Raw genomic sequence first — 53085 nt, forward strand, 5'->3', positions numbered from 1 at the left:
GTGTTGCACTCCAACCAACTGCGCATGCTGCTGTCGGCGCTGGGTTACGTGCTCATCGAGCGGCTGCGCGCCTTGGCCCTGCAGGGCACCGCACTGGCAACAGCTCAGGTCGATACCCTGCGCATCAGACTGCTCAAGGTGGCTGCAGTGGTCACGCGCAACACACGGCGCATCCGGCTGTACTTGGCCTCGCACTGGCCCAGCGCACCGATCTTCGCGCACGCCATGAGCCAGCTGCGCTCGCCCTGAACGCCGCGACAGCGCCTGGCCGGCGCGATGACACAAAACTGGCCCGCAACCCAAGCCGGGGTGGGGGTCGCTGCGTCCTGACAGGGCCGATGCGCGCGGGTGCGTGCCTTTGGCTCACGGCAATGACCCGTAGCGACCCCTCTTCAGGCATCAAAGTGACAAAAGAGACGACGGGGTGGACTGCGGTGAAATATCCGGGCTAGCCATGGACCTGACCATTACCGCGCTGCTGATAGGCGCGCTGTTTCTCATTCTCGGCTGTGGCGTCTGGGTCGGCCTGACGCTGACCGGTGTGGCCTGGATCGGCATGGAGCTGTTCACCAGCCGTCCGGTCGGCGACGCGATGGCGGTCACGATCTGGGGCGCCGCGTCGTCGTGGACGCTGACTGCGCTGCCGCTGTTCATCTGGATGGGCGAGATCCTGTTCCGCACCAAGCTGTCGGAAGACATGTTCAAGGGCCTGGCGCCCTGGCTGGAGCGCCTGCCAGGGCGGCTGCTGCACACCAACATCATCGGCAGCACCATCTTCGCGGCGGTGTCGGGCTCGTCGGCGGCGACCTGCGCCACCATCGGCAAGATGACGCTGCCGGAACTGGCCAAGCGCGGCTACCCGGAGCACATCACCATCGGCACGCTGGCCGGCGCCAGCACCCTGGGCCTGCTGATCCCGCCCTCGATCATCATGATCGTCTACGGCGTCACGGCCAACGTGTCGATCGCCCAGCTCTTCATCGCCGGTGTCGTCCCGGGCATCCTGCTGGCCAGCCTGTTCATGGGCTACACCATGGTCTGGGCACTGCTCAATCCGGACCAGATCCCGCCGGCGGGCCCGTCCATGACCTTCGTCGAGAAGCTCAGGGAGTCGCGCAACCTGCTGCCGGTCGTCGCCCTGATCGGCGCCGTGCTGGGCTCGGTCTACAGCGGCATCGCCACCGCGACCGAATCGGCCGCGCTCGGCGTGGTCGGCGCGCTCGCCATCGCCATCGTGCAGGGCGGCATGCGCTGGCAGCAGTTCCGCGACAGCCTGCTGGGCGCCACGCGGCTGTACTGCATGATCGCGCTGATCCTGGCCGGTGCCGCCTTCCTGACGCTGTCGATGGGCTATATCGGCCTGCCGCGCCAGCTCGCCGAGTGGATCGGCGCGCTGGGCCTGTCGCAGCTGCAGCTGATCGTGGTGCTGATGGGCTTCTTCATCGTGCTGGGCTGCTTCCTGGATGGCATCTCGATCGTGGTGCTGACCATGGGCGTGCTGCTGCCGACGATCGAGAAGGCCGGCATCGACCCGGTCTGGTTCGGCATCTTCGTGGTGCTGGTGGTCGAGATGGCGCAGATCACGCCGCCGGTGGGCTTCAACCTGTTCGTGCTGCAGGGCATGACCAAGAAGGAGATCAGCTACCTGGCCAAGCATTCGGTGCCGATGTTCCTGCTGATGGTGGGCGCGGTGCTGCTGATCTACTTCGTGCCCGGCATCGTGACCTGGCTGCCACAACAGATGGCGGGCTGAACCATGGACACACAGGAATTGCTGGCACCGCGCTTGCTGGCGCTGGGTGATGCCGCCTGGACGGTGGAGTTCGGGCGCGAGATCAGCGCGGTCGTGAACGCCCGCGTCATGGACCTGGCCGAGCGCATCGCGCTGCTGCGCCAGGACGACCCGCTGTTTGCTGCCGTAAGCGATGTGGTGCCGACCTTCCGCTCGCTCACCCTGCATTTCGACCCGCTGCTGACGGACGCCGAGGCCTTGGGCAAACGCCTGCTGGCGCTGGCTGAGGAATCAGGCAGCAAACTGCACGAGGGCCGGCGCTGGCGGCTGCCGGTCTGCTTCGAGGGCGACTTCGCGCCCGACCTGCCGCGACTGGCGCAAGCCAAGGGGCTGGATCAGGACGCGGTCATCCAGCACCTGCTGGCGGCCGAGTTCCGGGTCTACATGATCGGCTTCCTGCCGGGCTTTCCCTACATGGGCGGTCTGCCGCCCGAGCTGGCCATGCCACGGCTGGCCAGCCCGCGCCAGCGCTTGCCAGCCAACTCGCTGGCGGTGGCGGGCGAGATGTGCGCGGTCTACCCCTGGGAGAGCCCAGGCGGCTGGAACCTGCTCGGCCGCACACCGGTGCAGCTGTTCGACCTGAAGCAGGCCGAACAGCCCGCCATGCTGGCCGCGGGCGACCGGGTGCGCTGGTACGCCGTGCCACGGGACGAATACGAACGGCTGCAGCAGCAGATCCAGGGCGGCGCCTTGCCGCGCGAGAGCTTCCTGCAAGCGGAGGAGCAGACATGACTGGCATGATCGAAGTGCTGCAACCCGGTTTTGGCACCACGGTCCAGGACCGTGGACGCCGTGGCCACCGGCACGAGGGCATACCTCAGTCGGGCTGGCTGGATGGCACGCTGGCCGAGGCCGCCAACGCGCTGGTCGGCAACAACGGCGGCGAGGCGGTGCTCGAGCTGCGCGGCCTGGGCACCGAACTGCGGGTGCAGGCCGGCCCGGTGCGGGTCGCGCTGGCTGGCGCCATCGCCGCCAAATGGCTGCGCGCCGACGGCAAGCACCTCACCCTGCCCGCCTGGCAAAGCGCCACCCTGCAAGTCGGCGACCGGCTGCAGCTGGGGGCGGCGGAAAGCGGCTGCGCCTACCTGGCGGTCGCCGGTGGCCTGCGCCTGCCGCCGCAGCTGGGCAGCCGCTCCAGCTACTGGCGCGCCGGCCTGGAGGGCGTACAAGGCCGCGCCATGCGCCCGGGCGACCTGCTGCCCTGCAGCAAGTGGAACTTGCCCGACCCGAAGGAATGGCGCAGCGCCTCGCCCTGGATCTTGCCGGACGGCCCGATCCGGGTCATCCTGGGGCCGCAGCAGGACCACTTCAGCCCGGGGGCGATCGAGACCCTGCTCGGCCAGGACTGGGAGACCACGCCCGAGCAGGACCGCATGGGCATGCGGCTGCGCGGCAGCGCGCTGGCGCATGTCGATGCGGACGCCGCCGACATCGTGTCCGACGCGGTGACACCCGGCGCGATCCAGGTGCCGGCCAACGGCCAGCCCATCGTGCTGCTGGCCGACAGCCAGACGGTGGGCGGCTACCCCAAGATCGCGACCGTCATCAGCGCCGACCTGCCGCGGCTGGCCCACCTCAAGGCCGGCACGCGGCTGCGCTTCCAGGCCGTCGGCCTGGCCGAGGCGCGGCTGGCACTGCAGGCCCAGCTGGCCGACTGGCAACGCTGGCTGGCCACGCGCGAAGCCTTCGTGCCGGCCGGCTTCATCGACCTCGAGGCACTCTACGGCAGCAACCTCGTCAGCGGCATGCTGCGCGCCGAACCCTGATCCGGAGTATTGCGATATGACGACCCGACTGATCAACCTCAACGCCGACATGGGCGAAAGCTTTGGCGCCTGGCAGATGGGCGACGACCCGGCCCTGCTGCAGATCGTCAGCAGCGCCAACCTGGCCTGCGGCTTCCATGCCGGCGACCCGCTCATCATGCGCAGCACGGTGCGGCTGGCGCTGGCGCAAGGCGTCAGCATCGGCGCCCATCCGTCCTTCCCCGACCTGCAGGGCTTTGGCCGCCGCGCGATGCAGCTGACACCCGCCGAGCTGGAAGCGACCATCCTGTACCAGGTGGGTGCGCTGCAGGCCATGGCGACGGCCGAGGGTGGCCGGGTCAGCCATGTCAAGCCGCACGGCGCCCTCAACAACATCGCCTGCGCCGATGCGGCCATCGCCGCCACTGTAGCCCGCGCAGTGCACAGCCTGGATCCGACGCTGATCCTGCTGGCACCGGCGCACTCCGAGCTGGCCCGGGCCGGCGAGGCCGCTGGCCTGCCGGTGCGCTATGAAGTGTTTGCCGACCGCGCCTACCTCGACGACGGCCAGCTGATGCCGCGCTCGCGCCCCGGCGCCGTGCTGCACGATGCCCAGCAATGCGTGGACCATGTGCTGGCCATGCTGCGCGAGCAGGCCATCGTCGCGGCCAGCGGACATCGGCTGCCAACCCGCATCGACAGCATCTGCGTGCATGGCGACGGTCCCGAGGCGGTGGCCAGCGCGCGCCTGATCCGGCAGGCGCTGGAACAGGCAGGCTACCGGCTGGCGGCGCTGGACCGGATGGGCTGACGCCTTCGACCCAGCAAATCGCCAGGCGAAAACAGAGGAAGTTGAAGGGGCCGCTGCCTTGGGCACTTCTATACTCGCGGCCATGAACCAGCGCGTACATTCCCCGACCGGCACCACCCCGCAACGCCGCAGCAGCAAAGAACCGGGCCGCACCAACGACCCCGAACGCACCAAGGCCAACATCCTGGCCGTGGCGGCGCAGGAGTTCGGCGCCAAGGGGCTGGCCGGAGCGCGCATCGACGAAATCGCCGCCGCCACGCACACCAGCAAGCGCATGATCTACTACTACTTCGGCAGCAAGGAGGGCCTGTACCTCGCGGTGCTGGAGGAGTCGTACCGCAGCGTGCGCAACATCGAGGCCCAGCTCCACCTCAACGACCTGGCCCCCGAAGCGGCCCTGCGCACCCTGGTGGGCTTCACCTTTGACCACCACCTGGCGCACGAGAACTACATCCGGCTCGTGATGTCGGAAAACATCCACCAGGGCCAGTACCTGGCGCAAAGCCCGCGCATCCAGGAGCTCAACGTGCCCGCCATTTCGGCCATCCGGCACCTGTACGAACGCGGCGTGGCGCAGGGCGTGTTCCGCCCCGGCCTCGATCCGGTGGACATCCACGCCTCCATCTCGGCGCTGTCGTTCTTCAACGTCGCCAACCGGCACACCTTTGGCCTGATCTTCAAGCTCGACATGCAGGATCCGGCCTACATTGCGCGCCGCCGCGAGAGCGTGATCGAGATGGTGGTGCGCTTCGTGCGCCTGCCCTAAAACCATCCCCTCGCAGCCATGCGATGTTAGGGTTTGTCCCAGCACAACAAAAACTAACCAGTTCGTACAATACGCCCCATTCAGGAGATGCCCATGCTTGACAAACCTATCGAATACCTGGCGCGGCTGCTGTCGCTGCTGATGGTGGCGGCGCTGGCCTTGATGGTGGTGCTGGTGTTCACCAACGTCGTGCTGCGCTACGCCTTCAACTCCGGCCTCACGCTGTCGGAGGAACTCTCGCGCTGGCTGTTCGTGTGGATGACGTTCATGGGCGCCTTTGTGGGCCTGCGCGACAAGGGCCACCTCGGCACCGACGCACTGGTGGCACGCCTGCCGCTGGCTGGCCAGAAGGTGTGCTTCGCCATCGGGCACGTGTTGATGCTGTTTTGCTGCTGGCTGATCTTCAGCGGGGCCTGGCAGCAAGTGCTCATCAACCACGACACCACCAGTCCGGTGATGGAAGTCTCGATGGCCCTCTTCTACAGCAGCGGGCTGGTGTTCTCGGTGCTGGCGGCGCTGGTGCTGTGCCACGACCTGTTCAAGCTGCTGACCGGCCAGCTCCAGCCCGGCCACCTGATTGGCGTGCGCGATTCCGACGACATGCCCCACGGCAACCCGCACTGAAGCCCCTCACAAGAGATCACCCACCATGACGATTGCAATTTTCCTGGGGGCGCTGCTCGGTGCCATGGCGCTGGGCATCCCGATCGCGTTCTCGCTGCTGCTGTGCGGCGCGGCGCTGATGTGGCACATGGACATGTTCGACGCGCAGATCCTGGCGCAGAACGTGATCGAGGGCAGCAACAGCTTTCCGCTGCTGGCCGTGCCCTTCTTCATGCTGGCGGGCGAGATCATGAACGCAGGCGGCCTGTCGCGGCGCATCGTGCACTTTGCCATGACGCTGGTGGGCCACGTCAAGGGCGGCCTGGGCTACGTGGGCATCATGGCCGCCATCATCATGGCCTCGCTGTCGGGCTCGGCGGTGGCCGATGCCGCCGCCCTGGCCGCGCTGCTGCTGCCCATGATGCAGCGTGCGGGCTACGACCCGGCGCGCTCGGCCGGGCTGCTGTCGGCCTCCAGCATCATCGCCCCCATCATTCCGCCATCGATTGGTTTTGTCATCTTCGGCGTGGCCTCGGGGGTGTCGGTGTCCAAGCTGTTCATGGCGGGCATTGCGCCAGGCATCATGCTGGGTGCGGCGCTGTGGTTCACGTGGTGGCTGCTGGTGCGCAGCGAAAAAATCGAGGCCGCCCCGCGCGCCAGCAAGACCGAGGTGCTGCGCGCCTTCAAGGACGCCACCTTCGCGCTGGTGCTGCCGGTGATCGTGGTGGTGGGCCTGAAGTTCGGTGTCTTCACCCCGACCGAGGCTGCCGTGGTGGCCGCGGTGTACGCGCTGTTCATCTCCACCGTGGTGTACGGCGAGCTCAAGCTCAACCAGCTCTACGGGCTGTTCCTGGCGGCGGCCAAGACCACCTCCGTCATCATGTTCCTCGTCGCTGCGGCCATGGTGTCGGCCTGGATGATCACGGTGGCCGACCTGCCGTCCACCCTGGTCACGCTGCTGGAGCCACTGCTCGACAGCCCGCGCCTGCTGATGCTGGCCATCATGGTGCTCATCATCCTGATCGGCACCGCCATGGACATGACGCCCACCATCCTGATCCTGACCCCGGTGCTCATGCCCATCGTCAAGGCCGCGGGCATCGACCCGGTGTACTTCGGCGTCATGTTCATGATCAACACGGCCATCGGCCTCATCACCCCACCTGTGGGCACGGTGCTGAGCACGGTGGCGGGCGTGGGCAAGATCCGCATGGACGCGGTGGTCAAGGGCGTGTGGCCCTTCATGCTGGCCCAGTTTGCGCTGCTGCTGCTGATGGTGCTGTTCCCCCAGCTGGTGATGGTGCCCGCACGCTGGTTCTACAGCTGATTCACAATGTTCGAGTTTTTTTCACTGGAGACAACATCATGAAACGTCTGTTCCTCAAAACCCTGGTGGCCAGCGTGGCCCTGGCCTGCGTGGGCGTGGCATCGGCCCAGACCAAGACCATCAAGTTCGCGACCCAGAACCCCAAGGGCCACCCGCTGGTCATGGGCATGGAAAAGTTCAAGAGCCTGGTCGAGGCCCAGTCCGGCGGCCAGCTCAAGGTCAACCTGTTCCCCGGCGGCACGCTGGGCAGCGACCAGGCCAACGTCTCGGCCCTGCAAGGCGGCACGCTGGAAATGGTGACCATGAACTCCGGCATCCTGTCCAACCAAGTCAAGGAATTTGCGGTGTGGGACTTTCCCTTCATGTTCAACAACAGCAAGGAAGCCGATGCCGTCATCGACGGCCCCTTTGGCCAGAGCATGCACAAAAAGCTTGAAGCCAAGGGCCTGATGGGCCTGGCCTACTACGAGCTGGGTTTCCGCCACATCACCAACAGCAAGCGCCCCATCAGCAAACTCGAAGACCTGGAAGGCCTCAAGCTGCGCGTGATCCCCAACCCCATCAACGTGGACTGGGTCAAGGCGCTGGGTGCCAACCCCACCCCGCTGCCGTTCCCGGAGCTGTACGGTGCGCTGGAGCAAAAAGCCATCGACGGGCAGGAAAACCCCGTTTCGGTGATCCTGGCCAACAAGCTCTACGAAGTGCAAAAACACCTGGTGCTGAGCAACCACCAGTACAACCCGCAATCGGTGCTCATCAGCAAGAAGTTCTGGGACAAGCTGACCCCGGCCCAGCAAAAGATCGTGGCCGATGCGGCCAAGGAATCGGCCAGGTACCAGCGTGAACAAGCACGCGGCCAGGTGGCCGGTGCGTTGGCAGAGCTGAAGAAAAACGGCATGCAAGTCACCGAACTGCCCATGACCGAAGTGGCCAAGCTGCGCGACAAGATGCGCACCGTGACCGCCAAGTACGCCGTCAACGCGGGCCAGGACACCGTGCAGGCCCTGCAGGCCGAACTGGCCAAGGTGCGCGGCAAGTAAGCCGTCGCCTGCTCTTTTCCTCGGCGCCCTTCCCTTTTTCTCTGCTCTGCCATGCAAAAAATCCTGCTCCTCAACGGCCCCAACCTCAACCTGCTGGGCACCCGCGAACCGCAACAGTACGGCCACACCACGCTGGCCGACGTTGAAGCCAGCTTCAGCGCCGCCGCCGCCCGGCACGGCTACGAGGCCGAATGCTTCCAGAGCAACTGGGAAGGCGCGCTGCTGGACAAGATCCACGAATATGGCCGCCTGTACAAGGCCGGGCAAGCACTGGGTTGCGTGTTCAACCCCGGCGCGTTCACGCACACCTCGATTGCACTGCACGACGCCATCAAAGGCGTGGACGGTCTGCCAGTGATCGAGTGCCACATCTCCAACGTTCACGCACGCGAAGCGTTTCGCCACCACAGCTGGGTGTCGCCCGCTGCGGCGGGCATCGTCATCGGGTTTGGCGTGGATGGCTACCTGATCGCGCTGGACGGGCTGGTGCGCAAGTTCGGCGCTGTGGCCTGACCCCCTTTTTTTCCTCCAACACCCCCACCGCCATGCACATCAACGGCCACACCGAGATCATTGCCCACATCGGCTACCCGACGCACAGCTTCAAGTCGCCGATGATCTACAACCCGTACTTCGAGCACATCGGGGCCAACGTGGTGGTGGTGCCCATGGGCTGTCAGGCACCGGACTACCCGGCGTTCCTGCGCTCGGTGTTTGCGCTGACCAACATCCGGGGTGCGCTCATCACCATGCCGCACAAAGTCACCACCGTGGGGTTGCTGGATGCAGTCACGCCCACCGTGCGCGTGGCCGGAGCCTGCAACGCCGTCAAGCGGCTGCCCGATGGCCGCCTGGTGGGCGACATGTTCGATGGTGCTGGTTTTGTGCGTGGCGTACAACGCAAGGGCCTGAATTTGCAAGGGGCCAAGGTACTGGTCGTGGGGTGTGGGGGCGTAGGTTCTGCCATTGTGGCCTCGCTGGCTGGGGCGGGCATTGCGGCCATCACCCTGTTCGATGTGAACAGCGCCAGCGCCACCGCGCTGGCACAGCGCATCCAACAACATTACCCACACATTGCTGTCCACACCGGCAGCAATGACCCGGTGGGCTGTGATTTGGTGGTCAACGCCACCCCCATGGGCATGAACGAAGGCGACCCCCTGCCGCTGGACGTGGAACGCCTGTCGCCCCACACTTTTGTGGGCGAGGTGGTGATGCGCACCGAAATGACCGCCTTCCTGCAAGCGGCGCAGCAACGTGGTTGCGCCATCCAGGTCGGGGCCGACATGCTGTTCGAGCAAATTCCGGCCTACCTGGAATACTTTGACCTGCCCACCACCACCGCCGAGCAACTGCGGGCGCTGGCACGTCTGGCATACTGACCTTCGCGCCTGCCGGCGTGGGGTTCTGCCCCGCGCACGGGCGGCTTCTGTTGTTTCAACGCCCGCTATACGCGGGCTTTTTTGCCACCATGCTGCACATCCTCTCCATCACCTCGCCCATTTTTTTGCTGATTGCCGTGGGCTATCTGGCCGTCTGGCGCGGCATCTTCAAGCGCGAGGACATGCAAGTGCTGGGCAAACTGCTGGTGGACTTTCTGTTGCCCGCACTGGTGTGCCGCGCCATCACGCAGTTCCCGCTGCACGAGGTGCTCAACGTGCGCTACCTGGCGGCCTACGGTGCTGGGTCGGCGGTGGCGTTGCTGGCGGGCGTGTTGTACGGACGCTGGCGCGGCATGCCTTGGCCGCAGGCGGCACTGACGGGCATGGGGTTGTCGGCCTCCAACACCGTGTTCGTGGGCTTCCCGATCGTGAGCGAACTGCTGGGCCCCAGCGCCGCCATCGCCATGACGCTGGGCGTGCTGGTGGAAAACCTGCTGGTGGTGCCGGTCGTGCTGGTGTTGGCCGGGCGCGATGCCGACCTGCCGTGGCAACGCTCGCTGGTGCAATCGTTGCGTACACTGGCACGCAACCCCATCATCTGGTCGATCGTGGTCGGTGTCACCTGTTCGGCACTGGAACTCAAGTTGCCCTACGTGCTGGACCGCAGTTTGCACATCACCGGCTCGGCGGCGGCGGGCGTGGCGCTGCTGATGATTGGTGGCGTGCTGGTGGGCCAGCGGCTGCAAGACGTGAAATTGGATTTGCCGGTGGTGGTGGGCGGCAAACTGGTGCTGCACCCGCTGTGCGTGCTGCTGGCGCTCACGCTGCTGCCGCCGTTGAGCCCCACGCTGCACCAGGCCGCCATCCTGTACGCCTGCATGCCACTGCCGGCGCTGTTTTCAGCCTTGGCGCAACGGCTGGGCCACGGTGGCTACGCCGCCACCTTGCTGGTGGCCTCCACCGTGGCGGCGTTCTTCACCGTCAACGCCTGGATCTGGCTGGTGACCCAAGTGCTGGTGACTTAAAGCGGGGTTTTCAGGCGCATTTGGTTGGGCAAGGGCACCGATCGGCGCAGCACGTCCTCGGCCAACCACAGCGCCGATTTACGTGCGCGTTCGGCCACCGTGGGCAAAGGCATCTGCTGGTAATCGTCGTTGAACACCTCAAAACTGTAATCGCCGGTATAGCCCAGGTTGTCGAGCTTGAGCACCAGTTGCGCCAGTTGTTCACTGTGTACGCCCTCACCCGGAAACACGCGGAACGTGCGTGCGGTGGTGATGCGTTCTTCAAAAGTACGCGTTTCCTGCCACATGAAGTCGGCCAACTGCACCAGAAAAATTTTGTCTGGATCGAGGTAGTCGATTTCCTCCAGCGGCGTTTTGGCGGCAAAAATGTGGAACGAGTCGATACCCAGCCCCAGGTTGGGGCAATCGGCGCGGCACACCACGTCCCACGCGCTGGTGAATTCGTTGATGGTGCGGCCCCAAGACAGTCCCTCATAAGCGATCTTGATACCCAACGGCACCGCCAGCATGGCCAATTTGCGCAAATCGCGCGCAATGTGGTCCACATCCGCGCTGGCGTGTACCGACGTGGACGAACATGCCAGCAGCACCTTGCAACCCAGCGCCGCGCACATTTCCAGCATGCTCTTGGCAATGTCCACCTTGTAGTGGTGCAAATGCCCGCTCAAGCCCTCAAAATCGCGCAGCACCTGAAAGCCTGTGCCGCGCAAGCCGCTGTCGTGTACCGCCTGCACCGCCGCACGCCAGCCGTTGGGGTGCCCCACCAAGTCGTTGGCCTTGAGCATCACTTGCGAGAACCCAGCTTCCTTCATGGCCGCCAGCTTGGCCTCCAGCGGCCCCGCCAGCGTGATGGTGTCCATGCCAAAGCCCGCCATGGCGGGCACCGTGTTGCGTGGATGGCTCATGGTTCAACCCTCCTCGCGTGCGGTTTCGCTGTGAACCAGCTCAAACACCACCGACCCCAAATACGTCTTGCTGATGGCTCCGCGCGGTTCGCTGTGTGCAGCTTGGGTTTCCACAAACTCCACCCCCAAAGCACGCAACGCGTTCACCGCGGCCAACACATCGGGGACACCCAGACCAATGCGCTGCAAACGCTCTTGCGCATCCATCACGTTCACGTCCGGCTCAATCAGCTGAACCATGAAGCGGTGTGCCGGATGGAGCGCCGGTGTGCGCAACAACTTGCCCTTGGGCATGATGCCAAAACGTTGCTCATCCGGAATCAGCTCGGCACCAAACAACTCATGGTAAAACTCCATCCAATCGTAGCTGCGCTCCGGGCCGATGTACTGAACCACCCCAAAAAAGTGGATACCGGCGGTGGCGGGCGGGTGTTGATCCACCGACGGAATCGGCACAAAATCCACATCGTAAATCGAGAATTCCTTGTAGCGGTCCACAAAATAAATGCGGCTCCCGCCCGCGCCGTGAATAGCCGGGATGTTGAGCTCCATCACCTCGGCCCGCGTGGGCACTTCCCAAGCCCCACGCTCCAGCACGTAGTCGTAGGCGGCACGCGCATCCCGCACCCGCAAAGCCATGGCCGAAATGCGTGGTACAGAGCCACCATGCGTAGCGCCTTGCACATCCTGCGGATGCGCATTCACCACCACATTCAAATCCCCTTGGCGGTACAACAACACCTCGCGCGAGCGGTGCCGCGCCACGGGCCGGAATCCCATCATCTCCAACACTTGCCCCAGCGCCTGCGGCTGTGTGGTGGCGTACTCCACAAACTCAATCCCATCCAACCCAATGGGGTTGGCCGCATCGCTGAACGAAGCCTGCAAGGGCTCGCGGTTGTGACCAGCTTTCAACAAAAAATCGCTCATCGTGTGTATCTCCTGTGACCGAAGTCCACAATGTAACCGTTTGGTACATTTTGTGGCGGCACAATATAGCCCGGATTTACCCTAGCCCATTCAAAAAAACCATCCGGGGACACCACCTTGCTACCTCACGCCACCCCCTTTACCCCGCCCCAGCAGCGTGCTGCGTGGCAACACCTGCAACAACTGGCCGCACAAGGCCTGCCCCATTTGCGCGAGCTGCTGGCCACACCAGACACCGCACGCCATACCAGTCTGCAACTGCAAGCCGCCGGGCTCCGGCTGGATGCCACGCACCAGCAAGTCACCCCCCACGTGCTGCAAGCCCTGCTGGCCCTGGCCGACGAATCCGGCGTGATGGCACAAGCGCAAGCCCAACGCGAGGGCCAAGCCATCAACCGCACAGAACACCGCGCCGCGCTGCACGTGGCGCTGCGCGGCGGCAACCGGCCCAACCCACCTTGGGGCCAAGCTATCCAACAAGCGGTCAACCGGGAACTGGAACGCTTCCTCCGCGCGGCGGAACGCATCCGCCACGGCCAATGGCGTGGCCACCGGGGTCAGCGCATCACCGATGTGGTCAACCTGGGCATTGGCGGCTCCGACCTCGGCCCGCGCATGGCGGTGCAAGCACTCGACAGCTACACACACCCCGATGTGAAAGTTCACTTTGTCTCCAACCCGGATGCCTGGGCCTTGCATCACAAATTGCGCCGCCTGCACCCCGACCACACCCTGTTCGTGGTGCAAAGCAAAACCTTCACCACGCAAGAAACCATGACCCTGGCCGCGTCGGCACGGCGCTGGCTGTCTGACCACGGCCTGCACAGCCACACCGAACAAGCCCCGCACCTGATCGCCGTCACCGCATCCCCCGCCCTGTCGGCGCAGCAAGGTTACGCGCCCGAACACACCTTCGGCTTCTGGGACTGGGTGGGTGGGCGCTACTCGGTCTGGTCGGCCATTGGCCTGCCATTGGCCATCGCCATCGGCGCGTCACACTTCCGCGCATTTTTGGCCGGTGGGCACGCTATGGACCAACACTTCTGGCACGCCCCCGCCGAGCACAACATGCCGCTGATGATGGCACTGCTGGGCGTGTGGAACCGTAACTTTCTGGGTTGCCCCAGCCACCTGATCGCCGCTTACGCCAGCCGGTTGTTCCACTTCGCGCGCTTTGTGCAACAACTCGACATGGAATCCAACGGCAAATCCACCCACGTGGATGGCAGCGCGGCCCAGATCGACACCGGCCCCATCGTCTGGGGTGGCTTGGGCATCGAGGGCCAGCACGCCTACTTCCAGCTGCTGCACCAAGGCCAGCACCGCGTGCCGGTCGATTTCATCGGCGTCGAAACCGAAGACACCCCGCTGCCGCTGGCCGCCGAGCACCACCGCGTGGCCCTGCTCAACCTGCGCGCCCAAGCCCGAGCCTTGGCCATCGGGCGCGATGCCGACGCCACCGCCGCCGAACTGCGCCAGCAAGGCTTGGACCAAGCACAGATTCACACCCTGCTGCCCCACCGCACCTTCCGGGGCAACGTGCCCAACGCCACCCTGTGGCTGCCCACCTTGGATCCACACCACCTGGGCGCGCTGGTGGCGCTGTACGAGCACAAAGTGTTCTGCCAGTCGGTGCTGTGGGGCATCTACCCGTTTGACCAATGGGGCGTGGAACTGGGCAAAACCCTGGCCCAGCAACTGGAACGCCAAGGCGAGGCCTGAACGATTTGCTGCACCGCAACAAATTCAAATTGCCAAACCCCCATTGCACCATGTAAGATAGCGGCAATGCTGCAGCGCAACATTGGTTTCCCGCCACGGGAAGCTGGTCTGTCCGGTGCTGCCTCTCTACATTCTTCAGGAGTTTTCCATGTACAAGTTCCCCACCGAACAAATTACCGCGTCTGGCCAGCAAGCTGCCGAACAAATCAGCCAAATCGCCACCAGCGCCTTCAGCGGCGTGGAAAAGATGACCGAGCTGAACCTGGCCACCAGCAAGTCCGTGCTGAACGATGCCCTGAGCTCGCTGCAAGCCGTGGCCGGTGCCAAGAGCCCGCAAGAAGCCATGAGCGCCCAGGCCGAGCTGCTCAAGCCGATGGCCGAGAAAGCCGCCGTGTACGGCAAGGCCGCCTACGCCATCGCCGCCGAGACCGGTGCCGAACTGACCAAGGCCTCCAGCGGCAAGCTGGGCGACCTGCAAAAGACCTTCGGTGCCAGCTTCGAATCCATGGGCCAGAACCTGCCCGCCGGCACCGAGCCGTTCATGGCCGCGTTCAAGAACGCTATGGCCACCGGCCAGCAAATGATGGAATCGGCCCAGGCCACCGTCAAGCAAGCCGCCTCGCAAGTCGAAGCCAACGCCGCCAAGGCCACCGAAGCCGTCATCAAGGCCGTGAACCCGGCTGCCAGCAAGTAAAAAAGCAACGGCGTCCGGCGCATTGCCTGTGCGGTACGCCACCAAGGCGCCCTTGCCGCTTGACCGCAAACCACAACGCCCCGGCACCTTGCGTGCGCGGGGCGTTTTGTTATGAACCAGCAACGCCCGGCACCAACAAAAAAGCCAACTCCGTCTGAGTTGGCTTTTGGGCAAAATCTGGTGCGGCTGGCGGGGATCGAACCCACGACCCTCGGCTTCGGAGGCCGATACTCTATCCACTGAGCTACAGCCGCTGGAAAACTGTCAAGCCGCTCGATTCTACCAGCGCGGCCAAGCCCTCGCCGGAATGCGGTTGGCTATAATTTGGCGCGCCGTCCCTGCGCCCACGGGGAAGATTCACTTTCCACCTCTCCAGCCCACCAAGGTCAACCATGAGCGATTCCGCCAACGCGTCCCACACCGCTTTCCCAGTCTCTTCGCGGCCCCGGTCGCCGGTTGCTGCCGTCCTGCGTGGCCTGCCTGTGGTGGGCGTGCTGGGCTTGCTGCTGGCCGGTTGCAGCCCGAGCGGCATGCCATCGGACCAGGAAGAGCTGGCCATTGCACAACGCATCCAGCGCGTGGGCACCATCGCCTTCAAGGAAGCCAAGCGCGGCCTGCAATCCGGCGAGGAAGTGTACAAGGCCCAATGCTCGGCGTGCCACGCCGCCGGTCTGGTGGGTGCGCCCAAGTTTGGCGACGCTGGCGCTTGGGCACCGCGCATCGCCACCGGCTACGAGGCCCTGCTCAACTCGGCCCTCAAGGGCAAAGGCGCCATGGGCCCGCAAGGTGGCGGCCAGTTCCAGGACATCGAAATTGCCCGCGCCATGGTGTACATGACCAGCGCCGCCGGCAGTAAGTTCCAGGAACCCGCTGCCCCGGCCGCTGAAGGTGGCGAAGGTGAGCAAGCCGCTCCCGCTGCACCGGCGATGTGATCACCCCCGCTAGGCGGGCCACCGCCCTGCCCGCCGCCTGCACCGAACCGCACACCCGTTGTGCGGTTTTTGTTTGTGGGGCGGGCTTCTTCAGGCGGGTGGCTGCTGGTGCAGCCAGTCCAGCACCCTCTCGGGCCAGGCCCAGATTTGCAACCGCCAGCGTGCCCGCCCATCCAGCGGCCCGGCAAAACCCACATGGCCACCCCAGGCGGGCTGCCACAGCGTCACCGCCGCCGACACCTGCTGGCACGTGGGCAAACTGGCCGCCGGTACAAACGGGTCGTTGCGCGCATTGAGCAGCAACGCGGGCACCTGCACCGCCTGCAACCCCGGCAGGGCCGAAGCGCGCTGCCAGTAGTCGTCCACGCCCGCAAAGCCGTGCAGCGGCGCGGTGAAGGCGTCATCAAAGGCGTACAGGGTGCGCGCACGCAACGCCGCCTCCAGGTCGAACAAGCCCGGGTACTGCCGCCACTTGGCACGCGCCTTGGCACGCATGGTGTGCAGGAAGCGGCGCACGTACAGCCAGCGGTTCACACCCCGGTCCATGGCATGCCCGGCAGCGGCCACGTCCAGCGGTGCCGACACCGCCGCCACCGCCCGCACCACCTCCAGCGCGGCCTGGCCCGCCTCACCCGCCCAACGCAACAAGGCATTGCCACCCAGCGACACGCCCAGCGCGTACAGCGGGCGGCCAGGGTGCAGCTGCCGCACGCGGCGCAGCATCCAGTCGATCTCGGCAAAGTCGCCCGAATGGTAGGCGCGCGGGCCGTGGTTGATGGCGCCACCACAACCCCGGAAATGCGGCAGCACCAACGGCCAGCCGCGCTGCCGCGCCACATGGGCCAGTGCCTGCGCGTAGTGGCTCTGCGACGAGCCCTCCAGGCCATGGAACAGCACCAGGCACGGCGCCTCGGGGGTGGTGGGTGCCAGCAGGTGGTCCACCTCGACAAAATCGCCGTCGGGCGTGGCCCAGCGTTCCCGCTGCCAGCGCGGGGCCGCACCGGGGTAACGCTGCGCCCACAGCGCCGATGCCACCGTCTGCGCATGCCCGGCCCAACCGCTGCCGGAAGACGTAAAAAAACCGCCTTGCGGCGGTTCAAGCTCCGTGGGTGCCAAGGGCACGCTCACTTGCGCTGGTTGAAACGGCGCGCGGCTGCCACTTGGGCCGCCATGATGGCCAGCGCCGACTGGGCCTTGGCCAAGTCGATGTCGCTCTTGGCGTTGCGCAGGGCCTCCTCGGCCGCCTTGCGGGCCTCGTTGGCACGGGCTTCGTCCAGATCGTGGCCACGGATGGCGGTGTCGCTCAGCACCGTGATCAGGTTGGGCTGCACTTCCAGAATGCCACCCACCACGAAAACGAACTCCTCGTCGCCATCGGCCTTCTCGATGCGCACCGCACCCGGACGGATACGGGTCAGCAGCGGGATGTGGCCCGGCAGGATGCCCAGCTCACCGTTTTCACCGGGCAATGCCACGAACTTGGCCGGACCACTGAAGACAGACTCTTCGGCGCTGACCACTTCGACTTGAATTGTGCTCATCTCTACTCCTGGAACAAGTGGACCGAAGGCCAGCAGCACCGCACCCGCTCAGGGTGCGGCCAGCGGACATCAGGCCAGCTTCTTGGCTTTTTCGAAGGCTTCGTCGATGGTACCCACCATGTAGAACGCTTGTTCCGGCAGGTGGTCGCATTCGCCAGCGGTGATCATCTTGAAACCACGGATGGTTTCGGCCAGCGGCACGTACTTGCCCGGCGCGCCGGTGAACACTTCGGCCACGTGGAACGGCTGCGACAGGAAACGCTGGATCTTGCGGGCGCGGGCCACGGCCAGCTTGTCTTCAGGCGCCAGTTCGTCCATGCCCAGAATGGCGATGATGTCGCGCAGTTCCTTGTAACGCTGCAGCGTGCCTTGCACGGCGCGGGCCACGGTGTAGTGCTCCTCACCCACCACTAGCGGATCCAGCTGGCGGCTGGTGGAGTCCAGCGGATCCACCGCCGGGTAGATACCCAGCGAGGCGATGTCACGCGACAGCACCACGGTCGAGTCCAAGTGGGCGAAGGTGGTGGCGGGCGACGGGTCGGTCAAGTCATCCGCCGGCACGTACACGGCCTGGATCGAGGTGATGGAACCCACCTTGGTCGAGGTGATGCGCTCTTGCAGACGGCCCATTTCCTCGGCCAGCGTCGGCTGGTAGCCCACGGCGGACGGCATGCGACCCAGCAGCGCGGACACTTCGGTACCGGCCAGGGTGTAGCGGTAGATGTTGTCCACGAAGAACAGCACGTCCTTGCCTTCGTCGCGGAACGATTCGGCGATGGTCAGGCCGGTCAGCGCCACGCGCAGACGGTTGCCCGGCGGCTCGTTCATCTGGCCGTACACCATGGCCACCTTGGATTCGGCCAGGTTGTCGAGCTTCACCACGCCGGAGTCGGCCATTTCGTGGTAAAAGTCGTTGCCCTCACGGGTACGCTCACCCACGCCGGCGAACACGGACAGACCGCTGTGTGCCTTGGCGATGTTGTTGATGAGCTCCATCATGTTCACGGTCTTGCCCACACCGGCACCACCGAACAGGCCCACCTTGCCGCCCTTGGCGAACGGGCACACCAGATCGATCACCTTGATGCCGGTTTCCAGCAGTTCCTGCGAGGGCGACAGCTCGTCGTAGGCCGGGGCCTTGCGGTGGATGGAGGCGGTCAGCTCTTGCGACACTTCACCGCGCTCGTCGATCGGGTTGCCCAGCACGTCCATGATGCGGCCCAGGGTGGCCTTGCCCACCGGCACCGTGATGGGTGCGTGGGTGTTGGTGACCATCATGCCACGGCGCAGACCGTCGGACGAACCCAGCGCAATGGTACGCACCACGCCGTCACCCAGCTGCTGCTGCACTTCCAGCGTCAGCGCCGAACCTTCCATCTTCAACGCGTCGTACACGCGGGGCATCTGGTCGCGCGGAAACTCCACGTCCACCACGGCGCCGATGCACTGAACAATCTTGCCTTGAACTTGAGCCATGACTGAAACCTTTACTTTTCTCTAGATTCTGTTGACTTCGACCTCAAACGGCCGCGGCGCCTGCCACAATTTCCGACAGTTCCTTGGTGATCGCGGCCTGGCGGGTCTTGTTGTAGACCAGCTTCAGTTCATTGATCACGCTACCGGCGTTGTCGGTCGCAGCCTTCATGGCCACCATGCGCGCCGATTGCTCCGACGCCATGTTCTCGGCCACCGCCTGGTACACCTGCGCTTCCACGTAGCGTTGCAGCAGATCGTCGATCACGGTCGCGGCGTCAGGCTCGTAGATGTAGTCCCATTCGTGGCTGCTGCCTTCGGCCTGCAGCGTCTCGGGGCTCAGGGGCAGCAGCTGCTGCACCACGGCTTCCTGCTTCATGGTGTTGATGAACTTGGTGTAGCAGATGTACACCGCGCTCAGCTTGCCTTCGGTGTAGGCATCCAGCAGCACCTTGACCGGGCCGATCAGCTTTTCCAGGTGCGGCGTGTCGCCCAGGCCCGTCACCGTGGACAGCACCTGCGCGCCGCTGCGGTTGAGAAAGCCCACACCCTTGTTGCCAATGGCCAGCGTCTGCACGCTGTGGCCCTTGGCCTGCAGCTCCTTGAGCTGCTGCGTGACGACGCGCAACACGTTGGTGTTGAGGCCGCCACACAAACCCTTGTCGGTGGTCACCACGATGAGGCCAGCGGTCTTGGCGTCGTTGGTTTCCATGAACGGGTGGCTGTACTCCGAGTTGGCGCGGCTCAGGTTGGCTGCGATCTGGCGCACCTTCTCGCTGTAAGGCCGAGCCGCGCGCATCCGCTCCTGCGCCTTGCGCATTTTGGATGCGGCCACCATTTCCATGGCTTTGGTGATCTTCTTGGTGTTTTCCACCGACTTGATCTTGCCGCGTATTTCCTTGCCTGCTGCCATGAATGGCTCCTTAGCTCGTCTTCAGGACTCAGGCGAAAGACTTCTTGAACGCCACAATGGCAGCGTTCAATTGGGCTTCGGCATCCTTGTCCATGGCCTTGTTCTGCTCCAGCTTGTTCAGCAGAGCGGCGTGGCTGGTTTTCAGGAACTGGTGCAGGCCGGATTCAAAGGCCAGCACCTTCTTGACATCGATGTCGTCCATGAAGCCCTTGTTCACGGCAAACAGCGTCGCACCCATCAGGCTGATCGACAGCGGTGCGTACTGGGCCTGCTTGAGCAGCTCGGTCACGCGGGCACCACGGTCGAGCTGCTTGCGGGTGGCTTCGTCCAGATCGGAGGCGAACTGCGCGAACGCGGCCAGCTCACGGTACTGGGCCAAGTCGGTACGAATACCACCGGACAGGTTCTTGACCAGCTTGGTCTGAGCGGCACCACCGACGCGCGACACCGAGATACCGGCGTTGATGGCGGGACGGATGCCGGCGTTGAACAGGCTGGTTTCGAGGAAGATCTGGCCGTCGGTGATCGAGATCACGTTGGTCGGCACGAAGGCGGACACGTCACCGGCTTGCGTTTCGATGATCGGCAGTGCGGTCAGCGAACCGGTCTTGCCCTTGACGGCGCCCTTGGTGAAAGCTTCGACGTAGTCGGCGTTGACGCGAGCGGCACGCTCCAGCAGACGGCTGTGCAGGTAGAACACGTCGCCCGGGTAGGCTTCGCGGCCCGGCGGACGGCGCAGCAGCAGCGAGACCTGACGGTAGGCCACGGCCTGCTTGGACAGGTCGTCGTACACGATCAGCGCGTCTTCGCCGCGGTCGCGGAAGTACTCGCCCATGGTGCAGCCGGCGTAGGCCGACAGGTACTGCATGGCAGCGGACTCGGAAGCCGAAGCGGCGACGACGATGGTGTATTCCATCGCGCCGGCTTGTTCCAGCGCGCGCACCACGTTCTTGATCGAGGACGCCTTCTGGCCGATCGCGACGTAGATACAGGTAACGCCCTGGCCCTTCTGGTTGATGATGGCGTCGATCGCGACGGCGGTCTTGCCGGTCTGGCGGTCGCCAATGATCAGTTCGCGCTGGCCACGGCCCACGGGCACCATCGAGTCGATGGACTTGAGGCCGGTCTGCAGCGGCTGGTCCACGGATTGACGTGCAATCACGCCCGGGGCCACTTTTTCAATCACGTCGGTCATCTTGGCGTTGACCGGGCCCTTGCCGTCGATCGGGGCGCCCAGCGCGTTGACCACGCGGCCCACCAGCTCGGGGCCGACCGGCACTTCCAGGATGCGGCCCGTGCACTTGACGGTGTCGCCTTCGGAGATGTGCTCGTATTCACCCAGGATCACGGCGCCCACCGAGTCGCGCTCCAGGTTCAGCGCCAGACCGAAAGTCTGTGCACCGTCCTTGGTGGCCGGGAATTCCAGCATCTCGCCTTGCATCACGTCCGACAGGCCGTGCACGCGCACGATACCGTCGGTCACGGACACCACGGTGCCCTGGTTGCGAATGTCGGCACTGGCGGACAGACCTTCGATGCGGCTCTTGATCAGTTCAGAAATTTCTGCGGGATTGAGTTGCATGACTCTTTCCTATCCTTATAAACGTCGGGTTACCCGGCACCGTCAGGCGGTGAGGGCCGCTTTCATTTTTTCCAGTCGTGCCTTGACGGAAGTGTCGAGCACCTCGTCACCCACCACCACACGCACACCGCCAATCAACTCAGGGTCGAGTTGCACATCCAGGTGCAACTTGCGGGCAAAGCGCTTTTCCAGTTGCGCGGCCAAGTCGGCCAGCGCGGCAGACTCGATGGGGAAGGCACTGAAGACCGTGGCATCGGCGGAACCACCCTGGGCGTTTTTCAACGCGCGGAACTGGCCGGCAATTTCGGGCAAGGCCACCAGACGACCGTTTTCCAGCACGGCCTGCAGGAAGTTCTTTCCTGCGTCCCCGAGCGGGGTTTTCACCACGCTCACGATCACGTCCAGCACCTGCTGATGCGACACCTTGGGGTTGTCGGCAAACTGCTGCAGTTGCGCATTGGCAGCGACAGCCGCCAGCTCATCGAGCCATGCGGCCGTGCCGGCCAAATCGGAAACCTGCGCTTTGAACAGCGCTTCGGCGTAGGGTCGGGCTATGGTTGCAAGTTCTGCCATGGTCTTCTTTGCCTTGAGCTGTTTACAGCTCGGTCTTCAGACGATTCAACAAATCCGCGTGGACACTGGCGTTGACTTCCTTGCGGAGAATCTGCTCAGCGCCCTTCACGGCCAGTGCCGCCACTTGCTCGCGCAAGGCTTCACGGGCCTGGACGGTTTGCTGCTCGGCCTCGGCCTTGGCGGCGACGAGAATCTTGTTGCCTTCCTCGGTCGCGCGGGCCTTGGCCTCGTCAATGATGCTCTGGGCACGGCGCTCGGCGTCGGCCAGACGTGCAGCGGTCTCGTTGCGGGTAGAGGCCAGCTCAGCTTCCACACGCTTGTTGGCGGAGGAAAGTTCAGCCTTGGCCCGATCGGCGGCGGCCAGGCCGTCGGCGATCTTCTGGGCCCGCTCATCCAGCGCCTTTGTGATCGGGGGCCACACGAATTTCATCGTGAACCACACCAGGATCGCAAAAACGACCGCCTGCAGGAACAGGGTTGCGTTAATGTTCACGGTTCATTCCTTTCGGTCGTGAAAGGGATCCGGGAATTACTTCGGCAGGAAGGGGTTGGCGAAAGCGAACAGCAGGGCGATGGCCACACCGATCAGGAACGCAGCGTCGATCAGACCGGCCAGAATGAACATCTTGGTTTGCAGCTCGTTCATCAGCTCAGGCTGGCGAGCGGAGGATTCGAGGAACTTGCCACCCATCAACGCGATGCCGATGGAAGCGCCGATGGCACCCAGACCGACGATGAAAGCACAAGCCAGAGCGACGAGGCCGAGAATGTTTTCCATGATTGCTCCTTAAGAAATGGATGGAAAGAAAAAAACAAACGAACGAGGGGAAGGTCAGTGAGCTTCGTGGGCCTGCCCCACGTAGATCAACGTCAACATCATGAAGATGAAGGCTTGCAGCGTAATCACCAGGATGTGGAAGATGCTCCACACGGTACCAGCAATCACATGCCCGATACCCAGCCAGAACATCCCGTCAGCGGGGTTGAACTGCCAGGCCCACACACCGCCCATCAGGGCGATCAGCATGAAGACCAGTTCGCCAGCAAACATGTTGCCGAACAGTCGCATGCCGTGGGAAACGGTTTTCGCGATGAATTCAATCATCTGCATCAGGAAGTTGATCGGGTACAGCAGCGGGTTGTCGCCAAACGGTGCTGCCACCAGCTCGTGCGCCCAGCCGCCCAGGCCCTTGATCTTGATGTTGTAGAACAGGCACACCAGCAGCACGCTGGTGGACAGCCCCAGGGTGGTGGACAGGTCGGCCGTCGGCACCACGCGCATGTAATCCTTGAAGCCCATGGCCGGGCCGGCGGTGTGCCACCACTGGGGCAGCGCGTCCACTGGCAGCATGTCCATCGCGTTCATCAGGAAGATCCAGACAAAGACGGTCAGGGCCAGCGGCGACACCAGCTTGCGGCTGGTCGGGCTCTTGATCAGGCCCTTGGCCTGGTTTTCCACCATTTCGGACATGATCTCGACCGCCGCCTGGAAGCGACCCGGCACGCCGGAGGTGGCCTTGCGTGCGCCCAGCCACAGCAGGAAGCAGCCAATCACGCCCAGGATGACGGAGTAGGCCACCGAGTCCAGATTGAAGACACTGAAGTCCACAATGCTGGTTTGCTTGACGCTGGCAAAGTTGAAATCCTTTTGCAGGTGTTGCAAGTGGTGCTGGATGTATTCCCCAGCATTCGGACCGTGTGTACCAGCGTTTTCAGCAGCAGACATATGTCACCAATTTTTCCATTGACTTATTTGACCAACTTGGAGCGCACCGAACGGGCCAGGGCCAGCCAGTACGCCTTCATCGTCACCACAAAACCTGCCAGCAAAGCCAGCCAGTCCAACTGCGGCACCACCTTGGGCGCCGCAAACAACAAAGCGATCGTCAGGGCCACCTTGGCCAACTCCCAGAACAGGAGGCTGGCCATGGCCGAACCCGAGTGCTGCAGGCGCGTGCTGCGCAACATGCCGCGCACCCACAACACCGAAGGCAGCACCACCGCCAGCGCACCGTAGGCCGCGGACTGGGCCGCGTTGGTGCGACCCGTGAACCACCATGCCAACAGCACCACCAGCGCCCCCACCAGCAGCTGCAGCCCCACCACGCGCCAGGGCGAGGTGCTGGTCTGGCGCTGACGCCAGGCCTGGGCTTCTTCGGGCGTCAGGGGCTTGAAATCGGACGCTTCGTCTTTATCTGGGTCACATGCAGCAGGATCTGCTGTGTGAGCGGATGTGATTTTCTGCATGACAAATTACACCCTGTTTACAACCGATCGCTACTGCAAAGTCCTCAATTATACGTAGAAACCCTGTTTGGCCCAGCTTTTGGGCGAAACAGGTGTGTTGGTGCGTGCGTCCGACACCACATTTCGGTGCGGGCGCGGGCACAATAGCCGCTGCGGCGCCCTCTGTGCAGGCCGCCCAACCTCCCCCCTTCACCGCCTTTGCTGCCTGACCATGAGCGCCTCTGTTGTTCCCCCTTCTTCTGTTGCTGCGGCCCCCAACCTGGACGCGCTGATCGACTACCCGTGCCTGTTCCCGATCAAGGTGATGGGGGCCAATGTGGACGGTTTTGTGGACACCATGGTGGCGGTGGCGCGCCAGTTTGACCCGAGCTTTGAGGCCGACACCCGCATCGAGCTGCGCCAGAGCAAGGGCGGCAACTACCTGGGCATCACGCTGACCGTGATGGCCACTGATCGCGAACAATTGGACAATTTGTACCGCGCGCTGTCGGGGCACCCGATGGTGAAGGTCGCGCTGTGAGCACTGGCGGCTGGGACGTGCGCCAGCTGGGCCAGGTGGATTACGCCACGACCTACGCGGCCATGCAAGCCTTCACCGCCGAACGTAGCCCCGACACGCCCGATGCGCTGTGGCTGTGTGAGCACGATCCGGTCTATACGCAAGGGCTGGCGGGGCTGGCAGCACACGTGCTCCAGCCAGGCGATATTCCGGTGGTGCAAAGCAACCGGGGCGGCCAAGTCACCTACCACGGCCCCGGTCAGGTGGTGGCGTACCCGCTGGTGGATTTGAAGCGCGCCGGTTATTACGTCAAGGAATATGTGTACCGGCTGGAAGAAGCGGTGCTGCGCACGCTGCGCATTTTCGGTATCACCGGGCACCGCGTGGCGGGTGCTCCGGGCATTTACGTGCGGCTGGCCGACCCATTTGACCACAGCGCCTTGCGCGATGTGGCCCCCGGCGACGACCCGTTCCGTGGCCTGGGCAAGATCAGCGCGCTGGGCATCAAGGTCAGCCGCCACTGCACCTACCACGGTCTGGCCCTGAACGTGGCGATGGACTTGACACCCTTTGCGCGTATCAACCCCTGTGGCTACGCCGGACTGCAAACGGTGGATCTTTCTACAATGGGCGTATCGACCGACACCGCCACCGTGACCGAGGTGCTGGGCCAGCAACTGCTGGCCTTGTTGACCCCTTGAGGCCCTCATCGGCCCAGGCCGAACCGCCCCACTGTATTTTGCATACCACCAGATGAACACTTCCGACGTAGTGCGCCACGCCGCCGACGCTGAGAACTACAACCCCAGCGCCAAGCAAAAAAGCCAGGCCAAGACCGCACGCATTCCCATCAAGATCGTACCGGCAGAAACGCTGAAAAAGCCGGACTGGATTCGCGTCAAGGCGGGCTCACCCACCACGCGCTTTTACGAAATCAAGGACACACTGCGCGCCAACAAGCTGGTGACGGTGTGCGAGGAAGCCAGCTGCCCCAACATTGGGGAATGTTTTGGCAAGGGCACCGCCACTTTCATGATCATGGGCGACAAGTGCACACGCCGCTGCCCGTTCTGCGACGTGGGCCACGGCCGCCCCGACCCGCTGGACGCCAACGAACCGGACAACCTGGCCAAGACGATTGCCGAGCTCAGGCTCAAGTACGTGGTGATCACCAGTGTGGACCGCGACGACTTGCGCGACGGGGGTGCCGCGCATTACGTGAGCTGCATCCAGAAGACGCGCGCGCTGTCGCCCCAGACCCAGATCGAGGTGCTGGTGCCCGATTTCCGGGGCCGTCTGGACAAGGCGCTCGACGTGCTGGCCGACGGCCTGCCGGATGTGATGAACCACAACATGGAAACGGTGCCGCGCCTGTACAAGGAAGCGCGCCCGGGCGCGGACTACGCGCACTCGCTCAAGCTGCTCCAAGATTTCAAGGCCCGCTTCCCCGGCATTCCGACCAAGAGCGGCCTGATGGTGGGCCTGGGCGAGACGGACGAGGAAATCCTGGACGTGATGCGCGACATGCGCGCCCACGGCATCGAGATGCTGACCATCGGCCAATACCTGGCCCCCAGCGGGCACCACCTGCCGGTGCGCCGCTACGTGCATCCGGACATTTTCAAAATGTTCGAGGCCAAAGCCTATGAGATGGGCTTTACCCACGCCGCCGTGGGCGCGATGGTGCGCTCCAGCTACCACGCCGACCAGCAGGCCCACGCTGCCGGGGTGTGATGCCACCGCGCGCACAAGCCATGGTGCTGGCCGCCGGACGCGGTGAGCGCATGCGCCCACTGACCGACCACCAGCCCAAACCGATGCTGGCGGTACAAGGCCAGCCTTTGCTGGAATGGCATTTGCAGGCGCTGGCGCGCGGCGGTGTGCGCGCTGTGCTGATCAACACCGGCTGGCTGGGCGAGCACATTCCGGCCCGTTGGGGCCAGCAAGCGGCGGGCTTGGCGCTGCATTACTCGATGGAAGTGCAGGACTTTGGCCACGCGCTGGAAACCGCTGGCGGCATCGCGCGCGCCTTGCCACAACTCGATGAGGTGTTCTGGTTGCTGGCGGGCGATGTGTTTGTGCCCGACTTTGTGTTCAGCCCAGAAGCGGTGCAACGTTTTGCCGCCAGCAGCGCAATGGCGCATGTGTGGCTGGTGCCGAACCCGGAACACCACCCGCACGGCGACTTTGGTCTCAGCCCTGAAGGACTGGCCCTGAACCTGCCCCCTGAACACGCCGAACCGTGTTACACCTACAGCACCATCGGCCTGTACAAGCGCGCTTTTTTTGCGCCGCCGCTGTGCGACATCGCCCTGGGCAACCCGCACGGCGTGGCCGCACCGCTGGGGCCGTTGTTGCGCCGTGGCATGGACGCGGGTTGCGTCAGTGCCGAGCTGTACCAGGGCCACTGGACCGACGTGGGCACGCCACAACGGTTGGCCGCCTTGAACGCGGGCCACATCTCCATCTGATTTTTGCCGTTGTGAGGCCACCCAACATGAGCGCCATCCCGCACCAAGCCATTTACGCCGACCGCCGTGCCCGACTGGCCGCCCAACTGGGTGATGGGGGGGTGGCCATCATCCCCACCGCACCAGAACGCCAACGCAACCGCGACAGTGAATACCTGTTCCGCTTTGACAGCTACTTCTACTACCTGACCGGGTTTACTGAACCCCGGGCCTGGCTGGTCATTACCGCCGAAGGGCATACCACCCTGTTCTGCCAACCCAAGGATCTGGAACGTGAGATCTGGGACGGCATCCGGCTGGGGCCGCAGGCCGCGCCCGCAGCGCTGGGGGTGGACGAGGCGTGGTCGGTACACGAACTGGACACCCGCCTGCCACAGTTGCTGGAAAACCGCAACACGGTCTGGTACCCGTTTGCCGTCCACGCCGGACTGGAAACACGGATCGACGGCTGGCTGCAACAAGTGCGCGCCCGTGTACGCCAAGGTGCGACCTGCCCCGACACGCAACGCGACGTGTGCGTGTTGCTGGACGAAATGCGTTTGTTCAAGGACACACATGAGATCGGCGTGATGCGGCGTGCCGCCGACATCAGCGCACAGGCGCACATCCGGGCCATGCAACGCTGCGCGCGCATGCTACGTGGCGGGCAAGAGGTGCGCGAGTACCACCTGGATGCCGAGTTGTTGCACGAATTCCGCCAACACGGCTCGCAGTACCCCGCCTACGGCAGCATTGTGGCCGCCGGGGCCAACGCCTGCGTGCTGCACTACCGGGCCGACAACGCGCCGGTGCGCGATGGGGAACTGGTGCTGATCGATGCCGGTTGCGAACTGGACGGTTACGCATCCGACATCACACGCACCTTTCCGGCCAACGGGCGCTTCAGCGGGCCACAGCGCGCGCTGTACGATTTGGTGCTAGCGGCGCAAGAAGCCGCGATTGCCGCAACGAAACCGGGCAACCGCTTTACCGACCCGCACGATGCCACGGTGCGCGTGTTGGCCCAAGGCATGCTGGACTTGGGGCTGCTGAACAAAAACGACGTGGGCCACCTGGACGACGTGATCGAACAACGCCACTACTTCCGCCACTACATGCACCGCACCGGCCACTGGCTGGGGCTGGACGTACACGATGTGGGCAGCTACGTCGAACCAGGCGAACCGGGCCGCCCCACCGGGCGCAACGACCCCGTGACGGGCCAGCCGGTGCGCGAACGCCCGAGCCGCATCCTGCGCCCCGGCATGGCGCTGACCATCGAGCCGGGCCTGTACATCAGCCCAGCTGCCGGGGTGCCCAAGGAGTTTTGGAACATCGGTATCCGCATCGAGGACGATGCCATCGTCACCGACACGGGCTGCGAGTTGATCACACGCGGCGTGCCGGTAGACGGCGATGAGATCGAGGCGCTGATGCGTGGCTGACGCTACGCCATCCGCAACCTCGATCCATTCATCATTTGGCTGAGGAATTCCAGCGCCATGCCCGCCATGGCCTTGGTGCCCACCTGCATCATGCCCTCGTCAAAGTCGAACGCCGGGTTGTGGTTGGGCGCGGCGGTGTGCGGCTCCTTGCCCACCGGCGGTGCGCCCACCATGATGTACACGCCTGGAATTTCCTTCTGGAACTCGGAAAAATCTTCAGATGCCATCATCTTGGACGCTGGCATGGTCTTGCCATCGCTGATTTTTTTGAGGATGGGCACCATGTCGTTCATCAGCTGTTCGGGGTTGATGGTGGCGGAGTAGCCGCCCGGCGGGAAGGTGACTTCGGCGGTGGCGCCGTTGGCTTCGGCAATCAGCGTGGCCATCTTGCGGATGCGTTCCTTGGCATCGCGGCGCATGTCTTCTTGACATCCTCCCCGCCATTAATGGCGGGGATTCCCTCTACAGGACGGCCATGCCCGACCGCATCAGCTTGCGCCGACTCATTCAGCAAAGCGCCTACCTCTCGGACTCCCATGCGGGACGGCGAATTACCGGACATTTCTGTGCTCGGTTCCAACTGCCTAATGGCAAAAGAAGAATTTGGAACTGTTGTCGCAACGGAAGGCAGTTTACCACCAAGCAGGCCGTCCCGGCCTGATCGCTCGAACCTCGGGCTGAACCCCGAGGCTTGCCGCTCAATCTGGGTCAAAGGTGCGTAGCGTGCCTTCCAATTCCACGCTTTCGGGGATGATGTTGTTGCGGTTGCCGCCCACGAACTTGCCCATCGACAGCACAGCAGGTTCTTTGCTGATGTTGAGCTGGCGCGAGACGATGGTTTGCAAAGAGTTAACCAGTTGCGAACCGACCGAGATGGGGTCTACACCAGCCCAAGGCATGGCACCGTGGGTCTGCTTGCCCTTGATGCGGATCTTGACCACGTCGGACGACGCGAACACCGGGCCGGTCTTGTAGGCGATGACGCGCGGCAGGTTGGGGATCAGGTGGGCGGCAAAGATGGCTTCGGGCCTGGGTTGCAGCAGCGCGCCGTCGGCCACCATGGCGGCGGCACCGAATTTCTCGCCTTCTTTGAGCTCGTGCGGCGCACCTTCTTCGGCGGGCTGGAACACCAGCACGATGGTGCCCGCGATTTGGTCGCGCATGCCGGCAAAGACTTCGGCCGCGCCCATCAGCATGGCGGTGTGGCCGTCGTGGCTGCAGGCGTGGGCCACCGGCACTTCAGCGCCCATGTATTTTTGCTTCTGTTTGGAGGCGAAGGGCAGGCCAGAGGCTTCGGCCACCGGGAGCGCGTCCATGTCGGCGCGCAAGGCCACGGTGCGGCCCGGTTTGGCACCCTTGAGCACGCCGACCACGCCAGTGCCACCCACACGTTCACGCACTTCGTAACCCAGCGCACGCAGGTGCTTGGCCACGTAAGCGGCCGTCTGGACTTCTTGGCCCGAGAGTTCGGCGTTCTGGTGGATGTGGCGGCGCCATTCAACCATCTTGGGTTGCACGCGCTCAACCCTGTGCTTCAGCGCGTCGATGGCGTCTTGGCTCAAGCTTTGTGCGGTGACCAGCTGGGGCAGGGTCAGCACAGCGGCGGCCGTCATGGCGGCGGTCAGGGTCTTGGTTCGGGAAAAGTTTATGGTTTTGTCTCCAGTGATTTTTTATGTTGCAAGAACCTCCACGCCCTGCGGCGGCACAGCCAACCAAGGGCGCGGATGTGGTGATACACCCAGCCACTGCCTCACCGCCACCTATGGCCCGACACGCGGGTGCGGGAGCGGCGGCGGTACGGTATCAGGCGGCGGGTGGCGGTGCGGCGCCCAAGGCGCCGAATGTGAAACTCAGACGCGTTCCAGCACCACGGCAATGCCTTGGCCCACGCCAATGCACATGGTGCACAGGGCGTAGCGGCCACCCGTGAAGTGCAGGCGGTTGATGGCAGTGGTGGCCAAGCGGGCACCCGAGGCACCCAGCGGGTGGCCCAACGCAATCGCACCGCCCCAGGCGTTGACGCGGGCATCGTCGTCGGCCAAGCCCAAGCCGCGCAGCACGGCCAGCCCTTGAGCCGCAAATGCTTCGTTGAGCTCGATCACGTCCATTTGCGCCAGCATCAGGCCGGTCTGGGCCAGCACCTTTTGCACGGCAGGGGTCGGGCCATAACCCATGATGCGCGGTGCCACGCCAGCGGTGGCCATGCCGACCACACGGGCCTTGGGGGTCAGGCCATACTTGGCGGCGTGGGCTTCGTCGGCCAGCAACAGCGCGCAAGCGCCATCGTTCACGCCGGAAGCGTTGCCTGCGGTCACGCTGCCGTCGGGGCGCACCACACCTTTGAGCTTGGCCAGTGCCTCCAGCGTGGTGGCGCGCGGGTGCTCGTCGGTGTCCACGACGATGGCATCGCCCTTCTTTTGCGGAATGGTGACGGGGCAGATCTCGCGCGCCAAGTGACCAGCCTTGATGGCAGCGGCGGCGCGCAGTTGGCTGTGGTAGGCCATCAGGTCTTGCGCTTCGCGCTCGATCTTGAAGTCCACGGCCACGTTCTCAGCGGTTTCGGGCATGCTGTCCACGCCGTACTGAGCCTTCATCAGCTTGTTGATGAAACGCCAGCCAATGGTGGTGTCGTACACGGCGTTGGCACGGCTGAAGGCGCTTTCAGCCTTGGGCATGACAAACGGGGCGCGGCTCATGCTTTCCACGCCGCCCGCGATCATCAGGCCGGCTTCGCCGGACTTGATGGCGCGCGAGGCGGTGCCGATGGCGTCCAGACCGGAGCCGCACAGGCGGTTGACGGTGGAACCCGGCAGCTCGATGGGCAAACCGGCCAGCAAGCTGGACATGCGGGCCACGTTGCGGTTGTCTTCACCGGCCTGGTTGGCGCAGCCGTAGATCACGTCGGCCACGGCGGCCCAGTCCACGTTGGGGTTGCGCGCCATCAGCGCCTTGAGGGGCACAGCGCCCAGGTCGTCGGCGCGCACGCTGCTCAGGGCGCCGCCGTAACGGCCAAAGGGGGTGCGGATGGCGTCGCAAATAAAGGCTTGGTTCATGTGTGGTCTCCAGAAAACGGTATCAGGCGGCAGCGATCGGCAGGCCGACCATTTGTTCCAGTTCGGCCAAGGTCAGGCCATCGACGATGTCGATCAGCTGGAGACCGTTGGGCGTGCATTCCAGCGTGGCCAGGTCGGAGTAGATACGCTTGACGCAGGCAATGCCCGTCAGCGGGTAGGTGCAGGCCTGCACGACCTTGCTCTCGCCTTTTTTGGTCAGCAAGTCCATCATGACCCAGGTTTGCTTGGCACCGACGGCCAAGTCCATCGCACCGCCCACGGCGGGGATGGCACCCGCTTCGCCGGTGCTCCAGTTGGCCAGATCGCCCGTGGCCGAGACCTGAAACGCGCCCAGCACGCTGATGTCGAGGTGGCCGCCGCGCATCATGGCAAAGCTGTCGGCGTGGTGGAAGAAGGCACCGCCCGGCAACAGCGTCACGGGCTGTTTGCCTGCGTTGATGAGGTCGTAGTCTTCCTCGCCAGCGGCGGGGGCGGCACCCATGCCCAGAATGCCGTTCTCGCTGTGCAGCACGACTTCCATGCCCTCGGGCAGGTAGTTGGCCACCAGCGTGGGCTGGCCAATGCCAAGGTTGACGTAGGCACCGTCAAAAATGTCTTGGGCCACGCGCTGGGCCAGTGCTTGCTTGGTGCGCTTGGTGTAGTTGCTCATGGTGTTGCTCCTGCGGCTCAAGCCTGTTTGAAACCACCGGCCTGGGTGGCGACGTGTTCGATCTGCACGATCTTGGACACAAAGATGCCCGGCGTGACGATGTTTTCCGGGTCGATCTGGCCCAGTTCCACAATGTTGTGCACAGTGGCCACGGTGAACTTGGCGGCGGTGGCCATCACGGGGCCGAAGTTACGCGCAGCCTTGCGGTACAACAAGTTGCCCCAGCGGTCGCCGGTTTCGGCCTTGATGAGGGCCACATCACCGTGGATGGGGTATTCCAGCACGTAGTCTTTGCCGTTGATGTGGCGGGTTTCCTTGGGGCTACCGTCGGCGTTGCGCGCCAGTTCGGTACCAAAGCCGGTGGGGGTGAAGAACGCCCCCACACCCGCACCCGCAGCGCGCAGACGCTCGGCCAGGTTGCCTTGCGGCACCAGTTCCAGCTCGATCTTGCCCGCGCGGTACAGCTCGTCAAACACCCAAGAATCGGCCTGACGCGGAAAGCTGCAAATGATCTTGCGCACGCGCCCGGTCTTGAGGAGCGCGGCAAGGCCCGCGTCGGCGTTGCCCGCGTTGTTGTTGACCACGGTCAGGTCTTTGGCCCCCTGTTCGATCAAGCCGTCGATCAGCTCGTTGGGAATCCCGGCGGTGCCAAAACCCCCAATCAGCACGGTGGCCCCGTCCTGCACACCCGACAACGCCTCTGCAATTGAGGCCGCGATTTTGTTGATCACAGATCATGCTCCTGAAAAAGCCACCCGGCGGGCGGCGGTTATTTGTTCTATATACGAACATTTGTTCGTATAATGAATTTCTACGAAAGATTCTAAGACCCAATGGCACCTTTGGCAACCCGTTCCCACCCTGATCCGGCACCCACGCCAGGCGACAGCTACGTGCAATCGTTTGCGCGCGGGCTGGAGGTCATCCGTTCGTTCAGCGCGCAAGCCCCCACGCAGACCCTGAGCGAGGTGGCGGCCCGCACGGGCCTGACCCGTGCCGGGGCGCGGCGCATCCTGCTGACCTTGCAAACGCTGGGCTACGTCGGCAGCGACGGCAAACACTTCCGGCTCACGCCGCGCATCCTGGACTTGGGCTTTGCCTACTTGTCGTCCATGCCGATCTGGAACCTGGCAGAGCCGGTGATGGAAACCCTGGCCGAACAGGTCAAGGAATCGTGCTCGGCGGCGGTGCTGGACGGCAGCGACATCGTTTACGTGCTGCGGGTGCATACGCACAAGATCCTGTCGCTCAACTTGGGGGTGGGTTCGCGCCTGCCCGCGTACTGCACGTCGATGGGCCGCGTGCTGCTGGCCGGTTTGCCCGACGATGAGGTGGAACGCCGTTTGCGGGCCAGCGACTTGCAGCCACGCACCGCACGCAGCCTCACCAGCGTGCCAGCGCTGCTGGCTGAAATCCGCCAAGTGCGGGCACAAGACTGGTGCGTGCTGGACCAAGAGCTGGAAGACGGCCTGATCTCGATTGCCGCGCCGGTGTTGAATGCGGCGGGCGAAGCGGTGGCGGCACTCAACGTCTCGGGGCAGGCACACCGCAGCAACGCCCAGACCATGCAGCAAACCATGTTGCCCGCGTTGCGAGCGGCGGCCAGCACCGTCTCGCAACTGCTGCGTTCATCGGGGCACGCGGTCTGAATCACGCACGGGCCCCAAGACTCACACCGCTGGCGCGGGCTTGAGCGCGGCCTGCGCCGCCACATTGGACTGGCGCACGGTGAACACCAGCATCGCCAGCGTGGCCACCGCCCCCGGAACCGCAAACGCCAGGAAGTTGAGCTGCAGCGGCAGCTGCGCCGTCATCAGCGCCCCGCCCAGCAGCGGGCCCACAATCGCGCCATTGCGGCCAATGCCCGAGGCCCAGCCCAGGCCGGTGGAACGGATGGACAGGCCGTAGTACTGCGCCGTGCCCGCGTACAGCAAAATCTGCGTGCCAATGGTGGTGGCGCCGGCCACAAAAATCAGCAGGTACAGCACCGGGGTCGGGCTCTTGAAGCCCAGCAGGCTGATCGACACCGCCGCGGCCAGAAAGAAGCCCATCATCACCTTGCTCAGGCTGAAGCGGTCGCCCAGCCAGCCGCCCAGGATGGCACCGGCCATGCCGCCAAAGTTCAGCGCCAGCATGAAGCTCAAGCTGGAACCCAGGCTGTAACCGGCGTTGGCCATCAGCTTGGGCAACCACGAGCCCAGCGCGTACACCATCAGCAGGCAGCAAAAGAACGCCAGCCACAGGCACAGCGTGCCCACCAGGCGGCCATCGCGGAACAGCTCCAGCACCGAGGCCGTACCGCCCTTGCCCGCGCCGGTCAGCACAAACTCGTCCTGTGCCGTGAAGCTGCGGCCGGGCTCGATGCGGGCCAGCACCTTGCGGGCTTCGTCGTGACGGCCCTGGCGCACCAGAAAGCCCAGCGACTCGGGCAGGAAGTACAGGATCACCGGCAGCGTGACCAGCGGCACGGCGGCGACAAAGAACATCCAGCGCCAGCCGAACTCCGGCAGCATGTAGATGCCGACTCCCGCCGCCAGCATGCCACCCAGCGAGTAGCCGCTGAACATGATGGCCACCAGCGTGCTGCGCAGGCGCTTGGGCGCGTACTCGTTCATCAGCGCCACGGCGTTGGGCATCAGGCCACCGCAGCCCAGGCCGGCAATGAAGCGGAAGATGCCGAACTCGGTCGGCGTGCGGGCAAAGCCGTTCACGATGGTGGCCAACGAAAACAGCGCAAAGCAGATGGCGATGCCTTTTTTGCGGCCAATTTTGTCGGCCAGCGGGCCAAAAAACAGCGCCCCGGCCATCATGCCAAACAAGGCGTAACTGCCCAAAGCACCGGCCTGTAATGGGGTCAGACCCCATTCTTTCATGATAGCGGGCAGCACCACGCCGTAGATGAACAGGTCGTAGCCGTCGAAAATCAGCACCAGCGCGCACAGGCACATCACCATCCAGTGAAAGCCGGTGAAGCGCGCGTGGTCAATGACGCCGTGGACGTCGATCTTTTGGGTCATGGGGGTCTCCTCTGCCGCATACATTGCGGGCAGATGTTGTGAACGGGGCCGCGCCAGACAGCCCCAGATCGGTGGTCAAGGTGGGGGAGAAACGGGAGCGCGCGGCGCGATCAGCCGAGATCGCCGCCGCCCACGGGCAGCGTCACGCCTGTGATGTAGGAGGCCTCGTCCGAGGCCAGGAACAGGATGGCACCGACTTGTTCGTCGATGGTGCCGTAGCGCTTCATCAGGCTGGAGTCGATGGTCTGGTCGATGATCTGCTGGTACCAGGCCTTTTCCTGCTCGGTTTGCTCGGCGGCGTTGCGCGGAATGCGGCGCGGCGGCGCTTCGGTGCCGCCGGTGGCAATCGCGTTGACACGCACACCGCGTTGCGCAGTTTCAAACGCCAGGCACGCGGTCAGGGCATTGACACCGCCCTTGGCCGCACCGTAGGGCACGCGGTTGATGGCGCGCGTGGCGATCGACGAGATGTTGACGATCACGCCCTGGCCCTGCTCCAGCATCTGCGGCAGCACGGCGTGGCAGCACCACAGCGTCGGGAACAGCGAGCGGCGCACCTCGGCCTCGATCTCGTTGACCTGGTAGTGCTCGAACGGCTTGGCCCAGATGGTGCCGCCCACGTTGTTGATGAGCACATCGATACGGCCAAAGTGGGCCGCCGCCTCCTGCATCACGTGCTGGCAATCGGCGGCCTGCTCCATGTCGGCGGTCAGGGTCAGCACCTCGGTGCCCTGGGCGGTGAGCTGGTCGCGCAGCTCGAACACCAGCTCCGAGCGGTCCACCAGCACCAGCTTGGCGCCTTCGGCGGCCATGCGTTCGGCCACACCTTTGCCGATGCCCTGGGCCGCGCCCGTGATCACGGCCACCTTGTTCTCAAAACGTGGTTTCATGGGGAAACTCCAAAAAAGGCCCGGTCACAAACCGGGCCGAATGCAAGACAAACGGAAACGGATCAGGCGCTGGCCGAGAACTTCTCGTGGTAGAAGTTGGCGGGCTTGATGCCCTGGTTGCGCATGTACTGGTTCACCGCTTCCACCATGGGCGGCGGGCCGCACAGGTAGATGTCCACCTCGCCGGCGTTGAGCTGCGCGGGCTGGATGTGGTTGGTCACGTAACCCTTGTTGGGGTAGGTGCTGTCGGGGCTGGCCACGCAAGCGGCCCACGTGAAGTTGGGGATCTGCGCCTTGAAAGCGTCCAGCTTGTCCAGGTCCACCAGGTCGGCGTCGTGGGTCACGCCGTAGATCAGGTGGATCGGGAACGCGCTGCCCTGCTCGGCAATCTTTTCCAGCATGGCGGTGAACGGGGCCAGGCCGGTGCCGCCCGCCAGCATCAGCAGCGGGCGCTTGATGTCGCGCAGGTAGAAGCTGCCCAGCGGGCCTGCCAGCTTCATGGCAGCGCCAGGTTGTGCCTGGCCGGTCAGGAAGCCGCTCATCTTGCCGTTGGGCACGTTGCGGATCAGGAACGACACCTCGCCATTCTTGACCAGCGAACTGAACGAGTAGGCGCGGCTCTCTTCAGTGCCCGGAATCTGCAGGTTGACGTACTGGCCCGGCAGGAACGACAGCTTGTCGAGCGACTCGCCCTGGATGGTCAGGGAGATGGTGCTGGGCGACTGCTGGCGCACCTCCTTCACGGCCACGTCGTAGCTGGCCTGCTGGGTCTTGCACACCGCCGAGGAGGCCGGCACGCGCACCACGCAGTCGCTTTGGGCGCGCATCTGGCACGTCAGCACATAGCCTTCCTTGGCCTCGTCGTCGCTCAGGGCGTCCTCGATGTAGTCGCCCATGGTGTAGGTGCCGGATTCGGCAAAACACTTGCAGGTGCCGCAAGCGCCGTCGCGGCAGTCGAGCGGGATGTTGACGCCCTGGCGGTAGGCGGCGTCGGCGACGGTTTCGGTCGGGTTCGCTTCAATGAAGCGGGTCACGCCGTCTTCAAACTGGAAGGCAATGTGGTGTGTCATGTCAAATCCATAAAGGCCACAGCTTACTTTTTTTTCAAGTACGCCGTGGCCCGTAGCTCAAACAACGCTCAGAGGCAGATCACGTCGATGACGTGGTGGATGTAGTCGTTCTTGATCACGACGTACTTCTTCTTGATCTGCGGCTGCGCGCCCGAGAAGTCGATGGTGTACACCGAATGGCCAAAGTAGCTGTCGGTGGTGTGGTAGCGGTAGCTCAGGTTGAACCAGTTGAAGCGCACCGTCACCAGATCGCCGTCTTGCGACACGATCTCGATGTTGGACAGGTTGTGGCCGGTGCGCGGCTCGGGCATGCTGGCCGCCGAACGCTCGGTCTTGATGCGGAACACGCGGTCTTCCAGGCCACCACGGTTGGCGTAGTAGATCAGGGAGATCTCGTTTTGCGGGTTGGCGGTCAGCGTGTTGTCGTCGTCCCACGACGGCACCCAGTACTCGGCGTCGGGCGCGTAGCACTCGAGCCATTCTTCAAACTGCTTGTCGTCCAGCAGGCGGGCTTCGCGGAACAGGAAGGCTTGGACTTGTTCGATCGTCACGGACATGGCGTGTGTCTCCTCAATGGGGTTACTTGGACTCGGCTTGGGCCTTGACGGCGGCTTGCATCACGTCCATCCAGTAGCGGTGCTGGGTGGTGTACAGGCCTTCGTCCTCGGTCTTGACACCGCTGAGGATGGGCTCCAGACCGATGGACTGGGCGGCTTCGTCGGCGCCCTGCACCCAGTGCTTGGAGCCACGGCACATGTCGTTCCATTCCAGCGCGATGCCGTTGTAGCCCTCTTGGCAGGCGCGGAATTCTTCCAGGTCGTCCGGGGTGGCCATGCCAGTGGCGTTGAAGAAGTCCTCGTACTGGCGGATGCGGCGCGCGCGCGCTTCCGGTGCCTCACCCTTGGGGGCGATGCAGTAGATGGTGACTTCGGTCTTGTTGACGGCGATGGGGCGCAGCACGCGGATCTGCGAGCTGAACTGGTCCATCAGGTACACGTTGGGGTACAGGCACAGGTTGCGCGAGCGGTTGATCATCCAGTCGGCGGTGGCCTGGCCGTACTTGGCCACCAGCTCGTCGCGGATGGGGTAAGCCGGGCGGTCTTGCGGGTTGGCCCACTCGGTCCACAGCAGGATATGGCCGTTTTCGAACGAGTAGGAACCACCGCCGTTCTTGGCCCACTGGCCGGCGTCCATCGCCTTGATCTCGTCACCGGCGTCGCGCTGCTTGCGGGCGTTGGTGGTGGCGGCGTAGTTCCAGTGCACCGAGCTCACGTGGTAGCCGTCGGCACCGTTTTCGGCCTGGATCTTCCAGTTGGCATCAAAGGTGTAGGTGGAGCTGCCGCGCAGCACTTCCAGGCCCTCGGGCGACTGGTCCACAATCATGTCGATGATCTTGGTGGTGCCGCCCAGGAATTCGGTCAGGGGCTTGACGTCGGCGTTGAGGCTGCCAAACAGGAAGCCGCGGTAGCTCTCGAAGCGCGCCACCTTCTTCAGGTCGTGGCTGCCGTTCTTGTTGAACGATTCGGGGTAGCCGGCCGCTTCGCCGCCGTCCTTGACTTTCAGCAGCTTGCCGCTGTTGTTGAACGTCCAGCCGTGGAAGGTGCAGGTAAAGTTGGACTTGTTGCCCTTCTTGTGGCGGGCCAGGGTGGCGCCACGGTGCGAACAGGCGTTGATCAGCGCGTTGAGCTGGCCGTCCTTGTTGCGGGTGATCATGATCGGCTGGCGGCCGATGTTGGTGGTGTAGTAGTCGCCGTTGTTCGGGATCTGGCTCTCGTGGGCCAGGTAGATCCAGTTGCCTTCGAAGATGTGCTTCATCTCGAGCTCGAACAGCTCCTCGTCGGTAAAGGCGGAGCGGTGGACGCGGTACTCGCCCTTGTCGTGGTCTTCGACCAGCATGCCGTTGAGTCGCTCTTGCAGGCTGGCTTTTTGCATCGGGTTGCTCATGGAAAGATCTCCGGTTCTCTTGTCTGTCAAAAAAGAGGGAGCTGGAGCCGTCCAGGAGGCAAGGGCTGGCGCGGACGCACCTTTTGGGCGCGGTACCGAACCGCCGCCGCACGGGCGTTGCGGGGACTTGTCTCCTGCGACGGGGCCACCGCCCAGTCATCAAGTGTTGTGGGACTGGGTGCTGCAGCGCCCCGGTTTGTTGTGCAAGCCGGCACGTGCGGCCCAAGCCACCGTTTTTTATGTTTGATGGGAGTCATCTTACCCACAAGCGCGGCCCGGATCCAAGACTGTTTTAGACTCACTTCATACCCAAAAGGCATAGCATGGATCTCAGGCACCTGAAATACTTCATCGCGGTGGCGGAAGAGCGCAGCTTCACGCAAGCAGCGCAGCGGCTGCACATCTCGCAGCCGCCGCTGAGCCGCCAGATCCAGCAGCTGGAAGAGGAGCTGGGCCTGCAGCTGCTCGACCGCGAGGCGCGGCCGCTGCGCCTGACCGAGGCCGGGCGCTTTTTCTATGGCCGCGCGCTGCGGCTGCTGGAGCAAGTCAACGAGGCCGTCCACATGACGCGGCGCGTGGCGCAGCTGGAACGCCGGCTGGTGATCGGGTTTGTGCCCTCCACCATCTACGGCGCCCTGCCCCGCATTGCGCGCATGTTCCGCAGCCTGCAGCCGCAGACCGAGCTGATGCTGGTGGAAAAGACCTCGGTCGAGCAGCTGGCCGAACTCAAGTCCGGGCGCATCGATGTCGGCTTTGGCCGCATCCGGCTCGACGACAGCAGCATCAAGCGCGAGGTGTTGCGCGAGGAATCGCTGGTGCTGGCCATGCCCAGCGACCACCCGCTGGCGCGCGACAGCGGCCCGGTGACGCTGGCACAGGCCGCACGCTACCCGCTGCTGGTGTACCCGCGCCTGCCCCGGCCCAGCTACGCGGACCACGTGCTGTCGCTGTTCCGCGACCAGGGCGTGGAGCCGCGCGCCGTGCATGAGGTGCAGGAGATGCAGACCGCGCTCGGGCTGGTGGCCTCGGGCATGGGGGTGTGCGTGGTGCCCAGCAGCGCACAGAAGCTGCGCCGCGACGAGGTGGCCTACCGCTGCCTGGCCGAGGTGCAGGCGGTCTCGCCCATCATCATGAGCACGCGCCTCAACGACCAGTCGCCCGACATCGACACTCTGCGCGCTGCCATTGAGGCCATCTACCAGGCCGAAGGCTGGCTGCCCCCGTTTGGCGCCAGCCAGTACCCGCCGCAGCCATAAAAAAAGCCGACCCCGGCATGGCTGCACGGAATCGGCGATTCAGCTTTCAACGCCACCGGGCACGCGGCCCGGCAGGGATGATTACTTGTTCAGGGCCTTGGCCACGCGGGTGCGCGGGTCGGTGTCGTCTTCCTTGACGGCTTGCTGCATCTTGAAGTCGAACTTGGCGCGCACGAACGGTGCGTTGATGCCCAGCGACTCGTAGCCAGCCGGTGCCACGTTTTCTTCCAGGTTCAGCACCAGGGCTTCGCGGGTGGCGAAAGCGAAGTCGTCGTCGATGTAGGCGTCACCGGGGGTGTTGACCTGGGTGGTCAGGGTGCGGTGGCCCGGCTTGACGATGTGGAAGTGGATGTGGGCCGGACGGATGCCGTGGCGACCCAGCACGGCGAACAGCTCGTGGGTCGGGCCAGAGGGCGGAATTTCGTAGCCCGGGGCGATGGTGGTGCGGAAGCGGTACTGGCCCTTCTCGTTGGTCACGATCTTGCGGCGCAGTTCGTGGTCCTTCATGCCCGGGAAGAAGTGCGAGTAGCCACCCTTCTCGTTGCAGTGCCATGCGTCCATTTCAGCGCCCGCCACCGGATTGCCTTCGTGGTCGTACACGGTGCCTTCCATCACCAGCACCTTGCCGGTGCCGCGCAGGGTGGAGTCGTCGTCGAGCTGGGCTTCGTAGTTGAACTTCGGAGCGCCGGCCACGTACAGCGGGCCTTCGATGGCGCGCGGGGTACCGGCGGCGATGCCAGCGGCTTCGTCGGCCTCGTCCATCATGATGTCCAGCAGGCGGTCAAAGCCCAGGCCGGCGGTGATCAGGCCCACTTGGCCGGTCTGGCCCAGACGGGTCAGCCAGTCGCAGGCGGCCCAGAACTCGTCCGGGGTCACCTTCAGCTCGTCGATGGCCTTGAACAGGTCGGCGGTGATGCGGGTGATGATGGCGCGGGCACGCGGGTTGCCTTCGTTGATCTTGATGGTGTTGACACGCTCGAGCAGCTGCTCTTTGGTGTATTCGTTCTTGGTCATGGTGGTGTCTCCTTGCTTGGGGTTAAAAAACAACGGGGAAAACGGGGAACCGGTTACGCAATCGCCGAGGGGTGTTGGGCCAGCGGCGTGACGTGGATCTTCATGTACGGGAACAGCGGCAGCTGCGACAGCAGGGTGTGCAGCTCGTCGTTGCTGGCCACGTCGAACAGGCTGTAGTTGGCGTATTCGCCCACCACGCGCCACAGGTTCTTCCAGCGGCCATCGCGTTGCAGTTCTTGCGAATAGGCTTTTTCGCGGGCCTTGATTTCGTTGGCTTGCTCGACCGGCAGGTCGTGCGGGATGTTCACATCCATGCGAACCAGAAACAACATGGGTTAGCTCCAGAGGAAAAAACAGGGGTCAGGCCGTGGCCTTGTGGCCCAGGTCGATGTGGGTGGCGTTCAGGCCAGCGCGGGCGCGGTCAAAGCGGTCCAGCTGGGCCAGATCCACGGTGAGGCCAAAACCGGGGCCATCGGGCAGTTGCAGTTCAAAATCGACAATCGGCATGCGCTCGGTCACGATGTCGTCCACCAGCAGTTGGGGGCCAAACAGTTCGCAACCGCTGTGCTGCGTGCCCAGGGTCGAGAACACGTGCGCCGAGGCGGCGCTGCCGATGGAGGTCTCCAGCATGGTGCCGCCGTACCAGCCGATGTCGGCGGCTTCGGCCACCGCCGCCACCTGGCGGGTGCGAATCAAGCCGCCGTGCTTGGCCACCTTGAGCGAGAACACGTGGCTGGCCTGGGCGCGGGCCAGCATCATCGCGTCTTGCGGGCTGCACACGGTTTCATCGGCCATGATGCTGGCGCGGTCGCCCAGCGTGGCGGTCAGGGTCTTGAGGGCTTCGACGTTCCACTTGGCCACGGGCTGCTCGATCAGCGTGACACCCGCTTCAATGAGTTGCGGCAGGTAGCGGCGGGCGGTGTTGCCGTCCCAGGCCTGGTTCACGTCCACGGTCAGGGTGGCCTTGCCTTCCAGGCCACGGGCAATCTGACTCACCACCGCCACGTCTTGGGCCGGGGTGCGGGCACCAATTTTCATTTTGAAGATGCGGTGGCGCTTTTGTTCGAGGCGCAACTGGGCTTCTTCCAAATCCTTGGCCACGTCGCCGCTGGCCAGCGTCCAGGCCAGGGGCAGGCTCTGGTGGCGCTTGCCGCCCAGCAGCTGGTAGGCGGGCAAGCCGAGGCTGCGCGAGACGGCATCGATCAACGCCATCTCGACCGCGCTCTTGGCAAAGGCGTTGCCCTTGCAGAAAGCGTCCATGCGGGCCAGGGCACCGCCAAAGCTGCCGCCGTCCTGGCCGATCAGGGCCGGGGCGAGGTAGTTGTCGATGGCGTGCTTGATGCTTTCGGGGGATTCCTCGTTCCAGGACGGGCCACCGATGGTGGCCGCTTCGCCAAAGCCCGTGGCACCGTTGGCCAACCACAGTTGCACGATGACGGGGCTTTGGCGGCTGATGGCACCAAACGACAGCTTGTGCGGGCGGATGGTGGGAATGTCCAGAATCCGCGCTTCAATGCGCTCAATGGGGAAACGACCCGTCATGGAAAACAACCTTTGTGTCGGTGGGATTGGAAAACCACGCTAGCGTAAGGGCAAAGTCAGCCCGATTCCAATGGTTTATTTGCGATCAACCGTTCGATAAAAACGAATGGTGGAATAGTTGATATACGATCTGGCTATGGAACTGAGACAACTGCGCTACTTTCTGGACATTGCCGAGACCGAGCACCTGACGCAATCGGCGCAGAACCTGTTCGTGACGCAATCTACGCTGTCGCACGGGCTGCGCCAGCTGGAGCAGGAGCTGGAAGTGGACTTGTTCGACCGCTTAGGTCGGGGCTTGAAACTGTCGCAGGCGGGGGCAGAATTCCGCGCCTACGCGCTGCGGGCACTCAAAGAGCTGGAAGCGGGCCGCATGGCACTGACCGACCTCAACGGCCTGCAGTCGGGCCGCCTGACGGTGGGCGCGTTCCCGACCTTCCTCAACACGGTGGTGCCGGCCACGGTGGTGGCCTTCAACGCCAGCTACCCCAAGGTGGCGGTGGAGGTGCGCGCGCTGCGCGCGGGGGCGATCGAGGAACAGCTGCTGCGCGGCGAGCTGGACCTGGGCATTGCGTTCCACCCCACCACGCACCAGGACATTGAAACCGAGCTGCTGTTCAACGAACGGCTGATGCTGGTGGTGAATGCGCGCCACCCGCTGGCGCTGCACCACAGCCTGCCGCTGGCGGCGCTGGCACAGACGCCGCTGGCGCTGCTGTCGCGCCACTTTGCCACGCGGCGCCAGATCGACGACAGCCTGCGCCAGGCCGGGGTGACGCCGCCGGTGCGGGTGGAGATGGAGTCGGTGGAGGCGATGATTGGCGTGTGCCGCTGCGGCCACGCGCTGGCCAGCATCGTACCCGAGCGCGCGGCGCGGCTGGCGCCAGACCTGCACGCCATCGCCTTGACCGAACCCGAGATGGTGCGCCACGCCGGGCTGCTGTGGCGCCGGGGCGTGTCGCACAGCGTGGCGGTGCGCGAGTTTGCGGCACAGTTGCGCACCGTGCAGCAACAAACCGCCGATGCGCTGATGATGACGCGCGCCCCGCTGACGCATCCCATCGGGCCAGGGTCGGCGGCCCGATGAAGCAATAGCAGGGTTACAGGCCGGCCCAGAAGGTGGTCAACAGGGCGGCAAAGGCCTCGGGCTGTTCCACCGCGCTCAGGTGGGCAGCGTCCAGGCTCACCAGCTGGGCGCCGGGAATGCGCTCGGCAATCGCCTGCGACATGGCGGGCGGCGTGGCTTCGTCGCGGCTGCCAGCAATCACCAGCGTCGGGCAGGTGATGCGGGCGTTGCCAGCGTCCAGCTCGATCTTGGCCACGGCATCGCACGCGGCGGCGTAGGGCACGGGCGCGGTGGCTTCGAGCACCGCACGCAGCGCCGCCACCTTGGCCGCACTGCCCTGAGGCTGATCGGCGCGGAATTCGGGCGTGAACCAGCGTTGCATGGCGCCGTCGGCAATGGGGGCCACGCCGTTGGCCAGTACGGTGTCGATGCGGGCCTGCCACATGGTACGGGCTGTGTCGTCGTAGTGGCTGGCGGAGTTGGCAATGGTGAGGCTGCGCACCAGTTCAGGGTGGCGTGCGCCCAGCGCCTGCGCCGTCATGCCGCCCATCGACAGGCCCACAAAATGCACCGGCTGGCCACCGGCGTGGGCGCGGATGAACGCGGCGGCGTCGTCGGCCAGGTCGTCCATGCTGCAGGCGCCGTCGGTGGCGGGGCTGCGGCCGTGGCCGCGGTGGTCGTAGCGCAGCACGGTGTAGCGGTCTTGCAGCGCGGCGGCCACGCCGTCCCACATCGTCAGATCACAGCCCAGCGCATGGCTGAGCACCACCACCGGGCCCTGGCCCTGGCCCTGCTGCACAAAATTGAGTTGCGGCATAACTGCTTGTCCTGTTCAAAACACAAAAGGGGGCGGCGCGGGCTTCACTCCAGCACCAGAAAGTACTTGCTCTGGAACACGAAGGCGTCCTCGTTCTGCACCTGTTGCGCGCTGGTGCCCACCTGGTAGCTCACCAGGCCGTCCTCGGCCTTGAGCACCTGCACCGTTTGCTGGCCGCTGGAATCGGTCCAGACCTGGCCGGGGGCCAGGCGCGAGGTTGGCAGAAAACGGCCCTGCAGCACCGAGCGGTTGTTGAGTTGGCTGACACGTAACATGGTTCGACACAGTTCCTTGGCTTGCGCCGGTGCCCCACCGGGCCCGGCAGCGGCATAGTCTAATGGAACCGTGTGGCAACGGCGCCACACTTACCGGCGGCTGACACGCACGGGCCCACACCAGCGCCCTGGCGCCGCCCGCTAAACTGTGCCCATGAACACCACCTCTGCCCCCACCTCCGCCGCCCCCATGGACAACCAGGACTTCGACGCCCTGGACGCCATCCTGGAAGACCTGCGCACCCGCATCGACGAAGTCCCGCAATGGGAGTTCTGCGAAGGCGCGATGGCCGCCCTGGCCTGCTGCCGTCGCGCCATTCCGTTTGACGAGTACATGGGCGCCTTGCTCAGCGACGACGACAGCGGCACCTTTGGCCCGCACCTGTTTGCCGATGCGGCGCAGCACGAACAGTTCATCACGCTGTGGACACGGCGCTGGAACGAGGTGGTGGACGCCCTGGCCAGCCCGGTCGAAAGCCTGGAGGACGAGCGCGCCTACGCCCCCGAGGTGATGGACGTGCGCGGTGCCGTGGCCAGCCTCAGCGACGAGGAACGCGCCGAGATGCTGGCCGAACTCGACGGCGAGGCCCTGCCCGCCTTTGCCCAGGTGTGGGCGCTGGGCTTCATGTACGTGGTCGAGACCTGGCCCGAGGAATGGGCAGCCCCGCGCGACAAGGACGCCGCACGCGACCTGGAAGACGCGCTGGACCGCATCGTCGCCATCACCGAGGACGACGAGGACGAGCCCACGCTCAACCTGTTTGGCGACGAAGGCCCGGCCAGCATCAGCCAGGCGCGCGTCAACGCCTATGGCGACGCCATCTGGGCCGTGTACGACCTGTACGACCTGTGGCACAGCATCGGCCCGCGCGTGGAGACCGTGCGCAAGGCCGCCGAACCAGGCCGCAACGACCCGTGCTGGTGCGGCAGCGGCAAGAAGTACAAGAAGTGCCACGGCATGACCTGAGCGCAGCCGCCCGCACCACGCGCTTCAGTCCATCAGCAGGGCTTGCGGGTCGTCGCTCTCCAGCACGGTCTGCACCCAGGCCTGCAGCTTGCGGGTGTCGGCGCGCAGCACCTGCTGCTTGACAGCCAGGATCTGCGACGGGTGCATGGAAAAGCTGCGCAGCCCCATGCCCAGCAGCAGGCGCGTCATGGCGGGGTCGCCCGCCATTTCGCCGCACACGCTCACGCTCTTGCCCTGGGCGCGCGCTTCGGCAATCACGCTGGCCACCAGGTGCAGGATGGCCGGATGCAGCGGGTCGTACAGGTGGGCCACGCTCTCGTCCACGCGGTCGATCGCCAGCGTGTACTGGATCAGGTCGTTGGTGCCGATCGACAAAAAGTCGAAGTGGCGCAGGAACATGCGCACGCACAACGCCGCCGCAGGCACCTCGATCATCGCGCCCAGGCGCACACTGCCATAGACCTCGGCGCGCTCATCGAGCTGCGCGCGCGCGCGCGCCAGCAGCGCCACCACCTGCCGGATCTCGCTGGCGTGCGCCACCATCGGCAGCAGCAGGTTGATCTTGCCGTAGGCCGCCGCGCGCAGCACCGCGCGCAGCTGGGTCAGGAACATCGCGGGCTCCGACAGGCTCCAGCGGATGGCGCGCAGCCCCAGCGCCGGGTTGAGGTGGTCGTCGCGCGTGTGGCGCTCCAGCGGCTTGTCGGCGCCCACGTCCACGGTGCGGATGGTGACGGGCAGGCCCTGCATGCCTTCCACCGCGCGGCGGTAGGCGTCAAACTGCTCGTCCTCGCCGGGCAACTGGCCATCGCGCCCCATGAACAAAAATTCGGTGCGGAACAGCCCCACCCCCACCGCGCCCACCGCCAGCGCGGCCTGCGTGTCCTGCGGCTGCTCGATGTTGGCCAGCAGCTCGATGCGCTCGCCGTCCAGCGTCACCGCCGGCGTGTTCTTGATGCGCGACAGGCGCTCGCGCTCCACCTCGCCCTGGCGCTGCTTGAACTGGTATTCGGCCAGCACGATCGGCGACGGATCAACAATCACCACGCCCGCATCGCCGTCGATGATGACCCAGTCGTCCTGCTGCACCAGCGTGCTGGCGGTGCGCGCACCCACCACCGCCGGAATGTCCATGCTGCGCGCCACGATGGCGGTGTGGCTGGTCTTGCCGCCCACGTCGGTCACAAAACCGGCAAACACGCTTTGCTTGAACTGCAGCATGTCGGCGGGCGAGAGGTCATGCGCGATCAGCACCAGCGGCCCGTCGGTCTGGGGCTCGGCGGACGGCACGGTGCTGTCTTGGCCGTCGGCCACCTGCAGCGGCGACGCCGCCCCGCGCAGCTGGCGCAGCAGGCGCTCCACCACCTGCTCCAGGTCGGCCTTGCGCTCGCGCAGGTAAGGGTCTTCCATCTCGTCGAACTGACGCGCCACCGTCTCCAGCTGCGAGGTCAGCGCCCACTCGGCGTTGTAGTGGCGCTCCACCACCCAGTGCTTGACGCCCGCCTCCAGCTGCTCGTCCTGCAGCAGCATGCGGTGCACGTCCAGCAGCGCCGACAGCTCGTGGTGCGCGTCCTTGGCCGCCAGCTCCTGCAAGCCCTGCTGCACCCGGCCCAGCTCGGCCACCACCGCGTCACGCGCCAGGCGCAGGCGCTCGATTTCGGCCACCACCTGCTCGGGCGCCACAAAGTAGTGCGCCACGTCCATGCGGCTCGACGCCACCAGCACCGCGCGCCCGATGGCGATGCCGCGCGACACCGCCTGACCATGCAGCGAGAACGTCACTGGCCCTCTCCAAACTTGTCGTGGATCAGCGCCAGCAGCGCGTCCATCGCTTCTTGCTCGCCGGCGCCGTTGGTCTCCACCTCCACCTCGGCGCCCAGGCCGGCGGCCAGCATCATCACGCCCATGATGCTCTTGGCGTTGATGCGCCGCCCGTTGCGGCTGAGCCAGACCTCGCAGCCAAAGCTGCCAGCCAGCTTGCTCAGCTTGGCCGATGCGCGGGCGTGCAAGCCCAGTTTGTTGCTGATGGTGACGGTGTTCTTGATCACGAATGCTCCTAAATATAAATCTTGTTTTGATGCCGACTTGAATTCTTTGGTTCAGCTGTCGGGCGGCACGGTGGCCACCGACATCACGCCCTGGGTGGCACCCTGCAGCGCACGCGCCACCAGCTCGTCCAGCGGCTCGTGGCGGTAGCACGTGGCGCGCAGCAGCATGGGCAGGTTCACGCCGGTCAGCAGGCGCGAATGCACGCCATCGACCAGCTGGCTGGCCACGTTGCACGGCGTGGCGCCAAACACATCGGCCAGCACCAGCGTGCCGGGCGTACCCAGGCTGGCCTGCGCGCTGCGCGCGTGCTGCAACGTGGTCTCGGGCGCCTCGTCGGCGGGCACGTCCAGCGCCTGCACACACGCCGCCGCGTCCGGAAACACGTGCAGCAGCCCCAGACGCAATGCGGAGGCCAAGGGAGCGTGTGCAATGATGAGGATGCCGTTCATGGGGCCGGATTATCGGTCTTGAGCGCACAGTAACCGGCGTAGCACAGCACGCAGGCCAGCGCGTACAGGCCCATCGCCCCTTGCATGGCCTGCGGCTCGGCCCAGCCCAGGGCCACCAAGGCGTCGATCAGCAACCCCAACCCCCACTGCACCGCAAACACGCCACAGAAAATCACCAGGTTGTACGCCGACAACGCCCGCCCCGCCATGTGCGCCGGAAACGCCAGCGCCACCGACGGCTGCGCCAGCGAGCCAAACGTGCAGCAGACACAAAACAGCGCCCACGCCAGCCCGCCCGCCTGCGGCCCCAGCGCCACATTGGCCAGCAACACCAGCAGGCCCAGCGGCATGCCCCAGGTGATGAGACGCTCGGCGCTCCAGCCACGCTGCGCCAGACGCGGGTTGACCAGCCCCCAGAGCCAGAACGCCACCAGCATCGCCACGTTGATGCCAAACAGCCCCTGCGCCGCCTGCGCAGGGGTGTAGCCCGCCACCTTCACCAGCCAGGGCCCGGCCCACAGGGTCTGGATCGCGATCATGCCGCCGTAGTTGATGGCACCGATCAGCGCCATCTTCTGGAAATAGCGGTGGCGCCAGATATCGCCATAACCCTGCGCGCCGGCGGGTTCTGGCGTGGTGCTGGCAGGCGCCACCACCGGCCATGCCGGCACGCGCCAGGCCAGCACCAGCACCACCAGCACCAACGCAATCGCCAAACCCCAGAACACCCCGCGCCAGCCCCACAGCGGCAACAGCCACTGCACCGGCAGCGTGGCCGCCACCATGCCCAGGGCCCCCACCATCAGCATCCACGAATTGGCGCGCAGGCGCACATGCGGCAGCAGCCAGCGCCGGTAGCCCGTCAGCGGCGCCATCAGGCACGCGCCCAGCCCGGCCCCGATCAGCACCCGCGCCAGCAGCAGGCCGTAAAAGCCCTCGGCGGTGGCAAAAGCCACGCAACCCAGTACCGCCACCGACAAGAACAGCGTGATCACCCGCTTGGGGCCGTAGCGATCCAGCCAGCGCCCCATGGGCAGCTGCACCGCCGAGAAGCCCACAAAATAGCCACTGGCCAGCAAGCCCAAATCGCGCGCCTGCAACTGCCACTCGGCGCTCAGCACCGGCGCCAGCGTGGCGGTGATGGCGCGCAGCAGCGTCGAGATGAAATACGCGGCGGCAAACGCCAAACACACCCAGACCGCGGTGCGGCTGGGCAAGACATCGGGGGAAGCGGGTGGATTCATGGCGCTCTCAGCCCACAGCGGGCAACAGGGGTATGATTTTGCCCTTCTGCCCCCTTGTTGTTTTTTCTGCGCCCGTTGGGGCCGCGTTTTTTACCCTCAAATCGCCATGCAACTGACACGCCGCCGCTGCCACGCCGCCTTGCTGGCCTGGGCCGCCGCCGCCAGCCTGGGCCTGGGTGGCTGCAGCAGCAACCAGATGCCCGACTCGCGCTTCCTGCTGCTCGACGGCAGCAGCCTCACCAGCGCCGACCTCAAGGGCAAGGTGACGCTGGTCAACTTCTGGGCCACCACCTGCGTCTCGTGCGTGCAGGAGATGCCCGCGCTGGTGCAAACCTACCAGAAGTACCAGGCGCGCGGCTTCGAGACCGTGGCCGTGGCCATGCACTACGACCCGCCGCAGTGGGTGCTCAACTTTGCCACCAGCCGCCAGCTGCCGTTCAAAGTCGCCATCGACAACACCGGCGCACTGGCGCAAGGCTGGGGCGACGTCAAGCTCACCCCCACCACCTTCCTGGTGGACCGCCAAGGCAACATCGTCAAGCGCTTTGTGGGCGAACCCGACTTTGCCGCCCTGCACCAGCTCATCGAGCAACTGCTGGCCCAGGACGGCCCCGGCAGCGCCTGAGGCCAGGCACACACTACGCCATCACTCGCGGTAGGCGTCGTGGCAGGCCTTGCAGGTGGCGGCGGTCTCGCCAAACGCCTTCTTCACCGCGTCCAGGTTGCCGGTCTTGGTAGCCTCATGCAGCGCCGCAGCGGCCAGCACCATCTTGTCGCCACCGGCCTTGACCTTGGTCATCTCGGTCCACAGCTCGGGCTTGGTACGGCTCTTGACGTCCTTGGACTCGGGCGTGAAACCGGCCATGGGCAGCTTGCTCATCATCATCACGATCTCGGCGTTCTGCTGCGCCGCCTTGGCATCGAACGGCACCTTGCCGCTGGTCATGGCACCAATGCGGCTGAAATGCGTGCCCAGCACGCTGAACGCCGACTGGCGGTACTTCACCGCATCGGCCGGTTTCTGGAACTGGGCTTGCGCGCCCCCGGCGGCCAGCAACGCACCGGCCAACAACACCGCATGACGGATCTTCATAATCTACCTCACAGACAACTGGTTCAAGACACAACATGCACGCCCCATGCGCGCATACTGGATAGTGTATGCTTTCCCGCATATCGTCTGGCCCAAAAAGGAGTGTCGTATGCACCGAGTTCGAGTCTGGGATCTGCCCACCCGCCTGTTCCACTGGGCGCTGGTGCTGTGCGTGGCGGGGCTGGTCGTCAGTGGCAACCTGGGCGGCAACTGGATGGAATGGCACCTGCGGCTGGGCTACGCCGCGCTGGTGCTGCTGCTGTTTCGGCTGCTGTGGGGCGTGGTGGGCGGGCGCTGGTCGCGCTTTGCCAGCTTTGTGTATTCGCCGCTGAGTGTGTGGCGCCACCTGCGCGGCCAGGGCGACCCACTGCACCACGTCGGCCACAACCCGCTGGGCGCGTTCTCGGTGTGGGCCATGCTGGCGGTGCTGCTGGTGCAGGTGGGCACCGGCCTGGTCAGCGACGACGAGATCGCCTTCTTCGGCCCGCTGGTGCGTTTCGTGTCGTACGACACCGCCATGGCGGCCACGCAGTACCACAAGGGCTGGGGCAAACTGGCGCTGCTGGGCCTGATAGTGCTGCACGTGCTGGCGCTGCTGTTCTACCACTGGGTCAAGCGCGAACGGCTGGTGGCGGCCATGGTGTCGGGCGACAAGCAACTGCCCCACCCCGCCCCCAGTGCGGCCGATGGCCCGCGCGAGCGCCTGCTGGCCCTGGTGCTGCTGGGCCTCAGCAGTGCGGTGGTGTGGTGGGTGGTGCGCCTGGGCACTGTCGTATAGTGTCGGCATGGACGACACGCCCGCCCTCCAGATCGACATCCGCAACGTGGACAGTGGCCCCGGGCTGCTGTGGCTGCGGGAACTGTTCCTCGACTACCAGCGCGACATCGGCATCGACCTGGGCTACCAGGGCTTTGCCGAGGAGCTGGCCACCCTGCCCGGCGAGTACCGCCCGCCAGCGGGGGCCCTGTTGCTGGCGCTGGTGGATGGTGAACCTGCAGGCTGCTGCGCCCTGCGGCCGCTGCCCAACAGCGACCACCCCGACGCCTGCGAGATGAAACGCCTGTTCGTGCGGCCCGCCCTCCGCAGGCTGGGGCTGGGACGGCAACTGGTGGAACAGACCCTGCTATGCGCCCAGCAAGCGGGCTACCGCCACCTGCTGCTCGACACCCTGACCGACATGGAGGCCGCGCGCGCCCTGTACGAGGAACTGGGCTTCGAGGAAATCGCCCCTTACTACCACAACCCACTGCCGGGCGCGCACTACCTGCGCGTCACGCTCTGACGCACGGCAACGGCCTCACGCCGCTCAGGCGGCCTTGGCCTGAGCCAGCATCGTGCTGGCGTCGCTGACCTCGAACTTGCCGGGGCCTTCCACGTTCAGCGTGGCCACCACACCGTTCTTCACCAGCATGGAATAGCGGTTGCTGCGCAGGCCCAGACCCTTGCCAGTCAGGTCCAGCGTCAGGCCGGTGGCCTGGGTGAACACCGCATCGCCATCGGCCAGCATGCGCACCTTGCCCGCCGCTTGCAGCTCGCGGCCCCAGGCGCCCATCACGAACGCGTCGTTGACGCTGACGCACCAGATCTCGTCCACGCCGGCGGCTTTCAACGCGTCATGCTGCGCGATGTAGCCCGGCACGTGCTGGGCCGAGCAGGTCGGGGTGAAAGCACCCGGCAGGGCAAACAGGGCAATCGTCTTGCCCGCGCTGGCCTGCGCCACGTCCACCGGGTTCGGGCCCAGGCTGCAGCCATTGCCCTCGACCTCATTGAACTCCATCAGGGTCACGGCCGGCAGTTTGTCACCAACTTGAATCATCGCTTACTCCATCGAAAAGGGCCGACCAGCGGCCCACCACACAATCCGGCACGCGCGGCACAAGGCCGCGCGGTACAGGCGAAAAAAAACGACCGAAGTATCGGTCGTTTTTTTGGTTCGTGCCCAAGGGGCCCGGAACAGGCTTACACCAGACCGGCCTTTTGCACCAAGCGGGTAGCAACCCAGTTCTTGGTCTTGGACAGCGGACGGCTTTCGGTGATCTCGATCACGTCGCCCAGCTTGTACTCACCGTTCTCATCGTGAGCGTGGTACTTGCTCGACTTGGTCACGATCTTGCCGTACAGCTCATGCTTCACGGCACGTTCCACCAGCACGGTCACGGTCTTGGCACGCTTGTCGCTCACCACTTTACCGATCAGGGTGCGCTTGAGGGATGTCTTGGCTTCCGTCATGGTCACTCCTTATTGGCCAGCGGCTTGCTTTTCAGCAAGGATGGT

The 53085-nt window shown here is 64.9% G+C and carries 62 protein-coding genes, 2 tRNA genes and 1 pseudogene (1 of these 65 only partly in view); 28 read left to right on the top strand and 37 right to left on the bottom strand.

Features of this window, described 5'->3' with window-relative positions; translation table 11 throughout:
* From CON76_RS08490 to CON76_RS08545, 12 genes are all read left to right on the top strand, one after another.
* Window positions 1-249: transposase (locus CON76_RS08490; protein WP_205758194.1), on the top strand; the 249-nt coding region annotated here is incomplete at its 5' end.
* A gap of 205 nt (window positions 250-454) precedes the next feature.
* Window positions 455-1753 (top strand): TRAP transporter large permease, encoded by a 1299-nt coding sequence (locus tag CON76_RS08495; protein ID WP_101102930.1) that lies wholly within the window; start codon window positions 455-457, stop codon window positions 1751-1753.
* Window positions 1754-1756: 3 nt separating this feature from the next.
* Window positions 1757-2524: a 5-oxoprolinase subunit PxpB gene (gene pxpB, locus CON76_RS08500; protein ID WP_101102931.1), complete on the top strand. Its 768-nt coding sequence runs from the start codon at window positions 1757-1759 to the stop codon at window positions 2522-2524.
* Window positions 2521-3558, top strand: a complete 1038-nt coding sequence (locus CON76_RS08505; RefSeq protein WP_101102932.1) for a 5-oxoprolinase subunit C family protein — start codon at window positions 2521-2523, stop codon at window positions 3556-3558. The genes pxpB and CON76_RS08505 overlap by 4 nt, the downstream gene beginning before the upstream one ends.
* Before the next feature lie 16 nt (window positions 3559-3574).
* Window positions 3575-4348: a LamB/YcsF family protein gene (locus CON76_RS08510; protein ID WP_101102933.1), complete on the top strand. Its 774-nt coding sequence runs from the start codon at window positions 3575-3577 to the stop codon at window positions 4346-4348.
* Window positions 4349-4430: 82 nt separating this feature from the next.
* Window positions 4431-5114 (top strand): TetR/AcrR family transcriptional regulator, encoded by a 684-nt coding sequence (locus tag CON76_RS08515; protein WP_101102934.1) that lies wholly within the window; start codon window positions 4431-4433, stop codon window positions 5112-5114.
* Window positions 5115-5207: 93 nt separating this feature from the next.
* Window positions 5208-5738 carry a TRAP transporter small permease gene (locus CON76_RS08520; protein ID WP_101103016.1) on the top strand — a complete coding sequence of 177 codons (531 nt, stop codon included), beginning with the start codon at window positions 5208-5210 and terminating at the stop codon, window positions 5736-5738.
* Window positions 5739-5763: 25 nt separating this feature from the next.
* Entirely contained in the window at window positions 5764-7044 is a 1281-nt protein-coding gene (locus CON76_RS08525) for a TRAP transporter large permease subunit (RefSeq protein ID WP_101102935.1), read from the top strand.
* Window positions 7045-7082: 38 nt separating this feature from the next.
* Window positions 7083-8084 carry a TRAP transporter substrate-binding protein gene (locus tag CON76_RS08530; protein WP_101102936.1) on the top strand — a complete coding sequence of 334 codons (1002 nt, stop codon included), beginning with the start codon at window positions 7083-7085 and terminating at the stop codon, window positions 8082-8084.
* A 51-nt stretch (window positions 8085-8135) separates the two neighbouring features.
* Entirely contained in the window at window positions 8136-8597 is a 462-nt protein-coding gene (gene aroQ, locus CON76_RS08535) for a type II 3-dehydroquinate dehydratase (RefSeq protein ID WP_101102937.1), read from the top strand.
* A gap of 32 nt (window positions 8598-8629) precedes the next feature.
* Entirely contained in the window at window positions 8630-9466 is an 837-nt protein-coding gene (locus CON76_RS08540; RefSeq protein WP_101102938.1) for a shikimate dehydrogenase family protein, read from the top strand.
* A gap of 89 nt (window positions 9467-9555) precedes the next feature.
* Window positions 9556-10491 carry an AEC family transporter gene (locus tag CON76_RS08545; protein ID WP_145995396.1) on the top strand — a complete coding sequence of 312 codons (936 nt, stop codon included), beginning with the start codon at window positions 9556-9558 and terminating at the stop codon, window positions 10489-10491.
* On the opposite strand, the gene CON76_RS08550 is transcribed toward CON76_RS08545, so the two are convergent.
* Window positions 10488-11396 carry a sugar phosphate isomerase/epimerase family protein gene (locus CON76_RS08550; protein WP_205758214.1) on the bottom strand — a complete coding sequence of 303 codons (909 nt, stop codon included), beginning with the start codon at window positions 11394-11396 and terminating at the stop codon, window positions 10488-10490. The genes CON76_RS08545 and CON76_RS08550 overlap by 4 nt on opposite strands.
* Before the next feature lie 3 nt (window positions 11397-11399).
* The gene (locus CON76_RS08555; RefSeq protein WP_101102940.1) at window positions 11400-12326 is read right to left on the bottom strand and encodes a VOC family protein; all 927 of its coding nucleotides are present in this window, start codon (window positions 12324-12326) and stop codon (window positions 11400-11402) included.
* 117 nt (window positions 12327-12443) lie between these two features.
* On the opposite strand from CON76_RS08555, the gene pgi reads away from it, so the two are divergent.
* Window positions 12444-14048 (top strand): glucose-6-phosphate isomerase, encoded by a 1605-nt coding sequence (pgi, locus tag CON76_RS08560; protein WP_101102941.1) that lies wholly within the window; start codon window positions 12444-12446, stop codon window positions 14046-14048.
* 148 nt (window positions 14049-14196) lie between these two features.
* Window positions 14197-14742: a phasin family protein gene (locus tag CON76_RS08565; RefSeq protein ID WP_101102942.1), complete on the top strand. Its 546-nt coding sequence runs from the start codon at window positions 14197-14199 to the stop codon at window positions 14740-14742.
* Window positions 14743-14920: 178 nt separating this feature from the next.
* On the opposite strand, the gene CON76_RS08570 is transcribed toward CON76_RS08565, so the two are convergent.
* Window positions 14921-14996 (bottom strand) — tRNA-Arg (locus tag CON76_RS08570).
* A gap of 138 nt (window positions 14997-15134) precedes the next feature.
* Between CON76_RS08570 and CON76_RS08575 the strand changes: the two genes are divergently transcribed.
* Window positions 15135-15674 (top strand): c-type cytochrome, encoded by a 540-nt coding sequence (locus tag CON76_RS08575; protein ID WP_101102943.1) that lies wholly within the window; start codon window positions 15135-15137, stop codon window positions 15672-15674.
* 90 nt (window positions 15675-15764) lie between these two features.
* On the opposite strand, the gene CON76_RS08580 is transcribed toward CON76_RS08575, so the two are convergent.
* From CON76_RS08580 to CON76_RS13115, 5 genes are all read right to left on the bottom strand, one after another.
* On the bottom strand, window positions 15765-16709 hold the full coding sequence (locus tag CON76_RS08580) for a YheT family hydrolase (protein ID WP_240592819.1): 945 nt from the start codon (window positions 16707-16709) through the stop codon (window positions 15765-15767).
* An 89-nt stretch (window positions 16710-16798) separates the two neighbouring features.
* Window positions 16799-17215 (bottom strand): F0F1 ATP synthase subunit epsilon, encoded by a 417-nt coding sequence (locus tag CON76_RS08585; RefSeq protein WP_101102944.1) that lies wholly within the window; start codon window positions 17213-17215, stop codon window positions 16799-16801.
* A gap of 69 nt (window positions 17216-17284) precedes the next feature.
* Window positions 17285-18691, bottom strand: coding sequence for a F0F1 ATP synthase subunit beta (atpD, locus tag CON76_RS08590; protein ID WP_101102945.1), 1407 nt, complete (start codon window positions 18689-18691; stop codon window positions 17285-17287).
* Between the two features lie 43 nt (window positions 18692-18734).
* Window positions 18735-19601, bottom strand: a complete 867-nt coding sequence (gene atpG / locus CON76_RS08595; protein ID WP_101102946.1) for a F0F1 ATP synthase subunit gamma — start codon at window positions 19599-19601, stop codon at window positions 18735-18737.
* 28 nt (window positions 19602-19629) lie between these two features.
* Window positions 19630-20469 carry a F0F1 ATP synthase subunit alpha gene (locus CON76_RS13115; protein WP_169929021.1) on the bottom strand — a complete coding sequence of 280 codons (840 nt, stop codon included), beginning with the start codon at window positions 20467-20469 and terminating at the stop codon, window positions 19630-19632.
* Between CON76_RS13115 and CON76_RS13120 the strand changes: the two genes are divergently transcribed.
* Window positions 20443-20527, top strand: a tRNA-Pro gene (locus CON76_RS13120). The genes CON76_RS13115 and CON76_RS13120 overlap by 27 nt on opposite strands.
* A 425-nt stretch (window positions 20528-20952) precedes the next feature.
* Here CON76_RS13120 and CON76_RS13855 read toward each other — a convergent pair.
* The 6 genes and pseudogenes from CON76_RS13855 to CON76_RS08625 all read right to left on the bottom strand — a co-directional run.
* A pseudogene (locus CON76_RS13855) lies at window positions 20953-21183 on the bottom strand (F0F1 ATP synthase subunit alpha); the annotation flags it as partial.
* A 42-nt stretch (window positions 21184-21225) separates the two neighbouring features.
* Entirely contained in the window at window positions 21226-21756 is a 531-nt protein-coding gene (locus CON76_RS08605) for a F0F1 ATP synthase subunit delta (protein WP_101102948.1), read from the bottom strand.
* 22 nt (window positions 21757-21778) lie between these two features.
* A complete protein-coding gene (locus CON76_RS08610; RefSeq protein ID WP_101102949.1) occupies window positions 21779-22249 on the bottom strand; it encodes a F0F1 ATP synthase subunit B in 471 nt (156 codons plus the stop codon).
* 36 nt (window positions 22250-22285) lie between these two features.
* Window positions 22286-22534, bottom strand: coding sequence for a F0F1 ATP synthase subunit C (atpE, locus tag CON76_RS08615; protein ID WP_101102950.1), 249 nt, complete (start codon window positions 22532-22534; stop codon window positions 22286-22288).
* Between the two features lie 54 nt (window positions 22535-22588).
* Window positions 22589-23482: a F0F1 ATP synthase subunit A gene (gene atpB / locus CON76_RS08620; protein ID WP_101102951.1), complete on the bottom strand. Its 894-nt coding sequence runs from the start codon at window positions 23480-23482 to the stop codon at window positions 22589-22591.
* A 23-nt stretch (window positions 23483-23505) separates the two neighbouring features.
* Window positions 23506-24003, bottom strand: a complete 498-nt coding sequence (locus tag CON76_RS08625) for an ATP synthase subunit I (protein ID WP_101102952.1) — start codon at window positions 24001-24003, stop codon at window positions 23506-23508.
* 211 nt (window positions 24004-24214) lie between these two features.
* Here CON76_RS08625 and CON76_RS08630 point away from each other — a divergent pair, with 211 nt between their 5' ends.
* Genes CON76_RS08630 through CON76_RS08650 form a run of 5 tightly spaced genes read left to right on the top strand, consistent with a single transcriptional unit; the run spans window position 24215 to window position 28397 of the window.
* A complete protein-coding gene (locus CON76_RS08630; protein WP_101102953.1) occupies window positions 24215-24523 on the top strand; it encodes a YbeD family protein in 309 nt (102 codons plus the stop codon).
* A complete protein-coding gene (lipB, locus tag CON76_RS08635; RefSeq protein ID WP_101102954.1) occupies window positions 24520-25203 on the top strand; it encodes a lipoyl(octanoyl) transferase LipB in 684 nt (227 codons plus the stop codon). Before CON76_RS08630 ends, lipB begins: the two co-directional genes overlap by 4 nt.
* A gap of 52 nt (window positions 25204-25255) precedes the next feature.
* On the top strand, window positions 25256-26236 hold the full coding sequence (lipA, locus tag CON76_RS08640; protein ID WP_101102955.1) for a lipoyl synthase: 981 nt from the start codon (window positions 25256-25258) through the stop codon (window positions 26234-26236).
* Window positions 26236-26973 carry a nucleotidyltransferase family protein gene (locus tag CON76_RS08645; protein ID WP_101102956.1) on the top strand — a complete coding sequence of 246 codons (738 nt, stop codon included), beginning with the start codon at window positions 26236-26238 and terminating at the stop codon, window positions 26971-26973. Before lipA ends, CON76_RS08645 begins: the two co-directional genes overlap by 1 nt.
* A gap of 26 nt (window positions 26974-26999) precedes the next feature.
* Entirely contained in the window at window positions 27000-28397 is a 1398-nt protein-coding gene (locus CON76_RS08650) for an aminopeptidase P N-terminal domain-containing protein (RefSeq protein ID WP_101102957.1), read from the top strand.
* 2 nt (window positions 28398-28399) lie between these two features.
* Here the strand turns inward: CON76_RS08650 and CON76_RS08655 are convergent, their stop codons facing one another.
* From CON76_RS08655 to CON76_RS08675, 5 genes are all read right to left on the bottom strand, one after another.
* Window positions 28400-28816, bottom strand: a complete 417-nt coding sequence (locus CON76_RS08655; protein ID WP_101102958.1) for a M20/M25/M40 family metallo-hydrolase — start codon at window positions 28814-28816, stop codon at window positions 28400-28402.
* Between the two features lie 279 nt (window positions 28817-29095).
* Window positions 29096-30010: an amidohydrolase gene (locus CON76_RS08660; RefSeq protein WP_101102959.1), complete on the bottom strand. Its 915-nt coding sequence runs from the start codon at window positions 30008-30010 to the stop codon at window positions 29096-29098.
* Between the two features lie 237 nt (window positions 30011-30247).
* Window positions 30248-31450 (bottom strand): 3-oxoadipyl-CoA thiolase, encoded by a 1203-nt coding sequence (gene pcaF, locus CON76_RS08665; protein WP_101102960.1) that lies wholly within the window; start codon window positions 31448-31450, stop codon window positions 30248-30250.
* A 22-nt stretch (window positions 31451-31472) separates the two neighbouring features.
* Window positions 31473-32120, bottom strand: coding sequence for a 3-oxoacid CoA-transferase subunit B (locus CON76_RS08670; RefSeq protein ID WP_101102961.1), 648 nt, complete (start codon window positions 32118-32120; stop codon window positions 31473-31475).
* 17 nt (window positions 32121-32137) lie between these two features.
* Window positions 32138-32851, bottom strand: coding sequence for a 3-oxoacid CoA-transferase subunit A (locus tag CON76_RS08675; RefSeq protein ID WP_101102962.1), 714 nt, complete (start codon window positions 32849-32851; stop codon window positions 32138-32140).
* Window positions 32852-32962: 111 nt separating this feature from the next.
* On the opposite strand from CON76_RS08675, the gene CON76_RS08680 reads away from it, so the two are divergent.
* A complete protein-coding gene (locus CON76_RS08680; protein WP_420812933.1) occupies window positions 32963-33769 on the top strand; it encodes an IclR family transcriptional regulator domain-containing protein in 807 nt (268 codons plus the stop codon).
* A gap of 21 nt (window positions 33770-33790) precedes the next feature.
* Here CON76_RS08680 and CON76_RS08685 read toward each other — a convergent pair whose 3' ends face one another.
* The 5 genes from CON76_RS08685 to benA all read right to left on the bottom strand — a co-directional run bounded on the left by CON76_RS08685 (window position 33791) and on the right by benA (window position 39041).
* On the bottom strand, window positions 33791-35137 hold the full coding sequence (locus CON76_RS08685; protein WP_101102964.1) for an MFS transporter: 1347 nt from the start codon (window positions 35135-35137) through the stop codon (window positions 33791-33793).
* A gap of 110 nt (window positions 35138-35247) precedes the next feature.
* Complete coding sequence (locus tag CON76_RS08690) at window positions 35248-36027, bottom strand: 1,6-dihydroxycyclohexa-2,4-diene-1-carboxylate dehydrogenase (protein ID WP_101102965.1); 780 nt, start codon at window positions 36025-36027, stop codon at window positions 35248-35250.
* A gap of 62 nt (window positions 36028-36089) precedes the next feature.
* Window positions 36090-37097: a benzoate 1,2-dioxygenase electron transfer component BenC gene (benC, locus tag CON76_RS08695; protein WP_101102966.1), complete on the bottom strand. Its 1008-nt coding sequence runs from the start codon at window positions 37095-37097 to the stop codon at window positions 36090-36092.
* A gap of 68 nt (window positions 37098-37165) precedes the next feature.
* Complete coding sequence (gene benB, locus CON76_RS08700) at window positions 37166-37654, bottom strand: benzoate 1,2-dioxygenase small subunit (RefSeq protein WP_101102967.1); 489 nt, start codon at window positions 37652-37654, stop codon at window positions 37166-37168.
* Window positions 37655-37676: 22 nt separating this feature from the next.
* Entirely contained in the window at window positions 37677-39041 is a 1365-nt protein-coding gene (gene benA, locus CON76_RS08705) for a benzoate 1,2-dioxygenase large subunit (protein ID WP_101102968.1), read from the bottom strand.
* 323 nt (window positions 39042-39364) lie between these two features.
* Between benA and CON76_RS08710 the strand changes: the two genes are divergently transcribed.
* The gene (locus tag CON76_RS08710) at window positions 39365-40297 is read left to right on the top strand and encodes a LysR family transcriptional regulator (RefSeq protein ID WP_101102969.1); all 933 of its coding nucleotides are present in this window, start codon (window positions 39365-39367) and stop codon (window positions 40295-40297) included.
* Between the two features lie 81 nt (window positions 40298-40378).
* On the opposite strand, the gene CON76_RS08715 is transcribed toward CON76_RS08710, so the two are convergent.
* From CON76_RS08715 to CON76_RS08725, 3 genes are read right to left on the bottom strand one after another with little or no spacing between them, the layout of a single operon-like run.
* Window positions 40379-41311 carry a dioxygenase family protein gene (locus tag CON76_RS08715; protein ID WP_101102970.1) on the bottom strand — a complete coding sequence of 311 codons (933 nt, stop codon included), beginning with the start codon at window positions 41309-41311 and terminating at the stop codon, window positions 40379-40381.
* Window positions 41312-41364: 53 nt separating this feature from the next.
* Window positions 41365-41643 carry a muconolactone Delta-isomerase gene (gene catC, locus CON76_RS08720; RefSeq protein WP_101102971.1) on the bottom strand — a complete coding sequence of 93 codons (279 nt, stop codon included), beginning with the start codon at window positions 41641-41643 and terminating at the stop codon, window positions 41365-41367.
* Between the two features lie 28 nt (window positions 41644-41671).
* Window positions 41672-42853 (bottom strand): muconate cycloisomerase family protein, encoded by a 1182-nt coding sequence (locus CON76_RS08725; RefSeq protein ID WP_101102972.1) that lies wholly within the window; start codon window positions 42851-42853, stop codon window positions 41672-41674.
* Between the two features lie 136 nt (window positions 42854-42989).
* On the opposite strand from CON76_RS08725, the gene cynR reads away from it, so the two are divergent.
* Window positions 42990-43940: a transcriptional regulator CynR gene (cynR, locus tag CON76_RS08730; RefSeq protein WP_101102973.1), complete on the top strand. Its 951-nt coding sequence runs from the start codon at window positions 42990-42992 to the stop codon at window positions 43938-43940.
* Window positions 43941-43953: 13 nt separating this feature from the next.
* Here the strand turns inward: cynR and CON76_RS08735 are convergent, their stop codons facing one another.
* Together CON76_RS08735 and CON76_RS08740 are read right to left on the bottom strand one after the other, a co-directional pair.
* Complete coding sequence (locus CON76_RS08735) at window positions 43954-44736, bottom strand: alpha/beta fold hydrolase (protein WP_101102974.1); 783 nt, start codon at window positions 44734-44736, stop codon at window positions 43954-43956.
* 44 nt (window positions 44737-44780) lie between these two features.
* Complete coding sequence (locus CON76_RS08740) at window positions 44781-45011, bottom strand: hypothetical protein (protein ID WP_101102975.1); 231 nt, start codon at window positions 45009-45011, stop codon at window positions 44781-44783.
* A gap of 154 nt (window positions 45012-45165) precedes the next feature.
* On the opposite strand from CON76_RS08740, the gene CON76_RS08745 reads away from it, so the two are divergent.
* On the top strand, window positions 45166-45978 hold the full coding sequence (locus CON76_RS08745) for a UPF0149 family protein (RefSeq protein WP_101102976.1): 813 nt from the start codon (window positions 45166-45168) through the stop codon (window positions 45976-45978).
* Window positions 45979-46002: 24 nt separating this feature from the next.
* On the opposite strand, the gene ptsP is transcribed toward CON76_RS08745, so the two are convergent.
* From ptsP to CON76_RS08765, 4 genes are read right to left on the bottom strand one after another with little or no spacing between them, the layout of a single operon-like run.
* Window positions 46003-47757 (bottom strand): phosphoenolpyruvate--protein phosphotransferase, encoded by a 1755-nt coding sequence (gene ptsP, locus CON76_RS08750; RefSeq protein WP_101102977.1) that lies wholly within the window; start codon window positions 47755-47757, stop codon window positions 46003-46005.
* Window positions 47754-48023, bottom strand: coding sequence for an HPr family phosphocarrier protein (locus CON76_RS08755; protein WP_101102978.1), 270 nt, complete (start codon window positions 48021-48023; stop codon window positions 47754-47756). Before CON76_RS08755 ends, ptsP begins: the two co-directional genes overlap by 4 nt.
* 51 nt (window positions 48024-48074) lie before the next feature.
* Complete coding sequence (locus CON76_RS08760) at window positions 48075-48473, bottom strand: PTS sugar transporter subunit IIA (protein ID WP_101102979.1); 399 nt, start codon at window positions 48471-48473, stop codon at window positions 48075-48077.
* Complete coding sequence (locus tag CON76_RS08765) at window positions 48470-49717, bottom strand: MFS transporter (RefSeq protein WP_101102980.1); 1248 nt, start codon at window positions 49715-49717, stop codon at window positions 48470-48472. Before CON76_RS08765 ends, CON76_RS08760 begins: the two co-directional genes overlap by 4 nt.
* A 106-nt stretch (window positions 49718-49823) precedes the next feature.
* On the opposite strand from CON76_RS08765, the gene CON76_RS08770 reads away from it, so the two are divergent.
* The gene (locus CON76_RS08770) at window positions 49824-50342 is read left to right on the top strand and encodes a TlpA family protein disulfide reductase (protein WP_101102981.1); all 519 of its coding nucleotides are present in this window, start codon (window positions 49824-49826) and stop codon (window positions 50340-50342) included.
* Between the two features lie 21 nt (window positions 50343-50363).
* Here the strand turns inward: CON76_RS08770 and CON76_RS08775 are convergent, their stop codons facing one another.
* On the bottom strand, window positions 50364-50810 hold the full coding sequence (locus tag CON76_RS08775; RefSeq protein ID WP_101102982.1) for a c-type cytochrome: 447 nt from the start codon (window positions 50808-50810) through the stop codon (window positions 50364-50366).
* A gap of 109 nt (window positions 50811-50919) precedes the next feature.
* On the opposite strand from CON76_RS08775, the gene CON76_RS08780 reads away from it, so the two are divergent.
* On the top strand, window positions 50920-51588 hold the full coding sequence (locus CON76_RS08780) for a cytochrome b/b6 domain-containing protein (protein ID WP_101102983.1): 669 nt from the start codon (window positions 50920-50922) through the stop codon (window positions 51586-51588).
* Between the two features lie 7 nt (window positions 51589-51595).
* Window positions 51596-52093, top strand: a complete 498-nt coding sequence (locus CON76_RS08785; protein WP_101102984.1) for a GNAT family N-acetyltransferase — start codon at window positions 51596-51598, stop codon at window positions 52091-52093.
* Window positions 52094-52117: 24 nt separating this feature from the next.
* On the opposite strand, the gene CON76_RS08790 is transcribed toward CON76_RS08785, so the two are convergent.
* The 3 genes from CON76_RS08790 to rpmC all read right to left on the bottom strand — a co-directional run.
* Window positions 52118-52627, bottom strand: a complete 510-nt coding sequence (locus tag CON76_RS08790; RefSeq protein ID WP_101102985.1) for a peroxiredoxin — start codon at window positions 52625-52627, stop codon at window positions 52118-52120.
* A gap of 143 nt (window positions 52628-52770) precedes the next feature.
* Window positions 52771-53040 (bottom strand): 30S ribosomal protein S17, encoded by a 270-nt coding sequence (gene rpsQ / locus CON76_RS08795; protein WP_101102986.1) that lies wholly within the window; start codon window positions 53038-53040, stop codon window positions 52771-52773.
* 9 nt (window positions 53041-53049) lie between these two features.
* A protein-coding gene (rpmC, locus tag CON76_RS08800) for a 50S ribosomal protein L29 (protein WP_101102987.1) crosses the window boundary here: on the bottom strand, window positions 53050-53085 show its final stretch. Its footprint extends 162 nt past the window's final position; 36 of the gene's 198 nt are visible here — the last part of the coding sequence; its start codon lies beyond the right edge, outside the window; its stop codon occupies window positions 53050-53052.

Origin of the sequence: Macromonas bipunctata (assembly GCF_002837135.1) — a bacterium.
GTDB lineage: Bacteria > Pseudomonadota > Gammaproteobacteria > Burkholderiales > Burkholderiaceae_C > Macromonas_A > Macromonas_A bipunctata.

What these genes read in the sequence shown, in the direction of transcription:
- CON76_RS08495 (WP_101102930.1), top strand. Translation starts at nt 455, where the DNA reads ATGGACCTGACCATTACCGCGCTGCTGATAGGCGCGCTGTTTCTCATT.
- pxpB (WP_101102931.1), top strand. Translation starts at nt 1,757, where the DNA reads ATGGACACACAGGAATTGCTGGCACCGCGCTTGCTGGCGCTGGGTGAT.
- CON76_RS08505 (WP_101102932.1), top strand. Translation starts at nt 2,521, where the DNA reads ATGACTGGCATGATCGAAGTGCTGCAACCCGGTTTTGGCACCACGGTC.
- CON76_RS08510 (WP_101102933.1), top strand. Translation starts at nt 3,575, where the DNA reads ATGACGACCCGACTGATCAACCTCAACGCCGACATGGGCGAAAGCTTT.
- CON76_RS08515 (WP_101102934.1), top strand. Translation starts at nt 4,431, where the DNA reads ATGAACCAGCGCGTACATTCCCCGACCGGCACCACCCCGCAACGCCGC.
- CON76_RS08520 (WP_101103016.1), top strand. Translation starts at nt 5,208, where the DNA reads ATGCTTGACAAACCTATCGAATACCTGGCGCGGCTGCTGTCGCTGCTG.
- CON76_RS08525 (WP_101102935.1), top strand. Translation starts at nt 5,764, where the DNA reads ATGACGATTGCAATTTTCCTGGGGGCGCTGCTCGGTGCCATGGCGCTG.
- CON76_RS08530 (WP_101102936.1), top strand. Translation starts at nt 7,083, where the DNA reads ATGAAACGTCTGTTCCTCAAAACCCTGGTGGCCAGCGTGGCCCTGGCC.
- aroQ (WP_101102937.1), top strand. Translation starts at nt 8,136, where the DNA reads ATGCAAAAAATCCTGCTCCTCAACGGCCCCAACCTCAACCTGCTGGGC.
- CON76_RS08540 (WP_101102938.1), top strand. Translation starts at nt 8,630, where the DNA reads ATGCACATCAACGGCCACACCGAGATCATTGCCCACATCGGCTACCCG.
- CON76_RS08545 (WP_145995396.1), top strand. Translation starts at nt 9,556, where the DNA reads ATGCTGCACATCCTCTCCATCACCTCGCCCATTTTTTTGCTGATTGCC.
- CON76_RS08550 (WP_205758214.1), bottom strand. Translation starts at nt 11,396, where the DNA reads ATGAGCCATCCACGCAACACGGTGCCCGCCATGGCGGGCTTTGGCATG.
- CON76_RS08555 (WP_101102940.1), bottom strand. Translation starts at nt 12,326, where the DNA reads ATGAGCGATTTTTTGTTGAAAGCTGGTCACAACCGCGAGCCCTTGCAG.
- CON76_RS08565 (WP_101102942.1), top strand. Translation starts at nt 14,197, where the DNA reads ATGTACAAGTTCCCCACCGAACAAATTACCGCGTCTGGCCAGCAAGCT.
- CON76_RS08575 (WP_101102943.1), top strand. Translation starts at nt 15,135, where the DNA reads ATGAGCGATTCCGCCAACGCGTCCCACACCGCTTTCCCAGTCTCTTCG.
- CON76_RS08585 (WP_101102944.1), bottom strand. Translation starts at nt 17,215, where the DNA reads ATGAGCACAATTCAAGTCGAAGTGGTCAGCGCCGAAGAGTCTGTCTTC.
- atpD (WP_101102945.1), bottom strand. Translation starts at nt 18,691, where the DNA reads ATGGCTCAAGTTCAAGGCAAGATTGTTCAGTGCATCGGCGCCGTGGTG.
- atpG (WP_101102946.1), bottom strand. Translation starts at nt 19,601, where the DNA reads ATGGCAGCAGGCAAGGAAATACGCGGCAAGATCAAGTCGGTGGAAAAC.
- CON76_RS13115 (WP_169929021.1), bottom strand. Translation starts at nt 20,469, where the DNA reads ATGCAGTACCTGTCGGCCTACGCCGGCTGCACCATGGGCGAGTACTTC.
- CON76_RS08605 (WP_101102948.1), bottom strand. Translation starts at nt 21,756, where the DNA reads ATGGCAGAACTTGCAACCATAGCCCGACCCTACGCCGAAGCGCTGTTC.
- atpE (WP_101102950.1), bottom strand. Translation starts at nt 22,534, where the DNA reads ATGGAAAACATTCTCGGCCTCGTCGCTCTGGCTTGTGCTTTCATCGTC.
- atpB (WP_101102951.1), bottom strand. Translation starts at nt 23,482, where the DNA reads ATGTCTGCTGCTGAAAACGCTGGTACACACGGTCCGAATGCTGGGGAA.
- CON76_RS08625 (WP_101102952.1), bottom strand. Translation starts at nt 24,003, where the DNA reads ATGCAGAAAATCACATCCGCTCACACAGCAGATCCTGCTGCATGTGAC.
- CON76_RS08630 (WP_101102953.1), top strand. Translation starts at nt 24,215, where the DNA reads ATGAGCGCCTCTGTTGTTCCCCCTTCTTCTGTTGCTGCGGCCCCCAAC.
- lipA (WP_101102955.1), top strand. Translation starts at nt 25,256, where the DNA reads ATGAACACTTCCGACGTAGTGCGCCACGCCGCCGACGCTGAGAACTAC.
- CON76_RS08645 (WP_101102956.1), top strand. Translation starts at nt 26,236, where the DNA reads ATGCCACCGCGCGCACAAGCCATGGTGCTGGCCGCCGGACGCGGTGAG.
- CON76_RS08650 (WP_101102957.1), top strand. Translation starts at nt 27,000, where the DNA reads ATGAGCGCCATCCCGCACCAAGCCATTTACGCCGACCGCCGTGCCCGA.
- CON76_RS08655 (WP_101102958.1), bottom strand. Translation starts at nt 28,816, where the DNA reads ATGCGCCGCGATGCCAAGGAACGCATCCGCAAGATGGCCACGCTGATT.
- CON76_RS08660 (WP_101102959.1), bottom strand. Translation starts at nt 30,010, where the DNA reads ATGACGGCCGCCGCTGTGCTGACCCTGCCCCAGCTGGTCACCGCACAA.
- pcaF (WP_101102960.1), bottom strand. Translation starts at nt 31,450, where the DNA reads ATGAACCAAGCCTTTATTTGCGACGCCATCCGCACCCCCTTTGGCCGT.
- CON76_RS08670 (WP_101102961.1), bottom strand. Translation starts at nt 32,120, where the DNA reads ATGAGCAACTACACCAAGCGCACCAAGCAAGCACTGGCCCAGCGCGTG.
- CON76_RS08685 (WP_101102964.1), bottom strand. Translation starts at nt 35,137, where the DNA reads ATGACCCAAAAGATCGACGTCCACGGCGTCATTGACCACGCGCGCTTC.
- CON76_RS08690 (WP_101102965.1), bottom strand. Translation starts at nt 36,027, where the DNA reads ATGAAACCACGTTTTGAGAACAAGGTGGCCGTGATCACGGGCGCGGCC.
- benC (WP_101102966.1), bottom strand. Translation starts at nt 37,097, where the DNA reads ATGACACACCACATTGCCTTCCAGTTTGAAGACGGCGTGACCCGCTTC.
- benB (WP_101102967.1), bottom strand. Translation starts at nt 37,654, where the DNA reads ATGTCCGTGACGATCGAACAAGTCCAAGCCTTCCTGTTCCGCGAAGCC.
- benA (WP_101102968.1), bottom strand. Translation starts at nt 39,041, where the DNA reads ATGAGCAACCCGATGCAAAAAGCCAGCCTGCAAGAGCGACTCAACGGC.
- CON76_RS08710 (WP_101102969.1), top strand. Translation starts at nt 39,365, where the DNA reads ATGGATCTCAGGCACCTGAAATACTTCATCGCGGTGGCGGAAGAGCGC.
- CON76_RS08715 (WP_101102970.1), bottom strand. Translation starts at nt 41,311, where the DNA reads ATGACCAAGAACGAATACACCAAAGAGCAGCTGCTCGAGCGTGTCAAC.
- catC (WP_101102971.1), bottom strand. Translation starts at nt 41,643, where the DNA reads ATGTTGTTTCTGGTTCGCATGGATGTGAACATCCCGCACGACCTGCCG.
- CON76_RS08725 (WP_101102972.1), bottom strand. Translation starts at nt 42,853, where the DNA reads ATGACGGGTCGTTTCCCCATTGAGCGCATTGAAGCGCGGATTCTGGAC.
- cynR (WP_101102973.1), top strand. Translation starts at nt 42,990, where the DNA reads ATGGAACTGAGACAACTGCGCTACTTTCTGGACATTGCCGAGACCGAG.
- CON76_RS08735 (WP_101102974.1), bottom strand. Translation starts at nt 44,736, where the DNA reads ATGCCGCAACTCAATTTTGTGCAGCAGGGCCAGGGCCAGGGCCCGGTG.
- CON76_RS08740 (WP_101102975.1), bottom strand. Translation starts at nt 45,011, where the DNA reads ATGTTACGTGTCAGCCAACTCAACAACCGCTCGGTGCTGCAGGGCCGT.
- CON76_RS08745 (WP_101102976.1), top strand. Translation starts at nt 45,166, where the DNA reads ATGAACACCACCTCTGCCCCCACCTCCGCCGCCCCCATGGACAACCAG.
- CON76_RS08760 (WP_101102979.1), bottom strand. Translation starts at nt 48,473, where the DNA reads ATGAACGGCATCCTCATCATTGCACACGCTCCCTTGGCCTCCGCATTG.
- CON76_RS08765 (WP_101102980.1), bottom strand. Translation starts at nt 49,717, where the DNA reads ATGAATCCACCCGCTTCCCCCGATGTCTTGCCCAGCCGCACCGCGGTC.
- CON76_RS08770 (WP_101102981.1), top strand. Translation starts at nt 49,824, where the DNA reads ATGCAACTGACACGCCGCCGCTGCCACGCCGCCTTGCTGGCCTGGGCC.
- CON76_RS08775 (WP_101102982.1), bottom strand. Translation starts at nt 50,810, where the DNA reads ATGAAGATCCGTCATGCGGTGTTGTTGGCCGGTGCGTTGCTGGCCGCC.
- CON76_RS08780 (WP_101102983.1), top strand. Translation starts at nt 50,920, where the DNA reads ATGCACCGAGTTCGAGTCTGGGATCTGCCCACCCGCCTGTTCCACTGG.
- CON76_RS08785 (WP_101102984.1), top strand. Translation starts at nt 51,596, where the DNA reads ATGGACGACACGCCCGCCCTCCAGATCGACATCCGCAACGTGGACAGT.
- CON76_RS08790 (WP_101102985.1), bottom strand. Translation starts at nt 52,627, where the DNA reads ATGATTCAAGTTGGTGACAAACTGCCGGCCGTGACCCTGATGGAGTTC.
- rpsQ (WP_101102986.1), bottom strand. Translation starts at nt 53,040, where the DNA reads ATGACGGAAGCCAAGACATCCCTCAAGCGCACCCTGATCGGTAAAGTG.